This is a genomic window from Serratia sp. HMSC15F11, assembly GCF_001808215.1.
Classification (GTDB): domain Bacteria; phylum Pseudomonadota; class Gammaproteobacteria; order Enterobacterales; family Enterobacteriaceae; genus Serratia; species Serratia nevei.
Genome location: NZ_KV792394.1, coordinates 1 through 54698 on the forward strand (window position 1 = coordinate 1; position 54698 = coordinate 54698).

At 61.2% G+C, this 54698-nt stretch carries 58 protein-coding genes and 1 pseudogene (1 of these 59 running past the window's edge); 31 read left to right on the forward strand and 28 right to left on the reverse strand.

The genetic code is table 11. The features are described 5' to 3' along the window. Positions 1–135: 135 nt before the first annotated feature. A complete protein-coding gene (locus HMPREF3138_RS02265; RefSeq protein WP_038880012.1) occupies positions 136–780 on the reverse strand; it encodes a TetR/AcrR family transcriptional regulator in 645 nt (214 codons plus the stop codon). Between the two features lie 175 nt (positions 781–955). On the opposite strand from HMPREF3138_RS02265, the gene HMPREF3138_RS02270 reads away from it, so the two are divergent. Then, positions 956–1213, forward strand: a complete 258-nt coding sequence (locus HMPREF3138_RS02270; RefSeq protein WP_038880010.1) for a multiple stress resistance protein BhsA — start codon at positions 956–958, stop codon at positions 1211–1213. A gap of 190 nt (positions 1214–1403) precedes the next feature. Beyond that, a complete protein-coding gene (locus tag HMPREF3138_RS02275; protein ID WP_004939517.1) occupies positions 1404–1661 on the forward strand; it encodes a multiple stress resistance protein BhsA in 258 nt (85 codons plus the stop codon). Positions 1662–1738: 77 nt separating this feature from the next. Here the strand turns inward: HMPREF3138_RS02275 and HMPREF3138_RS02280 are convergent, their stop codons facing one another. Together HMPREF3138_RS02280 and HMPREF3138_RS02285 are read right to left on the reverse strand one after the other, a co-directional pair. Continuing rightward, a complete protein-coding gene (locus HMPREF3138_RS02280) occupies positions 1739–3037 on the reverse strand; it encodes an SLC13 family permease (RefSeq protein WP_038880007.1) in 1299 nt (432 codons plus the stop codon). An 84-nt stretch (positions 3038–3121) separates the two neighbouring features. Then, positions 3122–4027, reverse strand: coding sequence for a bifunctional helix-turn-helix transcriptional regulator/GNAT family N-acetyltransferase (locus tag HMPREF3138_RS02285; protein WP_038880004.1), 906 nt, complete (start codon positions 4025–4027; stop codon positions 3122–3124). Positions 4028–4524: 497 nt separating this feature from the next. Between HMPREF3138_RS02285 and amyA the strand changes: the two genes are divergently transcribed. Together amyA and HMPREF3138_RS02300 are read left to right on the forward strand one after the other, a co-directional pair. Further along, positions 4525–6015, forward strand: a complete 1491-nt coding sequence (gene amyA / locus HMPREF3138_RS02295; protein ID WP_038879997.1) for an alpha-amylase — start codon at positions 4525–4527, stop codon at positions 6013–6015. A 120-nt stretch (positions 6016–6135) separates the two neighbouring features. Next, positions 6136–6984 carry a PA4780 family RIO1-like protein kinase gene (locus tag HMPREF3138_RS02300; RefSeq protein ID WP_033637570.1) on the forward strand — a complete coding sequence of 283 codons (849 nt, stop codon included), beginning with the start codon at positions 6136–6138 and terminating at the stop codon, positions 6982–6984. A 9-nt stretch (positions 6985–6993) separates the two neighbouring features. Here HMPREF3138_RS02300 and HMPREF3138_RS02305 read toward each other — a convergent pair whose 3' ends face one another. Next, positions 6994–7212, reverse strand: a complete 219-nt coding sequence (locus HMPREF3138_RS02305; protein WP_038879994.1) for a DUF7661 family protein — start codon at positions 7210–7212, stop codon at positions 6994–6996. 69 nt (positions 7213–7281) lie between these two features. Between HMPREF3138_RS02305 and HMPREF3138_RS02310 the strand changes: the two genes are divergently transcribed. Next, positions 7282–8109, forward strand: coding sequence for an AraC family transcriptional regulator (locus HMPREF3138_RS02310; protein WP_038879991.1), 828 nt, complete (start codon positions 7282–7284; stop codon positions 8107–8109). Here HMPREF3138_RS02310 and HMPREF3138_RS02315 read toward each other — a convergent pair. The 3 genes from HMPREF3138_RS02315 to lsrG all read right to left on the reverse strand — a co-directional run bounded on the left by HMPREF3138_RS02315 (position 8085) and on the right by lsrG (position 10045). Beyond that, the gene (locus HMPREF3138_RS02315; protein ID WP_038879989.1) at positions 8085–8675 is read right to left on the reverse strand and encodes a LysE family translocator; all 591 of its coding nucleotides are present in this window, start codon (positions 8673–8675) and stop codon (positions 8085–8087) included. The two genes, HMPREF3138_RS02310 and HMPREF3138_RS02315, sit on opposite strands and share 25 nt — an antisense overlap. Positions 8676–8758: 83 nt before the next feature. Then, the gene (locus tag HMPREF3138_RS02320; RefSeq protein ID WP_038879986.1) at positions 8759–9664 is read right to left on the reverse strand and encodes an EamA family transporter; all 906 of its coding nucleotides are present in this window, start codon (positions 9662–9664) and stop codon (positions 8759–8761) included. A gap of 87 nt (positions 9665–9751) precedes the next feature. After that, positions 9752–10045 carry a (4S)-4-hydroxy-5-phosphonooxypentane-2,3-dione isomerase gene (gene lsrG / locus HMPREF3138_RS02325; RefSeq protein WP_004939559.1) on the reverse strand — a complete coding sequence of 98 codons (294 nt, stop codon included), beginning with the start codon at positions 10043–10045 and terminating at the stop codon, positions 9752–9754. 192 nt (positions 10046–10237) lie between these two features. On the opposite strand from lsrG, the gene lsrK reads away from it, so the two are divergent. The 6 genes from lsrK to HMPREF3138_RS02355 all read left to right on the forward strand — a co-directional run bounded on the left by lsrK (position 10238) and on the right by HMPREF3138_RS02355 (position 15789). Then, positions 10238–11803 carry an autoinducer-2 kinase gene (lsrK, locus tag HMPREF3138_RS02330; RefSeq protein WP_038879983.1) on the forward strand — a complete coding sequence of 522 codons (1566 nt, stop codon included), beginning with the start codon at positions 10238–10240 and terminating at the stop codon, positions 11801–11803. Between the two features lie 221 nt (positions 11804–12024). Continuing rightward, positions 12025–13209: an MFS transporter gene (locus tag HMPREF3138_RS02335; RefSeq protein ID WP_038879981.1), complete on the forward strand. Its 1185-nt coding sequence runs from the start codon at positions 12025–12027 to the stop codon at positions 13207–13209. Between the two features lie 59 nt (positions 13210–13268). Next, a complete protein-coding gene (locus tag HMPREF3138_RS02340) occupies positions 13269–14162 on the forward strand; it encodes a LysR family transcriptional regulator (RefSeq protein WP_038879978.1) in 894 nt (297 codons plus the stop codon). Positions 14163–14241: 79 nt separating this feature from the next. Further along, positions 14242–14583 carry an HNH nuclease YajD gene (gene yajD / locus HMPREF3138_RS02345; RefSeq protein WP_016928619.1) on the forward strand — a complete coding sequence of 114 codons (342 nt, stop codon included), beginning with the start codon at positions 14242–14244 and terminating at the stop codon, positions 14581–14583. 271 nt (positions 14584–14854) lie between these two features. Continuing rightward, on the forward strand, positions 14855–15490 hold the full coding sequence (locus tag HMPREF3138_RS02350) for a division plane positioning ATPase MipZ (protein ID WP_038879975.1): 636 nt from the start codon (positions 14855–14857) through the stop codon (positions 15488–15490). Further along, positions 15487–15789 (forward strand): hypothetical protein, encoded by a 303-nt coding sequence (locus HMPREF3138_RS02355; RefSeq protein WP_038879971.1) that lies wholly within the window; start codon positions 15487–15489, stop codon positions 15787–15789. Before HMPREF3138_RS02350 ends, HMPREF3138_RS02355 begins: the two co-directional genes overlap by 4 nt. Positions 15790–15836: 47 nt before the next feature. On the opposite strand, the gene HMPREF3138_RS02360 is transcribed toward HMPREF3138_RS02355, so the two are convergent. Further along, positions 15837–16592 carry a CDP-diacylglycerol diphosphatase gene (locus HMPREF3138_RS02360; RefSeq protein ID WP_038879967.1) on the reverse strand — a complete coding sequence of 252 codons (756 nt, stop codon included), beginning with the start codon at positions 16590–16592 and terminating at the stop codon, positions 15837–15839. Between the two features lie 236 nt (positions 16593–16828). On the opposite strand from HMPREF3138_RS02360, the gene HMPREF3138_RS02365 reads away from it, so the two are divergent. Beyond that, a complete protein-coding gene (locus tag HMPREF3138_RS02365; protein ID WP_038879965.1) occupies positions 16829–17629 on the forward strand; it encodes an alpha/beta fold hydrolase in 801 nt (266 codons plus the stop codon). 43 nt (positions 17630–17672) lie between these two features. Here the strand turns inward: HMPREF3138_RS02365 and HMPREF3138_RS02370 are convergent, their stop codons facing one another. Continuing rightward, complete coding sequence (locus tag HMPREF3138_RS02370; protein ID WP_038879962.1) at positions 17673–18065, reverse strand: hypothetical protein; 393 nt, start codon at positions 18063–18065, stop codon at positions 17673–17675. 355 nt (positions 18066–18420) lie between these two features. Here HMPREF3138_RS02370 and HMPREF3138_RS02375 point away from each other — a divergent pair, with 355 nt between their 5' ends. Continuing rightward, on the forward strand, positions 18421–19449 hold the full coding sequence (locus HMPREF3138_RS02375; RefSeq protein WP_038879958.1) for a methyltransferase: 1029 nt from the start codon (positions 18421–18423) through the stop codon (positions 19447–19449). On the opposite strand, the gene HMPREF3138_RS02380 is transcribed toward HMPREF3138_RS02375, so the two are convergent. From HMPREF3138_RS02380 to HMPREF3138_RS02390, 3 genes are all read right to left on the reverse strand, one after another. Then, positions 19446–20369 (reverse strand): DUF7916 family protein, encoded by a 924-nt coding sequence (locus tag HMPREF3138_RS02380; RefSeq protein WP_038879955.1) that lies wholly within the window; start codon positions 20367–20369, stop codon positions 19446–19448. The genes HMPREF3138_RS02375 and HMPREF3138_RS02380 overlap by 4 nt on opposite strands. A 71-nt stretch (positions 20370–20440) precedes the next feature. Then, positions 20441–22738, reverse strand: coding sequence for a beta-glucosidase BglX (bglX, locus tag HMPREF3138_RS02385; RefSeq protein WP_070558776.1), 2298 nt, complete (start codon positions 22736–22738; stop codon positions 20441–20443). A gap of 112 nt (positions 22739–22850) precedes the next feature. After that, on the reverse strand, positions 22851–23771 hold the full coding sequence (locus HMPREF3138_RS02390; protein WP_038879949.1) for a LysR substrate-binding domain-containing protein: 921 nt from the start codon (positions 23769–23771) through the stop codon (positions 22851–22853). A 118-nt stretch (positions 23772–23889) separates the two neighbouring features. On the opposite strand from HMPREF3138_RS02390, the gene HMPREF3138_RS02395 reads away from it, so the two are divergent. Continuing rightward, positions 23890–25044 (forward strand): pyridoxal phosphate-dependent aminotransferase, encoded by a 1155-nt coding sequence (locus HMPREF3138_RS02395; protein ID WP_038879947.1) that lies wholly within the window; start codon positions 23890–23892, stop codon positions 25042–25044. A gap of 34 nt (positions 25045–25078) precedes the next feature. Continuing rightward, complete coding sequence (locus tag HMPREF3138_RS02400; RefSeq protein WP_038879944.1) at positions 25079–25858, forward strand: ABC transporter substrate-binding protein; 780 nt, start codon at positions 25079–25081, stop codon at positions 25856–25858. A 34-nt stretch (positions 25859–25892) separates the two neighbouring features. Here the strand turns inward: HMPREF3138_RS02400 and ddlA are convergent, their stop codons facing one another. Beyond that, positions 25893–26996 (reverse strand): D-alanine--D-alanine ligase, encoded by a 1104-nt coding sequence (gene ddlA, locus HMPREF3138_RS02405; RefSeq protein WP_038879941.1) that lies wholly within the window; start codon positions 26994–26996, stop codon positions 25893–25895. 168 nt (positions 26997–27164) lie between these two features. Here ddlA and HMPREF3138_RS02410 point away from each other — a divergent pair, with 168 nt between their 5' ends. The 3 genes from HMPREF3138_RS02410 (at position 27165) to dld (ending at position 29991) form a co-directional block, all read left to right on the forward strand. Beyond that, complete coding sequence (locus HMPREF3138_RS02410) at positions 27165–27368, forward strand: ParD-like family protein (protein WP_006324220.1); 204 nt, start codon at positions 27165–27167, stop codon at positions 27366–27368. Continuing rightward, the gene (gene map / locus HMPREF3138_RS02415) at positions 27365–28159 is read left to right on the forward strand and encodes a type I methionyl aminopeptidase (protein WP_038879936.1); all 795 of its coding nucleotides are present in this window, start codon (positions 27365–27367) and stop codon (positions 28157–28159) included. The genes HMPREF3138_RS02410 and map overlap by 4 nt, the downstream gene beginning before the upstream one ends. A gap of 125 nt (positions 28160–28284) precedes the next feature. Then, positions 28285–29991: a D-lactate dehydrogenase gene (gene dld, locus HMPREF3138_RS02420; RefSeq protein ID WP_038879933.1), complete on the forward strand. Its 1707-nt coding sequence runs from the start codon at positions 28285–28287 to the stop codon at positions 29989–29991. 74 nt (positions 29992–30065) lie between these two features. Here the strand turns inward: dld and HMPREF3138_RS02425 are convergent, their stop codons facing one another. From HMPREF3138_RS02425 to HMPREF3138_RS02435, 3 genes are read right to left on the reverse strand one after another with little or no spacing between them, the layout of a single operon-like run. Then, positions 30066–31073, reverse strand: a complete 1008-nt coding sequence (locus HMPREF3138_RS02425; protein WP_038879930.1) for a FecCD family ABC transporter permease — start codon at positions 31071–31073, stop codon at positions 30066–30068. Further along, positions 31070–32026, reverse strand: a complete 957-nt coding sequence (locus HMPREF3138_RS02430; protein ID WP_038879927.1) for an ABC transporter substrate-binding protein — start codon at positions 32024–32026, stop codon at positions 31070–31072. The genes HMPREF3138_RS02425 and HMPREF3138_RS02430 overlap by 4 nt, the downstream gene beginning before the upstream one ends. Positions 32027–32042: 16 nt before the next feature. After that, positions 32043–32759, reverse strand: coding sequence for an ABC transporter ATP-binding protein (locus HMPREF3138_RS02435; protein ID WP_038879924.1), 717 nt, complete (start codon positions 32757–32759; stop codon positions 32043–32045). 598 nt (positions 32760–33357) lie between these two features. Between HMPREF3138_RS02435 and HMPREF3138_RS02440 the strand changes: the two genes are divergently transcribed. Then, the gene (locus HMPREF3138_RS02440; RefSeq protein ID WP_038879922.1) at positions 33358–34209 is read left to right on the forward strand and encodes a DMT family transporter; all 852 of its coding nucleotides are present in this window, start codon (positions 33358–33360) and stop codon (positions 34207–34209) included. A gap of 56 nt (positions 34210–34265) precedes the next feature. Here the strand turns inward: HMPREF3138_RS02440 and HMPREF3138_RS02445 are convergent, their stop codons facing one another. Then, positions 34266–34856: a Yip1 family protein gene (locus tag HMPREF3138_RS02445; RefSeq protein ID WP_004939641.1), complete on the reverse strand. Its 591-nt coding sequence runs from the start codon at positions 34854–34856 to the stop codon at positions 34266–34268. A 203-nt stretch (positions 34857–35059) separates the two neighbouring features. On the opposite strand from HMPREF3138_RS02445, the gene HMPREF3138_RS02450 reads away from it, so the two are divergent. The 6 genes from HMPREF3138_RS02450 to HMPREF3138_RS02475 all read left to right on the forward strand — a co-directional run bounded on the left by HMPREF3138_RS02450 (position 35060) and on the right by HMPREF3138_RS02475 (position 39618). Continuing rightward, complete coding sequence (locus HMPREF3138_RS02450) at positions 35060–35527, forward strand: acyltransferase (RefSeq protein WP_038879918.1); 468 nt, start codon at positions 35060–35062, stop codon at positions 35525–35527. Continuing rightward, a complete protein-coding gene (locus HMPREF3138_RS02455) occupies positions 35527–36069 on the forward strand; it encodes a GNAT family N-acetyltransferase (protein WP_033652386.1) in 543 nt (180 codons plus the stop codon). Before HMPREF3138_RS02450 ends, HMPREF3138_RS02455 begins: the two co-directional genes overlap by 1 nt. Positions 36070–36173: 104 nt before the next feature. Further along, complete coding sequence (locus HMPREF3138_RS02460) at positions 36174–37025, forward strand: DUF1460 domain-containing protein (protein ID WP_038879915.1); 852 nt, start codon at positions 36174–36176, stop codon at positions 37023–37025. Between the two features lie 130 nt (positions 37026–37155). After that, positions 37156–37968 (forward strand): MetQ/NlpA family lipoprotein, encoded by an 813-nt coding sequence (locus HMPREF3138_RS02465; RefSeq protein ID WP_038879912.1) that lies wholly within the window; start codon positions 37156–37158, stop codon positions 37966–37968. Positions 37969–38120: 152 nt separating this feature from the next. Then, entirely contained in the window at positions 38121–38570 is a 450-nt protein-coding gene (locus HMPREF3138_RS02470) for a type II toxin-antitoxin system PemK/MazF family toxin (protein ID WP_038879910.1), read from the forward strand. A 508-nt stretch (positions 38571–39078) separates the two neighbouring features. Beyond that, positions 39079–39618, forward strand: a complete 540-nt coding sequence (locus tag HMPREF3138_RS02475) for a GNAT family N-acetyltransferase (RefSeq protein WP_038879907.1) — start codon at positions 39079–39081, stop codon at positions 39616–39618. A 229-nt stretch (positions 39619–39847) separates the two neighbouring features. On the opposite strand, the gene HMPREF3138_RS02480 is transcribed toward HMPREF3138_RS02475, so the two are convergent. From HMPREF3138_RS02480 to HMPREF3138_RS02495, 5 genes are all read right to left on the reverse strand, one after another. Beyond that, positions 39848–40768: a DUF808 domain-containing protein gene (locus HMPREF3138_RS02480; RefSeq protein WP_028127651.1), complete on the reverse strand. Its 921-nt coding sequence runs from the start codon at positions 40766–40768 to the stop codon at positions 39848–39850. 122 nt (positions 40769–40890) lie between these two features. Beyond that, complete coding sequence (locus HMPREF3138_RS02485; RefSeq protein WP_038879900.1) at positions 40891–41808, reverse strand: AEC family transporter; 918 nt, start codon at positions 41806–41808, stop codon at positions 40891–40893. Next, positions 41801–42199: a hypothetical protein gene (locus HMPREF3138_RS25020; protein ID WP_223294849.1), complete on the reverse strand. Its 399-nt coding sequence runs from the start codon at positions 42197–42199 to the stop codon at positions 41801–41803. Before HMPREF3138_RS25020 ends, HMPREF3138_RS02485 begins: the two co-directional genes overlap by 8 nt. A gap of 184 nt (positions 42200–42383) precedes the next feature. Then, on the reverse strand, positions 42384–43325 hold the full coding sequence (locus HMPREF3138_RS02490; protein WP_229701970.1) for an alpha/beta fold hydrolase: 942 nt from the start codon (positions 43323–43325) through the stop codon (positions 42384–42386). A gap of 79 nt (positions 43326–43404) precedes the next feature. Then, entirely contained in the window at positions 43405–43809 is a 405-nt protein-coding gene (locus tag HMPREF3138_RS02495) for a VOC family protein (protein WP_033637539.1), read from the reverse strand. Positions 43810–43885: 76 nt separating this feature from the next. Here HMPREF3138_RS02495 and HMPREF3138_RS02500 point away from each other — a divergent pair, with 76 nt between their 5' ends. Further along, complete coding sequence (locus HMPREF3138_RS02500) at positions 43886–44341, forward strand: GNAT family N-acetyltransferase (protein ID WP_033637538.1); 456 nt, start codon at positions 43886–43888, stop codon at positions 44339–44341. Between the two features lie 34 nt (positions 44342–44375). On the opposite strand, the pseudogene pbpG reads toward HMPREF3138_RS02500, so the two are convergent. The 3 genes and pseudogenes from pbpG to HMPREF3138_RS02515 form a co-directional block, all read right to left on the reverse strand. Continuing rightward, positions 44376–45304 (reverse strand): annotated as a pseudogene (pbpG, locus tag HMPREF3138_RS02505) (D-alanyl-D-alanine endopeptidase). A gap of 151 nt (positions 45305–45455) precedes the next feature. Further along, entirely contained in the window at positions 45456–46559 is a 1104-nt protein-coding gene (locus HMPREF3138_RS02510) for an adenosylhomocysteinase (protein WP_038879894.1), read from the reverse strand. A 45-nt stretch (positions 46560–46604) separates the two neighbouring features. Beyond that, on the reverse strand, positions 46605–47549 hold the full coding sequence (locus HMPREF3138_RS02515; RefSeq protein WP_038879891.1) for a GlxA family transcriptional regulator: 945 nt from the start codon (positions 47547–47549) through the stop codon (positions 46605–46607). A 91-nt stretch (positions 47550–47640) separates the two neighbouring features. Between HMPREF3138_RS02515 and HMPREF3138_RS02520 the strand changes: the two genes are divergently transcribed. Both HMPREF3138_RS02520 and HMPREF3138_RS02525 read left to right on the forward strand, forming a co-directional pair. Then, a complete protein-coding gene (locus tag HMPREF3138_RS02520) occupies positions 47641–48318 on the forward strand; it encodes a DJ-1/PfpI family protein (protein ID WP_038879888.1) in 678 nt (225 codons plus the stop codon). Between the two features lie 50 nt (positions 48319–48368). Next, complete coding sequence (locus HMPREF3138_RS02525; protein WP_038879885.1) at positions 48369–48932, forward strand: DedA family protein; 564 nt, start codon at positions 48369–48371, stop codon at positions 48930–48932. Positions 48933–48948: 16 nt separating this feature from the next. Here HMPREF3138_RS02525 and HMPREF3138_RS02530 read toward each other — a convergent pair whose 3' ends face one another. Continuing rightward, a complete protein-coding gene (locus HMPREF3138_RS02530) occupies positions 48949–49842 on the reverse strand; it encodes a LysR family transcriptional regulator (protein WP_038879882.1) in 894 nt (297 codons plus the stop codon). Positions 49843–49954: 112 nt separating this feature from the next. On the opposite strand from HMPREF3138_RS02530, the gene HMPREF3138_RS02535 reads away from it, so the two are divergent. Beyond that, entirely contained in the window at positions 49955–50392 is a 438-nt protein-coding gene (locus HMPREF3138_RS02535; RefSeq protein ID WP_038879879.1) for a PACE efflux transporter, read from the forward strand. 435 nt (positions 50393–50827) lie between these two features. Beyond that, positions 50828–52294, forward strand: coding sequence for an L-asparagine permease (ansP, locus tag HMPREF3138_RS02540; RefSeq protein ID WP_038879875.1), 1467 nt, complete (start codon positions 50828–50830; stop codon positions 52292–52294). A gap of 37 nt (positions 52295–52331) precedes the next feature. Here ansP and HMPREF3138_RS02545 read toward each other — a convergent pair whose 3' ends face one another. Continuing rightward, positions 52332–53111, reverse strand: a complete 780-nt coding sequence (locus tag HMPREF3138_RS02545) for a HalD/BesD family halogenase (protein WP_038879872.1) — start codon at positions 53109–53111, stop codon at positions 52332–52334. 116 nt (positions 53112–53227) lie between these two features. Here HMPREF3138_RS02545 and HMPREF3138_RS02550 point away from each other — a divergent pair, with 116 nt between their 5' ends. Beyond that, on the forward strand, positions 53228–54124 hold the full coding sequence (locus HMPREF3138_RS02550; RefSeq protein ID WP_038879869.1) for a LysR substrate-binding domain-containing protein: 897 nt from the start codon (positions 53228–53230) through the stop codon (positions 54122–54124). Here the strand turns inward: HMPREF3138_RS02550 and HMPREF3138_RS02555 are convergent. Next, positions 54109–54698: the 3' portion of an SDR family NAD(P)-dependent oxidoreductase gene (locus tag HMPREF3138_RS02555; protein ID WP_038879866.1), read on the reverse strand. 163 nt of this gene lie beyond the right edge of the window; only the last 590 of its 753 coding nucleotides appear in the window; its start codon lies beyond the right edge, outside the window — the gene reads right to left on this strand; its stop codon occupies positions 54109–54111. The genes HMPREF3138_RS02550 and HMPREF3138_RS02555 overlap by 16 nt on opposite strands.

Genomic DNA, 54698 nt, shown 5'->3' on the forward strand with positions numbered 1-54698 from the left:
CCGCGCCTTCGGCCCCTGGCTCGGTCGAGGCGTATGAGCCTCATGGCGCATCTCACCTTTATCGACCGAAAATGTCACGAACGCCTGCAGAAAAACGCTAACTGATCAGCATTGCGGTAAAAACCGGGCCTGTTGTCACACCTTATTGCCAATCTGGCTGAGCCGCGGCCACACCAGCATCAACGCCTCCAGCAACCGCAGCAGATCGCTCCGGCTTGCCCCTTCGCGCGCCTGCACCGACATGCCTTCAATGGTGCAAATCACGTACTTCGCCAGCAGCGCGGTGTCGGTTTTCGCCAGCAGTTCGCCCTGCTGCACCTTGCGATCGAAGCAGCCCTTCAGCGCCGCTTCCTGCGCATGATGCTTCCTGCGCAGCATCTGGGCGACGTCATCGGATGCCGACGACAGCGCGGCGGAGGCGCACACCATAAAGCAGCCTGACGGCGTGTCGGGGTCGGTAAATACTTCGGCGGAAGAACGCACGTAGGCTTCGACGATCTCGGCCACCGGCAGATCCTGCTCCAGCATTTGGTTGGCGCAAACCGTATATTTCTGCAGATAGCGCTCCACCGCCGCGCGGAACATCCCTTCTTTGTTGCCGAATTCCGCATACAGCGTTGGCGCCTTGGCGCCGGTCACTTCCACCAGATCGGCCAGCGAGGTAGCTTCATAACCGTGCCGCCAGAACAGATCGAGCGCGCTTTCCAGCGCCCGCTCGCGATCAAATTGTTTCGGTCTGCCACGGCTTTTTTTGCCGCAGACCGTTTCATTGATGCTCATCGTCCTCTCCTCTCCCGCTCCACAGCAGGGTTAGCACAAATAACTTAACGATCATTATAAAAAAATATTGCGCCCTCGTCGAGAACCTATTAGCATTTAGTTATCGATCGTTAAGATAAGTTAACGAAGCGGATTAAAACCCTCTATTCACCGTTATCGGAAAGGAAATAACATTATGAAAAACTTAAAATTAACCTTAGCAGCTCTCACTCTGGCCAGCCTTTCCTTCGGCAGCTTCGCCGCCGATTTAGTCCAGAGCCAACCGGGTGACCAGCAGAAAGTGGGCGTCATCACCGTCAGCGGCGCATCCGATCTGACCTCGCTGGAAAGTAGCCTGGCAGCCAAAGCCGATCAGGCCGGTGCCAAATCCTTCCGCATCATCGGCGCCGGCGGTAACAACCAGCTGCACGGCACCGCAGAAATCTATCAATAACAACGTATTAATCTAACGGGTTGCCTGTTCTGTTGCTCACAACGCCAGGGCGTAAAAAAATTAATTAACGAGCATTAAAAAATACTTGCAATCTGTCAAACCGGCATCTAACATTAAATTATCGATCGTTAATTAATTTAACGACCTTACCAAACAAACATTGTAAAGAACACAGATAGGAAATAAGACTATGAAAAACCTGAAAATGACCATCGCCGCCATCGCACTGGCTTCCGTCTCCTTCGGCAGCTTCGCCGCCGAACTGGTCAACGCTCAACCGGCCGATCTGCAAAAAGCCGGCGTCGTCACCGTCAGCGGTGCGTCCGACCTGAGCAGCCTGGAAAACAAACTGGCGGCCAAAGCCGACGCAGCCGGCGCCAAATCCTTCCAGATCATCGCAACCACCGGCGACAACAAACTGCACGGTACCGCGATCATCTACAATTAATTGCCACACCGGCAATCGCGCAAAAGGGCGGCTCAGGCCGCCTTTTGTTTTATCTGCCCGCCAACGCGCCGGTCGGTTTACGGGATCCACCCCAGCAGTCTGAACCACAGATAATCCAACGGCACCAGCAGCGCAAAGCTGAGCGCGGCCAACAGCAGGCACAGCTTCAACCCTTCACGCGCCGGCACTTTGCCCATCCCCATCGCCACCACGATCGGCGAAGCCTGATACGGCAGCAGCGGCGTGGCGTAACCAATCACCTGGGTCATCAGCACCGTCAGCAGCGGCAGGCCGCTGCCCGCAGACAACGCCTGCGCCAGCGGGGTAAACAGCGCCGGCACGCCGTTGGCGGTCACCACGAAATTCAGCAATGCGGTGATCCCCACCAGCGACCCGAATGCGGTGAATGGTTTGCCGTGCAGATCCGGCATCATCGCCAGCAGCGCACCGCCCAGCCGATCGCCAAGCCCTGAGTGGCTGACCAGCGCGGTCAACCCCAGGATCCCCGCCACGTAGATGCAGGTGCGCACGTTAACCCCGGCGGCGAACTGCTCGCCGTTGAGAAACCCGATACGCGGCAACAGGCAGAAGCAGGCCGCCGCCAACCCTATCCAGGCGGGAGCGATGCCGTGCCAGCTGTCGGTCATCCACAGCAACACCGTGGCGCCCAACAGCGCGATCAGCCGCCATTCAGCGGCGCTGAGCGGAGTTTGCGCCGCCTCGGCCGCCACCGGCTGCGGCCGCGCACGGAACAGGCCGCAGATGCACAGCGTCAGCAGCGCGCCTTTGGCGAACCCGAGCACCGGGGCGTGCAACAGCAGGTAAGAAAGATAGGCGAAGTGGCTGCCGTAGGCGCTTTCCGCCGCGCCGCTCATCACCAGGTTGGGCACGTTGGCCGGCAGGATGCTGGCGGAGAGCTGGAAGGTGCCGAACCCCACCGCCAGTGCCAAACCGATGCGGCCGCGCGTGCCCTCAGCCAGACCGGCGCGATCGGCCAACGCCATGACGATCGGCATCAGCAGCGTAATGCGCCCCATGTTGGAAGGCATGACAAACGCCAGCGCGTAGCTTATCGCCACCACCCCGCCCACCAGGCGGAGCCAGGAGCCGGCCAGGTGCGGCAAGAGCCGGTTGGCCAGGCGATCCGCCAAGCCGGTGCTGCGGATGGCGGTGCCCAGCACGAAACCGCTGAGCACCAGCCAGAATGCGGAAGACGCGAAACCGGAAAAGGTCACCGCGGCGGGCGCCAGCTGCAACACCATCACCGCCGCGAAGAACAGCAGCGCAACCAAATACTCCGGCAAGCGGGCGCTGGCCCATAGCGTGATGACCACCAGCGTGACCAGCGCGGGCAGCGCCATCGGATCCCCCAACATAGTTTCCTCCCTGATAAAACGTTGTGATTGTTATCAAACGGTTAACAGGGTGGCACAAGGCGCGGGCGCTAACCTTGAAACCGCTCACATATCGTCGTTCTTCAGATTTTTCAGCATGCACACGTTACAGCCGTGATGGCCGGTGTTGCCGCGCCGTTCCGTCAGCAGCGTGAATCCCAGCGCGTAGTACAACCCGATCGCCTCTTTCAACTGTTCGGTGGTTTCCAGGTAGCAGTAGCGATACCCCGCCGCCCGCGCCGCCTTCAGCGCCTGCACCACCATATAGCGCGCCATGCCCAGCCCACGCGCGCCGGGTTTGAAGAACAGCTTTTGCAGCTCGCAATAGCCGGGCTCTTCGCCCGCCAGCGGCGCCATGCCGACGCCCCCCACCACCTGCCCGTCACGCTCCAGCACCCAGTAGTGGCCGCCGTTGTCGCGATACAGACCGGTCAGACGATCGAGATCCGGATCGTGCAGGCTGACGCCTTCCATCTTGTCCATGCCGTACTCACGAAACACGTCGCGAACGATCGCCGCCATCGCCGCATCGTCGCGCGCGGCAATCGGCCGCACCCGCAGGTTAGCGTCGCGCTGTTTGCGCGCGCTGCGCAGCGCCGCAGTCATCTTTTTCATCGCCGCGGTGGTGCTCGCCAGCTCATCGTCGTCCAACTGCGCCAGCGCCGCCTGCATAAAACCGTCGGCGTCGCTCTCGATGCCGGCCAGCGCCTTGCCGCCCTTTTTACTCAGCCGATGCAGGTTGTGCCGCTTGTCATCCGGATGATCCACCGTTTCTATCACACCGGCGGCAACCAGGCTGCGCAGCGCCCGGCTGGCGCTGGCTTTGTCGATGCAAAGCCGGGCCGCCAGCTCAGTGACGCCCAGCGGCTGCTCGCTGACTTCAATCATCAGATGGATCTGCAGCGGCGAAAAGCGCGAGCCGTTGCTCTGCTTGTTCAACATGCCGAATTCTCTGACCAAACTGCGCGCCAATGCTCTGAAATCCCTGATGTTCACGACGTTATGCTCCCCTGTTCTTCCACCTTCACGCTAGGTTGGATTATTGGTTGATAGTGTTACCTAATTTCGAGCATAACGATAACGCATAAACAATCGCGAATGAATAACCAACGGGATATCTGAATATGTCAAAACATTTCATTAACTAGAATTTAAAACCAATTAATTAGTTATTTAAAAAACTAAAATCCAAACTTACATTTAAAATTAAAATAAAAAAACCAATAATAATGAGAGTAAAAACATCAAAATTTGATAAATAAAAAAATAAAACAAATATCTATTTGAAAAATAAGATATAAAAATTAAAATATGAAAACTTGATATCAACAACTTAACCGCTATCTGGTCAACGTCGGTTACATATTTACGCCTGCCTTCCCGCGCCTCCCTGCGCCATTGTCCCTTTTGGCAAAAGTAGCCCATGCTTTAACGGCTCCTCTCCTTCTTGCTAACCGGGACGCTGGCTCATGACAAAAAAAACCACCCTGCTGCAATTCTTCCACTGGTACTACCCCGACGGCGGCAAACTGTGGCAGGAGGCCGCCGAGCGCGCCCCGCACCTGGCCGAACTGGGCATTACCGACCTGTGGCTGCCGCCTGCCTACAAGGGCGCTTCCGGCGGCTACTCCGTCGGCTACGATACATACGATCTGTTCGATCTCGGCGAATTTGACCAGAAAGGCAGCGTGGCCACCAAATACGGTGACAAGGCGGCGCTCGAACATGCCGCCACTACGCTGCGCGAACACGGCGTGGGGGTGCTCTACGACGTGGTGTTCAACCACAAGCTCGGCGCAGACGAGAAAGAACAGGTACACGTGTTCAAGGTGGACGCCAACAACCGCAACGACATCGACGACCAAGGCTTCGACGCGCTGGCCTACACCCGCTTCACCTTTCCCGGCCGCCAGGGCGTGCATTCCGAGTTCATCTGGGATTACACATGCTTCAGCGGCGTCGATTACGTTGAGCAGCCGGACGACAAGGGGGTGTTCAAAATCGCCAACGACTATGGAGACGACGGCTGGAACGATCAGGTCGACGACGAAAAAGGCAACTACGACTATCTGATGGGGGCCGACGTGGAGTTCCGCAATGCCGCCGTGACGGAGGAGCTCAAATACTGGGCGCGCTGGCTGTTGGAAAGCCTGCCGTGCGACGGCTTCCGCCTGGACGCCGCCAAACACATTCCCGCCTGGTTCTTCAAAGAGTGGGCGGATCACGTGCGCGGCAGCGCGCAGCGCGACCTGTTTATCGTCGCCGAATACTGGTCGCACGACCTGAGCGCGCTGCAACAATACATCGAGCTGGTGGACGGCAAGGTGATGCTGTTCGACGTGGCGCTGCACCTGAAGTTTCATCAGGCGTCGAAACAGGGCGACGGCTTCGACATGGCGCAAATCTTCACCGATACCCTGACCGCCGCCGATCCGGCCCACGCGGTGACACTGGTCGCCAACCACGACACCCAACCGCTGCAATCGCTGGAAGCGCCGGTAGAACCCTGGTTCAAGCCGCTGGCCTACGCGCTGATCCTGCTGCGCGAACAGGGCGTGCCCTGCGTGTTTTACCCCGACCTGTATGGCGCCAGCTACCGCGACAAGGGGCGCGACGGCGGCGAGTACCAGATTGACATGCCGGCGATCCCGGAGCTGGAGAAGCTGATCGCCGCCCGCCAGCGTTTCGCCAACGGCCCGCAAACCGACTACTTCGACGACAGCCACTGCGTGGCCTTCAGCCGCGCCGGCACCGCCGAGGCCCCCGGCTGCGTGGTGGTGCTGACCAACGGCGGCGAGAGCGGCAAGACCGTCGCACTGGGCACCGATTTGGCGCACACCGCCTGGCGCGATTTCCTCGGCAACCGTCAGGAGGAAATCACCACCGACGACCAGGGCAGCGCCCATTTCCCGGTCAACGCCGGCAGCGTCAGCGTCTGGGTGCCGGCCGCCAGCCTGTGAGCGCCCGCCGCCGCGTAATGATGACGCGGCGGCAAAACTAATGTTTGCCTTTCGGGTCTAACTTACGCTATCAACTGCGCAAGCCATTCACACCGGAGCCTAAATAGGGTACAAGGCTGCATGAAAATTCCAAAACGACTCCAGCCGCTGGTTGATGACGGGTTAATCGACGACGTCATCCGCCGGTTGAAAAGCGGCAAAGAAGCCGATGTGTTTATCGTGCGCTGCGGCGATGAGATCCGCTGCGCCAAAGTGTACAAAGAGGCCGAGAAGCGCAACTTCAAACAGGCCGTTCACTATCAGGAAGGGCGTAAGGTGCGCAACAGCCGCGACGCGCGCGCCATGAGCAAAGGCTCCAAATTCGGCCGTCAGCAGCAGGAAGAAGCCTGGCAAAACACCGAAGTGGACGCGCTGTATCTGCTGGCCAAGGCCGGGGTGCGGGTGCCGCAGCCGGATATCTGCCTGGACGGCGTGCTGCTGATGGAGCTGATCACCGACGAAGAAGGCCTGGTGGCGCCGCGCCTAAGCGATGTCATCCTGACGCCGGAACAGGCGCGCGCCGATCACGCCCTGATGATGAACTACGCGGTGCGCATGCTGTGCGCCGGGCTGGTGCACGGCGATCTGTCGGAATTCAACGTGCTGATGGATAAAGACGGGCCGGTGATCATCGATCTGCCGCAGGTGGTGGACGCCGCCGCCAACAACCACGCCAAAAGCATGTTCGAGCGCGATATCGGCAATCTGGCCGAGTATTACGGCCAGTTCGCGCCGGAGCTGCGCGACAGCCAATACGCCAAAGAGATTTGGGCGCTGTATCAGGAAGGCAACCTGACGCCGGACAGCGTCCTCAGCGGCCGGTTCAGCGAAACCCTGAAACGCGCCGACGTCGGCTCGGTGCTGGAAGAGATCCAGGCCGCCGGCGAGGAACATCAACGCCGCATGATGGCGCGCAACGCGGAAGAGTAACGCGCCGCGCTATTCGACGCGAAACACGTCCGGCCGCTGCGGCGTCGCCGCCTCGTGATAGATATCCCCCAGATAGCCGGCGATCTCCTCTTCACGCAGATCGGCCGGCAGCACGATATCGTAGCTGGGGGCATATTTGCGCTCCGGCAGCGTCACGCGGAACAGCCGCCATTCGTCCCCGATGCGCTTCACGCCCAGCAGACGGCCGAACACGTTAAAAATCATCATCCGCCATTCCCCCTCTCGTCGCTTTCAGGCTATAACACTGTGATGCCGCCGCAGTAAAAAGGAAAGCCTATGAGTGAAAAAACGCCGCAGTTCTGGCGCGATCCGCAGTTGCCGTTCGTCGAAGCCCGCGCCATCGCGGATGGCCGCCAGGTGTGCTACAGCCTGCACAGCCACGAATTCTTTTCCATCGGCGCCATCACCGGCGGCGTCAGCACCTATGTCAACGGCGAGCGGCGCATGCAGGTCAGCGCCGGCGATCTGGTTGTCATCAACCCGCAGCAGGCGCATGCCTGCAACCCCATCGCCGATCGCCGTTGGTCGTACATCATGTTCTATCTCGATCTCGCCTGGCTCGGCGCGCTGCAGCAGGAGCTGCTCGGCGGCGACGGTGACCGTTTTGTTCCGTTCAGCCAGCCGCTCAGCCGCGATCCGGCGCTGTTCCACGGCCTGAACCGGCTTTATGCGCTGCTGACGGATCCGCTGTGCTGCGCGCTGGAAAAACAGATCGCCATGGTGGAGTATTTCAGCGCCCTGCAGCGCGGGCTGGGCGATGCCCGCCAGCCGGAGACACCGGCGCATACCCGACTGGAAGCGGCGGCGGCGTTTATCGACGCGCACTGTACCCGGCCGCTGACGCTGGACGACATTTGCCGCGCCGCCGCGCTGTCCCCTTCTTACCTGATCCGCGCCTTCCGCCAGCGCTACGGCATGACGCCGCACGCCTATCTGGTCAATCGCCGCGTGCAGCACGGCCATCGGCTGTTGAAGAGCGGCCTGCCGATCGCCGCGGCCGCCAGCGAAAGCGGCTTTGCCGATCAGGCGCACTTCCAGCGCACCTTCAAGCAGCTGCTGGCCGCCACGCCGGGGCAGTATCAAAAACCCTCCGCCAGCAGATAGCAGGCGCTGGCCGCCAACAGCAGCGCCATCGTCCGGTTGAAACGCCGCACGTTGCGCGCCTGCCTGAGGAGGCCGCGCAGCATCGCGCCGACATAGGCCCAGCAGGCCACCGAGGTATAGCAAATCACGAAGTAGAGCCCGGCGAACTGCCACAGCAGCCGGATGTCACCGTCGCCGACAAAGGCGCCGAGGCTGGCCACCGACGCCAGCCACGCCTTGGGGTTCAGCCATTGCATCAGTGCGCCGTACCAACAGGAAGGCGCCCGCGCCGCGCCGTTGCCCAATCTGCCGTCGTCAAACGCCAGCCGATAGGCCATAAACAGCAGGAAGGCCACGCCGGCCCACTGAATCAAGCGGGTCAGCGCCGGCCACAGGGTCAGCAGCTGGTGCATGCCCAATCCCAGCAGCACCAGCAACAGGGTAAACCCCAGCGTAGCGCCGAACACGTGGCGCTGGGTCGCGCTAAAGCCGAATTGCGCCCCGGCGCTCAATGCGACGATGTTGACCGGGCCGGGGGTGATGGAGGCCGCCAGCGCAAACGCGGCCATGGAAAGGTAGATATTCATGATGGGCACCTGAGAAAGAATTCACAGACGCCAGAATGCCGACCGCCGCCGACAACGTATTGAACAGAATTGCCCTGTTCGGTTTAACGCGCGATCGCCGCCCGGCGGCGCGGCAGCCCGAAGGTGTTGACCGCCATGCCGGCCAGCACCAGCAATGCGCCGCCGAACTGCGCCGGCGACAGCGCTTCGTCCAGCAGCAGCCAGGCGGCGAACAGCCCGACCAGCGGTACCAGCAGCGTCAGCGGCGCAACCCGCCAGGTTTCATAGCGCCCCAGCAGGCTGCCCCACACTGAATAACCGAACAGCGTGGCGGCGAACGCCAGGTAGGCAACCGCCAGCCAGGTGCCGACCTGCACATGGCTCAGGCTGCTCAGCACCGCCTGCGGGCCGTCGAACAGCCAGCTGCAGGCCAGGAACGGCACGACCGGGATCGGCGCGCTCCACACCACCAGCGATAAAATATTACGCTGCGGGAAACCGGCCAGGATCTTCTTGTTGGTCAGGTTGCCCAGCGCCCAGGAAAACGCCGCCGCCAGCGTCAGCAGCAGGCCCGCCAGGGGGACCGCGCCGCTGCCCGGCTTATGCAGGCTGGCCTGCATAAGCACCAGCATGCCGCCGCTGGCGATAGCGATGCCGACAAAATGGTTGACGCGCAGCTTTTCGCCCATCAGCACGACACCCAACAGCAGGGTGAAGAACACCTGCGCCTGCAGCACCAGCGAAGCCAGCCCCGCCGGCATGCCCACCTTGATGGCGACGAACAGAAACGCGAACTGCGCGAAGCTCATGGTCATGCCGTACAGCAGCAGCCATTTCCACGGGATCGTCGGGCGCGGGATAAAGAAGATCGCCGGCAATGCCACCAGCAAAAAACGCATCCCGGCCAGCAGAAACGGCGGCATGCCCTGTAAACCGAACTTGATCACGACAAAATTCACGCCCCAGATCACCACCACCAACAGCGCCAACAGCCGATCGCGCAATGTCATCCTCGCCCCGCTTATCCCATTGAAAATTCGCTTTAGCTTGCAGGTTACAACCAAACCGGGCGCATGGACACCGGCAAACGCCGGCGATTATTCCGGCATCAGGCCGATAAAGGTGGTCTTCTTGCGCGGGCCGGTCATCAGCGCTTCCAGCTTCTCCACGCACTGCAGGTAGTGCGGGGTCTGCTTGTGCGCCGCCACCGCCTGCTCGTCGCGATAGGCTTCGTAGATGTAAAACCGCGTCGGAATCTGTTCGTCCTGCAGCACGTCGAAGCGCAGGTTGCCCGGCTCTTCGATTGCCCCCAGGTGATTGGCGCGGAAAACATCGATAAATTCGTCGATTTTGTCTTGTTTAACGTTGATCTCAACCAATGTGACGTGCATGGCAACTCCTTGTTTAAACGGCGTACCGCAAAATGACTCTTTCCAACCATAGGTTTATTCCCGTCGATTGCCCGCCGCAACGGCAATTTTGCCGCCTGGCTCACAAATCGCATCGGCGACGCCCACTCCTCCCCCGGCGGGGTAAGGCGGCGGCATCTATAGTTAACACTCCTCCCCCTGAGAGCATAGGCTATGGATAACTACTTGATGGCGCTGGACGCAGGAACGGGCAGCATTCGCGCGGTGATCTTCGATATGGCGGGCAACCAGATCGCGCACGGCCAGGCGGAGTGGCAACACCTGGCGGTGCCGGGCGTGCCCGGCTCGATGGAGTTTGACCTCAGCCGCAACTGGCAGCTGGCCTGCCAGTGCATTCGCCAGGCCTTGCAGCGTGCCGGGCTGACGGCGCAGGCGATACGCGCGGTGGCCTGCTGCTCGATGCGTGAAGGCATCGTTCTGTACGACCGCAACGGCGTGCCGATCTGGGCCTGCGCCAACGTCGATGCGCGCGCCAGCCACGAAGTCAGCGAGCTGAAAGAGCTGCACAACCACGGCTTCGAACGCGAGGTGTATCAATACTCCGGCCAGACGCTGGCGCTGAGCGCCATGCCGCGCCTGCTGTGGCTGGCGCACCATCGGCCGGACATCTACCGCCAGGCGGCGACGCTGACCATGATCAGCGACTGGCTGGCCAACATGCTCAGCGGCGAGCTGGCGGTCGATCCTTCCAACGCCGGCACCACCGGCATGCTGGATCTGACCAGCCGCGACTGGTGCCCGGCGCTGCTCGACATGGCCGGGCTGCGCGCCGATATGCTGTCGCCGGTGAAAGAGACCGGCAGCGTGCTGGGGCGCGTCACCGAACAGGCGGCGCAGGAGAGCGGGCTGCTACGCGGCACCCCGGTGGTGATGGGCGGCGGCGACGTGCAGCTCGGCAGCCTGGGGCTCGGCATCGTGCGCGCCGGGCAGACGGCGGTGCTCGGCGGCACCTTCTGGCAGCAGATCGTCAACCTGCCGGAGCCGGCCATCGATCCGGAGATGAACATTCGCATCAACCCCCACGTCATTCCCGGCATGGCGCAGGCGGAATCCATCAGCTTCTTTACCGGCCTGACCATGCGCTGGTTCCGCGATGCCTTCTGCGCGGAGGAAAAATTGCTGGCGGAGCGGCTGGGGGTCGATGCCTACAGCCTGCTGGAAGAGATGGCGGCCAGGGTGCCGCCGGGCGCCTACGGCGTGATGCCGATCTTTTCCGACGCCATGCATTTCAAAACCTGGTACCACGCGGCGCCGTCGTTCATCAATATGTCGATCGACCCGGAGCGCTGCAACAAACAGACGCTGTTCCGCGCGCTGGAAGAGAACGCTGCCATCGTCTCCGCCTGCAACCTGGAGCAGATCGCCGCCTTCTCCGGCGTACAGGCGCGCTCGCTGGTGTTCGCCGGCGGCGGGGCCAAGGGTAAGCTGTGGAGCCAGATCCTCAGCGACGTCACCGGTTTGACGGTGCGGGTGCCGGTGGTGAAAGAGGCCACCGCGCTGGGCTGTGCGATCGCCGCCGGCGTCGGCGCCGGGCTGTACGAGTCGCTGGCCGAAACCGGCGAGCGCCTGGTGCGCTGGGAACGCGAACACCAGCCGGACATGGCCCACCACGCGCTGTATCAGGAACAGAAAGAAACCTGGCGGCAGGTTTACGCCGATCAGCTGACGCTGGTGGATAACGGCCTGACCACTTCGCTGTGGAAAGCGCCGGGGCTGTGAACGCCACGCGGCATTCGGTCATAACCTTATGCCGTTTTATTCCTTTCCCCTCAGCGCGGCGCAAGCCGCGTTTTCACCCGCCGCCGGCGATTGTTTCCCCTCAGAAACAGTGTAACCACCGCAAACGGATTTATCCGCGGCTTCGGCCTGCCGTAGATTGTGACTTCGGTCACACCGCGCCCCGAGCGCGGCCTGCGCATTCACCCAAGACGAGCGGCATTATGCTGAATAATAAAGATAAACCTGCATCATCCCCGTGGCCGGCGATCTTCTCGCTGACGGTCGCCTGTTTTGTCATGGTCACCACCGAGTTTCTGCCGATCGGCCTGCTGACCAACATCGCCCCTTCGCTCGGCGTCAGCACCGGCACCGCCGGGCTGATGGTCACCATGCCCGGCATCGTAGCGGCGGTGGCCGCCCCCGCATTAAGCCTGATTTCCGGCCGCCTGGACCGGCGTTTACTGATGCTGGGACTGTCGCTGCTGCTGATCGTCTCCAACCTGGTGGCGGCGCTGGCCGTCAACTTCCCGATGATGCTGCTGGGCCGCGTACTGCTGGGCATCTGCGTCGGCGGCTTCTGGTCGTTCGCCGCCAACTACGGCCGCCATCTGGTGCCGGAAGCCAACCAGGGCCGCGCCACCGCGCTGATCCTCAGCGGCATCTCGGTCGGCGCGGTGTGCGGCGTGCCGGCGGGGGCGCTGATCGGCGATCTGTTCGGCTGGCGCGCCGCCTTCTTCGGCGGTGCGGCATTGGCGGTCGGCGTACTGCTGGCGCAGCTGCGTTTGCTGACCTCGGTGCCGCCTTCCCGGCCGGTCACGCCGCGCGATCTGGTGCTACCGCTGCGCCTGCCGATGGCGCGCATCGGCCTGATCGCTATCGTGCTGCTGTTCATCGGCCACTTCGCCGCCTACACCTATCTGCGGCCCCTGCTGCAACAGGTGTTCGTCCTTAGCCCGTCGGCAATCTCGCTGCAGCTGTTGGCCTATGGCGCCATCGGCCTGCTGGGCACCTTCCTCGGCGAGCGTCTGGGGGAATACAGCCTGCGCGCCACCTTCATCCTGATCGCCGCCATGCTGGCAGCCATCCTCATCGTCTCGCCGCTGCTCAGCGGCCTTGGCGGCGCCACACTGATGGTGATGGTCTGGGGGCTGGCCTTCGGCGCGGTGCCGGTATGCGCCACCAACTGGATGTTCGCCGCGGTGCCGCAGGCGCCGGAAGCCGGCCAGGCGCTGCTGGTATGCGTGGTGCAGATCGCACTGGCCTCCGGCGCACTGCTGGGCGGCGAGGTGGTGGACTGGCAGGGCGTCAGCAGCGCCATGCTGTTCGGCGGCGCACTGATCCTCTCCGCCGCGTTGGTGTTCGGCCTCAGCTTGCGCTCCGGCGCGATTGGCGCTAAACAGTGTTAATCATTATTTATCCGCAGAAACGCGCCCCGGCCGCCGCCGGGGCGTTGCGCTGAGAGCCTATGGACCATCATCTACTCGCCATCCGGGTGTTTAACCGCGTGGTGGAAACCGGCGGCTTTACCCGCGCCGCCGATTCGCTGGGCATGCCGAAAGCCACGGTGACCAAGCTGATCCAGAGCCTGGAAGATCACCTGCAGACCAAGCTGTTTCAGCGCACCACCCGCAGCGTGTCGGTCACCCGCGAAGGCGAATGCTATTACCAGAATACGGTGAAATGGCTGGCGGATTTGGAGCAGATGGAAGGCTGCCTGACCGAATCGCAAAGCTCACCGCAAGGCGTATTGCGCATCGACACCGGCGGCGGCACCGCGCGCCGGCTGCTGCTGCCCGCGCTGCCCGATTTTCTGGCGCGCTACCCGCAGATACAGATCGATCTGAGCGTCGGCGACCGCGTTATCGATCTCATTAGCGACAGCACCGACTGCGTGATCCGCAGCGGCCCGCTGGCCGACTCCAGCCTGATCGCCCGCCGCCTGTTCGATCTGGACTGGGTGAGCTGCGCCACCCCGGCCTACCTGGCGCGCCACGGCACGCCGCGCCACCCGTGCGATCTGGAGCAGGGCTTTCCAATGGTGCACTATCGCCACCCGCTCAACGACCGCATTCACCCGCAACGCTATGTCGAGCGCGGCAAAGAGATCGCCATCCAGCAACGCTATCCGGTCAGCATCAACGAAGGCAACGCCCTGCTGGCGGCGAGCCTGGCCGGATTGGGCATCATCCAGACCTATCGCTTTATGGCGCAGCCGCACCTCGACAGCGGTGAGCTGGTCAGCCTGCTGCACGACTGGCAGCCGCCGCCGGAGCAGATGTACGTGGTCTACCCGTCCAACCGCCACCTCAGCGGCAAACTGCGGGCGTTTATCGACTGGGCGGTGGAGACGTTTCGCTAGCGGCAGGATGAGCCGCACGTTGTAGCCGCACGCAATGTGGTATTATTTGCCGCATAGTGATTCACGACGGACGACCACCATGGCCTATATCCCCAAAAACTATGCGAAGCTGGAAACCGGCTACCGCGAAAAAGCGCTGAAACTGTTCCCCTGGGTGTGCGGGCGCTGCTCGCGCGAGTTCGTTTATTCCAACCTGCGCGAACTGACGGTGCACCACATCGATCACGATCACAGCAACAACCCCGAAGACGGCAGCAATTGGGAAATGCTGTGCCTGTATTGCCACGACCACGAGCACTCGAAATACACCGAAGCCGATCAATACGGTTCGACGGTGGTGGCCGGTGAAGACGCACAGAAAGATGTCGGCGTCGCCACCCACAACCCGTTCGCCAACCTGAAGGCGATGATGAAGAAATAATGTCGACAACAGCTTAATGGGTCACTAACTTATTAAGCTGTTAAATTAACAAAACCCGCCTCCGCATCGCCACTTCCCAGAGAATTCCTACTTACCCATCCGGGCCATCCAGCGCAAAATAAGCTGCGCAGTTAACGACATACTGGCTTGGCAAGCCGCCGCAGTTGGTGCATATTGTTCGCGAGTTGTTCTTGTTAACCTGTTTGATTATCAACCTAATAAGCACATTAACTTAATAAGTTATCAGCTTAATAACTTGAGAGATGGCAGCATGATTGTCCTGATTGGCTCGCAAAAAGGCGGCGTCGGCAAATCGACGAAAGCGGTGAATATCGCCGGGTATCTGATTCTTAAGCAAGGCAAGACGGCGATCATCGTCGATGCCGACGACCAGAAATCGATCATGACCTGGTACAACGACCGCCAGAACGTCGAAGGGCTGCCGCACATTCCGGTGGTGGCAGCGTCGGGCAAAATCAAGGAAACGCTGCTGGAACTGGATCGCCATTACGACTACGTGATCGTCGACACCGCCGGCCGCGACAGCGCCGAACTGCGCTCCGGGCTGCTGGCCGCCGATCTGTTCCTCTCGCCGCTGCGCCCTTCGCAGATGGATCTCGACACCGTCGGCTATCTGTCGGAGATGTTCTCCACCGCGCAGGAGTACAACGAAAAGGTCAAAGGCTACATCGTGCTGAACATGTGCCCGACCAATATCTTCATCAACGAAGCCAACGAAGCGGCGCAGGTGCTGAGCGAATACCCGGAGTTCACGCTGGTGAGCCACCGCCTGTGCGACCGCAAGATTTATCGCGATGCCTGGGGCGAAGCCATCACCGTGCATGAGGCAAACAACGAAAAGGCGCAGAGCGAAATTGAATGCCTGGTGAAAGAGGTGATCCTGTGAAGAAGCGCACCCCCACCCACCGCATGTCGGAAGACGAATTCATCAACAGCGCCACCTCGCACACGCTGCCGGTCGCGGTGCCCGCGCCGGAAGCCAAACCGGCCGGCCGCAAGCGCACCTACAAGGCGATCTCCGTCAGCCTGACGGACAACCACATTGAAGCCATCGATGAGGTGATCGTCCAGGCGGCGCGCAGCGGCATCGTGCGCATCACCCGCTCCGACATCATCAAGCTGGCGATCGACGGGCTGGCGGAGAAAAGCGAAGCGCAGCTGCTGGAACTGCTGAAGAAGCTCTGACCGCACGGCAGCCGGCGGCTAATGCAGCCGGCGGGTTGTCATCATCTTCAGTTGCCCGCCACCGCGCACTGATAGTCCTGAATTTCGCCGGCCGAGCCCAGGTTCAGGTCGGTCAACTTCAAACGGTTCGCCAACAGCAGCATCTCGCCCTGTGGGCTGACCGCCAGCGCCAGGCCATAATTGCCGATGCTGTCGCCCTGCTTGACCACATAGTTGTGCAGTAAACGGAAAGGATCTTCCTGGGTTAAATCGGTGCCCGCCAATTTTCTGGCCAGATATTGATGGCCGACCAATTTCACCGCCAGCGGGCGCCACTGTTGATCTAATTGCTCCGCCTGCTGCCCCAGCGCGTTATAGACATCCTGACGCAGGCAGGCAACGTGAATATGCAGCTGATTCTGAGAGCGACCATATTTCGAATTGACCGCCAGAGAAAGCCATGCATCTTTTAGCGGTTTACCCAGCTCGCCGGATATATGTTCACGGTTATTCCAGGCCTGGGCGAAATAAGGCGGCGCGTGCTCCGTCTGCAATGCCGGGCTCTCGATGCCGCTGACCTTTTCGGTTGGCATCACCAGATCGTGATAGGGGCCTTTACTGTCCTTGAACAGCACATAACCCTCGGTTAAATCAACCTTTAAGCAGGGCGCCGGATCGTTGTTCTGCTGCTGATTGGGCACGCACTGTTGGCTGACGATTTGCCACAGCGCATTCGGATTACCACGCCCGAAGAACCACCACAGCACCGCCGCCAGCAGCAAAATGACAAGCAAAATAATTAATAGTCTGAAAAGTCTTTTCATCGTGACTCCCTGTTTACTTATTCCATCTTGAAAGGAGCGCCAGCATAAACCAAGGCTCTTATCGTCACCAGAATATTATCCTTAGCATCACCTTTCATTGACGTCTTGTTATCAAGAGAAATTAAAAATAAGGGTTTACCTAAGTAATTTAAGGTAAATTAATACCGCAGGTTGAATATGAGTGTGATATAAGCAGCCGGACTCTCTTTATATAAGGAACCGATAAGATGCCAACGATGGGCAAATCCCTGCATTATCTCGACGTGGGCTCAGGCTTTCCGTTGCTGTTGGGCCACAGCTATCTGTTCGATCTGAACATGTGGGCGCCGCAGTTCGAAGCGCTGGCGAAACGCTATCGCCTGATCGTGCCGGATCTCTGGGGCCACGGCGACTCACCGGCGCTGCCGGCCGGGCGTAACAGCCTGTCGGATATCGCCGCCGACCATCTGGCGCTGATGGATCATTTGGATATTGAAGAGTTCGGCATCGTCGGCCTGTCCGTCGGCGGCATGTGGGGCGCCGAACTGGCGGCGCTGGCGCCGGAACGGGTCAAGGTGCTGGCGCTGATGGACAGCTACCTGGGCGACGAAACGCCGGAGGCGCGGCAGCGCTATATGGGCATGCTGGCCGCCGTTGAACAGGCCGGCACCATCACTTCGCCGCTGCTGGAATATATCGCCGCGCAGTTTTATTCCGACGAGGTGCCCGATGCGTTGTCGCAGCCACTGCTGGCCCATCTGCAAAGCCTGCCCGCCGCTCGCCTGCGCGAGAGCATCGTGCCACTGGGCCGGATGATCTTCGGTCGCCCCGACAAGCTGCCGCTGCTGGAAAACATCACCGCCGCCAGCATCGTCATCACCGGCGCGCAGGATAAACCGCGCCCGCAGGCGGAAGGCCAGCGCATGGCCGATCTTCTCGGCTGTCAACATGTGCTGATCCCCAACGCCGGGCATATCAGCAACAAGGAAAATCCGGCGGCGGTCAACGAAACCCTGCTGGCGTTTCTGGCTGAAAACACCACCCCGCTGTTCTGGTAAGATTCCCCGGGCCGCCTGGCCCGGAGATTCTCTTCACCGGCGCTTATTGACCGATAGACGTCAGCCCCTGGCGGATCCCTTCGTCAGCCTGCTGGCACCATGCCTGCAGCCCCTGCGGCGCTTCTTTTTCCAACGCAACCACTTTGCCGTCGTCGTTCAGCACATTGCCTTCACGGCCCATCGCTTCGCGCTTGTCGCCGTCGCGGGTGTCGACGCCGCCGGGAATAGCCGCCACGTAGGCCACCATTTTCTTGGCGTTGTCGATGCTGTCGGCTTTCAGGAAGCCTTTATCGACGCAGTAAGACATCAGCCCGGCGGTATTGCGCGTGATGTCATAAACGTTTTTTAATGCGGCAGGATCCATCCCTTCAGCGTTAGCGGTGTTGAACAGGCCCAGAGTCGCGGCAATCATGCCGGTCAGAATGCTTTTTTTCATTGTTAACTCGTTTTAATAATGAAATAGTTAAGTTTTAATTATTCACAAAAAGAATGTGAACACCGCTACGGTATAACGGCGGCCTAGATTAGCACAACCCTAACGCGTTAATAACTGTGATTAAGTTAACCCCCAATAAAATAAAAACGCACGATAGGGTAATGACCTCCGCCCGGTATCATTTTTTCACGCTCGATATTGGCCGCGCTCAATTCATATTAAAAATAATCTCACCCAGGAATTATTTGCAACGGAAGCGTTGGCCTGCGGTCAATCGCGCTCCCACCCTTTGCTAAAATCACAGGCGTGACATAGCCTGTTAAGACGCGCCATGCCTTAGTGGGAGGGGATTCACATGAACCATTCCGTCCGGCCGCCGCAATGCGACGACAAAACCATTCTCGATATCACGATGAATTTATATCTCTATCCGGCGGTGCTTATCGCGCATCGCCTGGGCATCTTTGAATTTATTGCTTTGCACCCCCGTAACCTGACCGATATATGCACTCAGGCCAATGTGGAAAGACGCCCGGCGGAAACGTTGGTCATGGCGTTATTGGCATTGAAATTGATAGACAGAGACGGTGAAACATTCTCTCTCACGCCGGAAGCGGAAACCTTTTTGTTAAAAAACAACCCGCATTATTTCGGCTACTTCTGGGATTTGATGATTGAAAACAGCGAAATTTTCTCGCTGAAAAACCTGGAAAACGCCATCAGAAAAAATACCTCGCAGGCGTACGGCGAGCAGGAGCTGTTTGAAACCCATACGCTCGACGCCGATAGAATGCGGCGGTTTACCCACGCCATGCACAGCCTGAGCATGGGCTCGGCCAGCGTTTGGCCGGCGCTGTTACCCCTCGGCGCCTGCCGCGCGGCGCTGGATATCGGCGGCGCCTCCGGCGCCCATGCCATCAGCCTGGCGGCCCACTGGCCGACGTTGACCTGCACCGTGTTCGATCTGCCGGAGGTGTGCCCGCTCGCCGCCGACTACGCGCGCCATTACGGTCTCAGCCAGCGCATCGGCACCCACAGCGGCGATATGTGGCGCGATCCCTACCCGGCTGCGGATCTGCACCTGTACTCCAATATTTTCCACGACTGGCCGATGGACAAGAACCGCTTCCTGGCGCAAAAGAGCTATGCGGCCCTCCCGCCCGGGGGCAGGATCGTGATCCACGAAGTGCTGTACAACGATGACGGCGACGGGCCGCCTGCCGCCGCGGGGTACAGCCTGATGATGATGGGATGGACGCAGGGCCGCCAATACTCCGGCAGGGAAATCGGCGACCTGCTGCACGACGTCGGCTTCGGGCCTGCTCAGGTGCTGCCGTCGCTCGGCTATTTCAGCATCGTGACGGCGCAAAAACCCCAGGCTTAGCGGTTCACCGAGCGCGCCATGCGGCTGTAGGTGTGGCGCACGCCGCGAATCGCCACGCTGTAAGCGAAGATGTTTTCCGGCAGCGCCAGCCCCAGATAGCCGGTATCGCCGATATGGTGCAGATCCGCCCCGGCCATTTTGCTCATCAGCGCAATCTGCCGCACGGTCTGCACGTCGGCCCCCTCTTGCGAGGTGCCGATCGCCGTCATCGCCAGCGCACCTTGCCGCTGGGCAAAATTGATCAGTGCCGCCACTTTCTCCTGCGACATGCCGGGAATGGTGCCCGGCGCCGGCAACAGCACGATGTCCGCACCGTTCTCCACGAACAGCGCGATGTCCTGCTCACCGATCAGCTGGCTGCCGCTTTCGCGCACGATACCGGCCCCGTGCATCTTGCCGGTCACCAGCACCATCTCGTCGCCCACTTCATCGCGAATCGCTTTCAGCGCGACGGCGATCGCCTGATTGCTGACGCCGTTGTTCGGGTTGCCGGTCAGCACCAGCATGCGCGCGCCGAGCTGATACAGCTTGCGGGCATTCTCGGCGGTGGCGGCGCGCCCCGCCGTCATCTGCCAGAAATCGTTATGTTCGGTGGCGAAGGCCGGATCGACGGCCTCCAGATTCACCCCGATCACCCGCCCGGTCAGGCGCTGCAGCGTGCGCAGCGCCTCCTGAGGCGGCACGTCGGCGGGCAGGCCCGCGATGTGCGGATGGTCAACGTCGAACAGGTTCAGCAGCAGCAGGTCGGCGCCCTGGCTGGCCGCCAGTTCGGCGTTGGTGACGTTATTGAGCAGCGGCTGAGTGACCGCGATGGTTTCGCTGACCAAGATGCGCCCTTCGCTGGCGCGGATGGCATAGAGCAGGTCGGCTTTGCCGATATCGGCCAGATCGCTGGCGCTGCAGTCCAGATAGCGTTTCATGAGGCAAGCTCCGATGACGTTAGCGGGAATGGATACCCCCTCGCTCAGCGCGGCGAACGAGGGGGACAGGGTTACTTCAGCGTAAAACTGTGCGCCTGCACGTTGTCGGAGTCCAGGCCGACGAACACGTTGAATTTGCCCGGCTCCGCCCCCCATTTCAGGCTGGCGTTGTAGAACTTCAGATCGTCTTCGCTAATCGGCAGCTCAACCTGCTGCGACTGGCCGGCCTTCAGCGTCACTTTCTTGAAGTTGCGCAGCTCTTTTACCGGCCGGCTGACCGAGGCGGTCACGTCCTGCAGATACAGCTGCACCACCGTGGCGCCGTCGTACTTGCCGGTATTTTTCAGCGTGACGCTGGCGGTTAGCTTGCCGTTGCGCGCCATCGTCGGGCTGGACAGTTTCAGATCCGACAGGCTGAAGGTGGTATAGCTCAGGCCGTAACCGAACGGATACAGCGGGCCGTTCGGCGAATCGAAGTAGCGCGAGGTGTACTTGCCCGGATTCTCCTTGCCGAACGGGCGGCCGGTGTTCAGGTAGTTGTAGTACATCGGGATCTGGCCGACCGAGCGCGGGAAGGTCATCGGCAGCTTGCCCGACGGGTTGTAGTCGCCGAACAGCACGTCCGCCACTGCGTTGCCGCCCTCGGTGCCGCTGTACCAGGTTTCCAGCATCGCGTCCGCCTGCTCGCTCTCCCAGCTCAGCGCCAACGGCCGGCCGTTCATCAGCACCAGCACCAGCGGCTTGCCGGTGGCTTTCAGCGCGGCGATCAGATCGCGCTGGCTCTGCGGGATCGTGATGTCAGCGCGGCTGGAGGCCTCATGCGCCATGCCCTGCGATTCCCCCACCACCGCCACGACCACGTCGGCCTTGTTCGCCGCCTGTACCGCTTCGTCGATCATCTGCTGCGGCGAACGGGTGTCGAACGCCACCGCCGGCTCGTACTCGTTCAGGTAGTCGATAATGCCTTTATCCTGCGTGACGTTGGCGCCCTTGGCGTAAAGAATGCGCGCCTTGTCGCCCACCGCCCGCTCCAACCCTTCGCGCAGGGTCACCGACTGCTTGACCACTCCGGCGGCCGACCAGCTGCCCATCACGTCGCGCTGGCTGTCGGCCATCGGCCCGACCAACGCGATGGTCGCCTGCTTGCTCAGCGGCAGCGTCTGCTTATCGTTCTTCAGCAACACCATCGTTTTGCGTGCCACCACCCGCGCCTCGGCGCGGTGCAGGCGGCTTTCGGCGTTGGTGTCCTGCGGGTCGGAACCCGCCGGGCCCAGATGCACATACGGATCGGTGAACAGCCCCATGTCGTACTTGGTGTTCAGCACGTCGCGGCAGGCGCGATCGATATCGCTTTCAGGCACCAGCCCGTCTTTCACCAGACCCGGCAGGTATTTGTCGTAAAACTCGTCGCTCATGCTCATGTCGACGCCGGAGGTGATTGCCAGGCGTACCGCGTCGCGCGCGTCGGCGGCCACGCCGTGTTTAATCAGTTCTTTAATTGCGCCGTGGTCGCTGATGGTGATGCCTTTAAAGCCCCACTGGTCGCGCAGCAGGTCTTTCAGCAGCCACGGATTGGCGGTGGCCGGCACGCAGTTCACCGAGTTGAGCGACACCATCACCCCGCCGCTGCCGGCATCCACCGCCGCTTTGTAAGGCGGCAGGTAGTCCTGATACATGCGCAGCGGGCTCATGTCGACGGTGTTGTAATCGCGGCCGCCTTCGACGGCGCCGTACAACGCAAAGTGCTTAACGCTGGCCATCACCGAACCGGGCTTGGCCGGGTCGCCGTTTTGATAACCGTCGACCATCACTTTGGCGATTTTCGACACCAGCCAGGTGTCTTCGCCGAAGCCTTCGGAGACCCGGCCCCAGCGCGGATCGCGGGTGATATCGACCATCGGCGCGAAGGTCATGTTGAGGCCGTCATCGCTGGCCTCCTGCGCCGCCACGCGGGCGCTGAGCGCAATGGCCTCCAGATCGAAGCTGGCCGCCAGCCCCAGGCTGATCGGGAACACGGTGCGCTGGCCGTGCACCACGTCATAGGCGAAGAACAACGGAATTTTGAGGCGGCTGAGCTGCATCGCCTGATCCTGCATCACCCGAATGTCCGGGCGGGTGACGGTATTGAAAATGGCGCCGATCTGCCCTTTGCGGATGCCCTCGCGGATCGCTTCTTTCGGGTTATCCGGCCCGACGCTGATCAGCCGCAGCTGGCCGATCTTCTCTTCCAGCGTCATCTGCTTCATCAAATGGGACACGAAGGCGTCGCGCTGCTGTGCGTGAATGCCCTGCATTATCGGCGTTTCCTGCGCAAAAGCCGGGCTGAGGGCCAGACCGGACAACATACTCACCACACAAAGCCATTTCATCTTGTTTTATCTCAGGCGTGTTTCCGCTGCCAACGCCGCGGGGTTTAATCGGAGTGAAGAAACAGTTTGCCACACTCTGTTTCATCGCCAAGGGAATTCGCATCGGCAATGTTTACAAAGCATTACAGGTTATCGGCAGGTAATTCTGCAGCCGGGCGCGGCTGTCGGCGGCCTCCGCCGTCAGAAAATCGATCAGCGGCGCCAACGCCGGCGGCGGCGCCCCGCGTTCAGGATAGACCAGATAATAGGCCGCGCCGCTGCTGACGCAGAGCGGGAACGGCGTGACGACGCGCCGCGCCTGAATATCCTCCTCCAGCAGGCACAGATCGCCGATGGCGATGCCGAACCCCTGCAGCGCGGCGCTCATCGCCAGATCGAGAGTATCGAAATGCTGAGCCTTGCCGGACGGCAGCGCATCGGCCCCCGCCGCCTTCAGCCAGCGCAGCCAGTCGCGGCGATCGCGCGTCGGATGCAGCAGGGTTTTGTCCGTCAAATCCGCCAGCCGGGGTGCCGGCGGCAGAAACGTCGGCGTGCAGACCGGCGTGAGGATTTCGTCGAACAGCAGGTGCGCGGTCAGCTTTTTACCCGGTGGCCGGCCGAATACCACCGCGGCGTCAAACTGCTCGGTGCTGAAATCCAGACCGTGCGACACCGAGGCGGTCAGCTCGATATGCATGTCCGGCCGTTCATTCTGCAGGCGAATCACACGCGGCAGCACCCAGCGCATCGCGCAGGTCGGGCATTTGACGCGCAGCGCCCCCGGCGGGGCGGCGGCCCGCGTCAGCGCCTCGTCCAGCAGCCCCAGCGCCTGCTGCACCGGCGCCAGCAGCTGCGCGCCCTGCGGCGTCAGCGCCAAACCGCGCGCCTGGCGGCTGAACAGCGGATAACCCAGGCGCTGCTCCAGCCCGAGAATTTGCCGGCTGACCGCCCCCTGCGTCAGGTGCAGCTCCCGGGCGGCATGGGTAAAGTTGAGGCGTTGCGCCACCACCACGAAGGTTTTCAACACGTCGAGCGACGGCAGGGATATCGGCATAGCAGGCCTCGATTAGGTATGATCGCAGTGCATGGCAAGTATGACAAACTTTCCCTTGTCCGCCTACGCCGGCTGATGCTTAATCGCTCAACACTTCCCTGTTTGCCTGGAGCCCATCATGCAGAGCGCCTGTTCATCCCGCTCGAAGCTGCCGGACGTCGGCACCACCATTTTCACCGTCATTGGCCAACTCAGCGCCGAACATCAGGCCCTCAATCTGTCGCAGGGCGCGCCCAACTTCGCCGGCGACCCGCAGCTGATCGAGGCAACGGCGCAAGCCATGCGCGCAGGTCATAACCAATACGCGCCGATGAGCGGCGTGGCGGCGTTACGTGCTGCTCTGGCGGAAAAAGCTGAACGATTGTATGGCGCACGCTATGACGCCGACGAAGAAATCACGGTGATCGCCAGCGCCAGCGAAGGGCTGTACTCGGCGATCAGCGCGCTGGTGCATCCCGGCGACGAGGTGATCTATTTCGAACCGGCGTTCGACAGCTATGCGCCGATCGTGCGCCTGCAGGGCGCCACGCCGGTGGCGATCAAACTGTCGCTGCAGGATTTTCGCGTCGACTGGGACGAAGTGGCCGCCGCCATCAACGGCAAAACGCGCATGATCATCGTCAACACGCCGCACAACCCGACCGGCGCGGTGTTTGACGAGCACGACATCGAACGCCTGACCGCCCTGACCCGCGACACCGACATCGTGATCCTGTCCGACGAGGTCTACGAACACGTGGTGTTCGACGGCGAAATTCACCACAGCATGGCGCGCTATCCGCAGCTGGCGGAACGCAGCGTGATCGTGTCGTCGTTCGGTAAAACCTACCACGTCACCGGCTGGCGCGTCGGCTACTGTCTGGCGCCGGCGGCGCTGATGGACGAGATCCGCAAGGTGCACCAATTTATGGTGTTCTCCGCCGATACGCCGATGCAACACGCCTTCGCCGCCGCGCTCGCCAACCCGCAGAGCTACCTGGGGCTGGCGGCGTTTTACCAACAAAAGCGCGATCTGCTGGCCAGCGCCTTGCAGGATTCGCGCTTTGAGCTGCTGCCCAGCCGCGGCAGCTTCTTCATGCTGGCCCGCTTTAGCGGCTTCAGTCACGAAAGCGACAATGATTTCGCCGTACGCTTGATCCGCGAAGCGAAGGTGGCGACGATCCCGCTGTCGGCGTTCTACAGCGACGGCACCAATACCGGCCTAATCCGGCTGAGTTTTTCCAAAGATAACGAGACCCTGCTGGAAGGCGCGCGCCGCCTGAGCCAGGCGTAATTTTTTGTCCGACCATGGGAAAGGGGCACTGCCTATGAAAGCACTGAAAACGCTGTTCGCCGCCGGATGCCTGCTGGCCGCCGGCACTTCGCTGGCGGCGGAAAACAGCCTGCGCTTCGGCCTGGAAGCGCTGTATCCGCCGTTCGAATCCAAATCCGCCAGCGGCAAACTGGAAGGGTTCGACATCGAACTGGGCGACGCGGTGTGCGCCGCCGCGCAGTTGAAATGCAGCTGGGTGGAAACCTCGTTCGACAGCCTGATCCCGGCGCTGCAGGCGCGCAAGTTCGACGCCATCAACTCGGCGATGAACGTGACCGAACAGCGGCGTCAGGCGATCGCCTTTACCGACGCCATCTATCAGGTGCCGAACCGCCTGATCGCCAAGGCCGACAGCGGCCTGCTGCCGGACGCCAAATCGCTGGCGGGCAAACACGTGGGCGTGCTGCAAGGATCGATTCAGGAGATTTACGCCAAAACCCATTGGGCGCCGGCGGGCGTGGACGTGGTGTCTTACCAGGATCAGAATCAGGTTTATCTGGATCTGGCGGCCGGTCGGCTCGACGCCACGCTGGTGATGGCGCCGTCGGGGCAAAGCGGCTTCCTGTCGCAGCCGGACGGCAAAGGCTTCGCCTTCGTCGGCGAGGCGGTGCGCGACGACAAGATCCTCGGTGAAGGCATCGCCTTCGGCCTGCGCAAAGGGGATGAGGCGCTGAAGAAGAAACTGGATGCCGCCATCGCCAAAGTGAAACAGCAAGGCACGGTGACGGCGCTGTCGAAGAAGTATTTCGGCGATATCGACGTGACGGTGAAGTGATGGACGGGGGCGGCACCGCCGCCCCCTCCCACGTTTAGCGATCGAATACCGAACTGTTCAGCGCACGATCCTGCTGGTGGCGTTCCAGCGCCAATTCGATCAGGCTCGTGATCAGCGCCTGATAGCTGACGCCGCTGGCGGCCCACAGCTTGGGATACATGCTAATATTGGTGAAGCCCGGCAGCGTGTTAATTTCGTTGATCACCACCTGGTTGTCCGGCGTCAGGAACACATCCACCCGCGCCAGCCCGAAGCACTCCAGCGCGCGGAACGCCTTCAGCGCCACCTCACGGATGTGGTCACTCACTTCCGGCGCGATTGCCGCCGGCACCACCACCTGAGCGCCCTGCTCATTGATGTATTTGGTGTCGTAAGAATAGAAGGCGTCGCTCAGCACGATCTCGCCGCACACGCTGGCCTGCGGATCGTCGTTGCCCAGCACCGCGCACTCGATCTCGCGGCCAACGATCGCTGACTCCACCAGCACCTTGTGATCGAAGCTGAAGGCCAGCGATACCGCCGCGTCGAACTCGGCGCGGTTTTCCACCTTGCTGACCCCGACCGAGGAGCCCTGGTTGGCCGGCTTGACGAACAGCGGCAGGCCGAGGCGCTCGCTCAATTGCTCAAACGTAAATCCGGCGCGGTTGGCGCGCGTCAGGGTGACGAACGGCGCCACCGCAAGCCCGGCATCGCGCAGCAGGCGCTTGGTCACGTCTTTATCCATGCTGACCGCCGAGCCGAGCACGCCGGCGCCGACGAACGGCATATTGGCCATGCGCAGCAGCCCCTGCAGCGAGCCGTCCTCCCCCAGCGTGCCGTGCACGATCGGGAAAATAACGTCCAGTTGGCCCAGCGCGCCGGCGCTGCCCGCTTCGATCAGCTGCTGTTTTTCCTGGCCCGGGATCAGCGCCACGTTCTTGTTCGAGCGGTTCAGCGCGATCAGCGCCGGGTTCTCGGCGTTGAGCAGGTAGTTGGAGGCGTCGTTGATGTGCCACTGCCCCTGTTTGTCGATCCCCAGCAGCGTGACGTCAAACTTCTCTTTGTCGATTGCATCCACAATGTTTTTGGCCGACTGCAGCGACACCTCATGCTCCGCCGATTTACCGCCAAAAATCACCCCAACACGTAGTTTAGTCACGCCTTAAATCCTTCTGAAAAATCATGGCAAAAAAGTCGTTCATCACAATAAACGCATTGTCTGGCGGCGGCAATCGTTGTTGCCAGAATCTTCTTACGCCACAGAATGCCACATCGCCACCATCCTAAACGTATACACTTCGTATATCGTTCACTTAGGGAGACGCCGATGGGCATCGTAAAAATTTCAGACGCGCTGCATGACGATCTGCGCCTCGCCAGCCTGACCATGACGCGTTCGATCAACGCGCAGGCCGAATACTGGATCAAGATCGGTATGCTGGCGGAGTTCCATCCGGAACTGACCTACCCGCAGCTGGTAAAAAAGATGATGAAAGATAACGCGCTGACGCTGAAGGAGATTGTCGGGTGAAACAGATTGTGATTAAAACGCCGGAAGAGATTGCCAAAATGCGCCACTCCGGCGCCCTGCTGGCGAAAGTGTTTGCTATGCTCGATGAGGTCATCGTCGAAGGCATCTCCACCATGGAGATCAACGACCGCGCCGAGGCGTTTATCGTCGAAGAGCTGAAGTCGCGCCCGGCCAGCAAAGGGCAGTATGATTTCCCCTATGTGCTCAACACCTCAATCGACGATGTGGTGTGCCACGGGGTGCCGTCGGCCAGCAAAATCCTGCGTTCCGGCATGATTATCAACGTAGACATCACGCTGGAAAACGGCGGCTATATCGCCGACTCCAGCAAGATGTACTGCGTCGGCCAGGTGACGCCGCTGGCCAAACGGCTGGTGAACAACGTCTATGAATCGATGTGGCAGGGCATTCGCGCGGTAAAACCGGGTGCCACCCTGGGCGATATCGGCCATGCCGTCCAGCGGCACGCCGAGCAGGCCGGCTACAGCATCGTGCGGGAGTATTGCGGCCACGGCATCGGCCGCGATATGCATGAAGAGCCGGCGGTATTGCACTACGGTCAACCCGGCAGCGGTATGGTGCTGCAGGAAGGCATGGTGTTCACCATCGAGCCGATGATCAACCAGGGCGACCGCCGCATCAAGCAGAAGAAAGACGGCTGGACGGTGGTGACGCGCGACAAAAAACTGTCGGCACAGTGGGAACACACCGTGGCGGTCACCGCCGACGGCGTGGAGATCCTGACGCTGCGCGACGAAGAGCGCCGGGCCGGCTACGCCGAACGCTACTAAACCCGCAAGCCATTAGCCTGGCAAGCTGATAGCTTAATAAGTTATTTAATTGATAGCCTCTTAGCTTATATGTGGCACTCCGGCGCCGCGGTTAAAGCAACGGGGATGACAGGGAGACAGGCAGCATGCAGTCAGGCAATCAGGCATTTATCAACCAGCTTAAAGACATCGTCGGCGGCCCGCAGCTGTTGACCGGCGATCGCAACACCGAGCGGTATCGCAAGGGGTTCCGCTCCGGCGAAGGCCAGGCGCTGGCGGTGGCGTTTCCCACCAGCCTGCTGCAGCTGTGGCGCATTTTGCAGGCCTGCGTGGCCGCCGACAAAATCGTCATCATGCAGGCCGCCAATACCGGCCTGACCGAAGGATCGACCCCCAGCGGCAACGACTATGACCGCGACATCGTCATCGTCAGCACCCTGCGCCTCGACCATATTCAGGTGCTGGACAACGGCAAGCAGGTGGTCGGCTTCCCCGGCAGCACCCTGCACCACCTCGAGAAATTGCTCAAGCCCTACGGCCGCGAACCGCATTCGGTGATCGGTTCCTCCTGCATCGGCGCCTCGGTGATCGGCGGCGTGTGCAACAACTCCGGCGGCTCGCTGGTGAAACGCGGCCCGGCCTACACCGAAATGGCGCTGTACGCCCAGCTAGGGGAAGACGGCCAGCTGCGCCTGGTGAACCATTTGGGCATCCGCCTCGGCGACACGCCGGAAGAGATCCTCACCCGGCTGGAAAAAGGCGACTATCGCCCGACAGACGTCGAATACGGCGAGCTGCGCGCCTCGGATAACGAGTACGCCAGCCGGGTGCGCGACGTCGATGCCGACACCCCTTCCCGCTTCAACGCCGACAAACGCCGCCTGTACGAGGCCTCCGGCTGCGCCGGCAAGCTGGCGGTGTTCGCGGTGCGGCTCGACACCTTCGAGAAAGAAGGCAAAGAGCAGGTGTTCTATATCGGCACCAACGACACCGCGGTGCTGACCGAACTGCGCCGCCACATGCTGAGCCAGTTCGAAAACCTGCCGGTGGCCGGTGAGTACATGCACCGCGATATCTTCGACATCGCCGAGGTGTACGGCAAAGACACCTTCATGATGATCGACAAGCTCGGCACCGATCAGATGCCGCGCTTCTTCACCCTGAAAGGCCGTATGGACGCCAGCCTCAACAAGCTGCCGCTGCTGCCACACAACCTGACCGATCGGCTGATGCAGGGCCTGAGCCATCTGGCGCCGAGCCACCTGCCGAAGCGCATGAAGGAATACCGCGAACGTTTCGAACATCACCTGCTGCTGAAGATGGCCGGCCCCGGCGTAGACGAAGCGCAGCGCTACCTGACCGAGTACTTCGCCCAGGCCGAAGGCGCTTTCTTCGCCTGCACGCCTGACGAAGGCAAAAAGGCCTTCCTGCACCGCTTCGCCGCCGCCGGCGCCGCCGTGCGCTACCATGCGGTGCACGCCGACAAGGTGGAGGATATTCTGGCGCTGGATATCGCCCTGCGCCGCAACGACACCGACTGGTTCGAAACCCTGCCGCCGGAGATTGACAGCCAACTGGTGCATAAGCTGTATTACGGCCACTTTATGTGCCACGTCTTCCATCAGGACTACGTGGTGAAAAAGGGCGTCGACAGCCACGCGCTAAAGGAAAAGATGCTCGAGATCCTTAACCGGCGCGGCGCCGAGTACCCCGCGGAGCATAACGTCGGCCACCTGTACCACGCCAAGGCGGATCTGCAGGCGTTCTACCGCACCGCCGATCCGACCAACAGCTTCAACCCCGGCATCGGCAAAACCAGCAAACGTAAAGGCTGGGCCGAAGGCCCCCGCTAAGACCGCCCGATAGGCCCGCCGCCGCACCCGGCGCGGGCTTTTGATAGACGACTTTATCTTCGCAGGGTGCGCGTTCATCGTTCCGCGCGCAGCAGCAAGGAGACGATGAACGCGCCCCCCAGCCCCGCCGTAATGATGCCGATGGGCAGCTCCTGATTGGGGATCAGACTGCGGCTGAGCATGTCGCCGCCGATCAGCAGCGTCGCCCCCAGCAGGCCGCACATCGGCACGGCCAAACGGTGGCGCACGCCCACCAGGCGCCGGGCCAGATAGGGCACCATCAGCCCGACAAAGCCGATCACGCCCGTCAGCGAAACGAGAAACGCCGTGGACAGTGCGCAGCACAGAAAGGTCTCGGTGCGCAGGCGCGCCACGTTGACCCCCATCGAATGGGCGGTTTGCTCGCCCGCCAGCAGCGCGTCCAGCGCCCGCCAACGCAGCGCCGTAAACCCGGCCAGCAGCACGAAACTCGCCAGCGGAATGGACAGATTATCCCAACGCGCCAGCCCCAGCCCGCCGAGCGACCAGAACAACACCGAACCGGCCGCCCGCTGATCGCCGGAAAACACCAGGTAGCTGGTGAGCGCGCTGAACAAAAACGAGACCGCCAGGCCGCAGACGATCAGCTGCTCGGCGCGCCTGACCCGGCCGACGCGAAACAGGATCATCACCGCCAAGGCAGACAAAACGCCGCCGGCGAAGGCGGACAGCGGCAACGTCAGCGCGCCCAGCGCGTCGCCGAAGCGCGTGATGACCAGCACCGCGCCGGCGGAAGCGCCGGAGGAGAGACCAAACAAAAAAGGATCGGCCAGCTCATTGCGCGTGGTGGTCTGCAGCAGCGCGCCGGTCATCGCCAGCCCGGCGCCGGTCAAGGCCGCCAGCAAGGCTCTGGGCACCCGCAGTTGCACGACAATAGTGTCCAGCATGCCGGAGAGGGGCGCCGATGAAAGCCCCAATGCCGCCATCGTCTGCCGCCATGACAGCACGACGCTGCCCAACTGCAGGCTCCAGACCATTAACCCGCACAATACCGACAGCGCCAACGGCGCGAGCAGCATAAACCGCCGGGTCGGCGAGTTCATTCAGCCTCCGGCGCGTACAGCGCCCGCGCCAGCTTTTCCACCGCGCCGATGTTGGCCGGCCCCGGCGTCAGCTCCGCATACTGCAGTTTCAGATAGCGGTGGTGCCGTACGGCAGGCGTTAATTTCATCAACGGGTGGGACTCGAGGAAGCGCCGCAGCGCATCGGCACCCGATCCGGTCTGGTAATCCAGCAGAATAATGAAGTCGGGCTCGGCCGCCGCTACCGCCTCCCAGGACGCCGTCGTCCAGCTCGCCGGCAAGCCGTCCATCACGTTGCGGCCGCCCGCCGCTTCGACGATCGCCGTCGGCATAGCGTATTTGCCGCTGGTGAAAGGCTTCTCCTCCCCCGAGTCATAGACGAACACCTTGAGCGGCGCCTGGCCCGCCGGCCTGGCGGGCAGCGCAGCCAACCGGCGCTTCCAACCCTCAACCAGCGCGGTGGCCTCTTGCCGCTTGCCGAAAATCTTGCCGAGCTTCAGCTCATCGTCATACAGCAGATTCATATCGGCCTTCTGCGGCCGCCCGCCGGCCTGTACGCAGCTCTCGCTCAGCACCAGCGTTTTGATGCCGAACGGGGCGAGCTTCTCCGGCGTGACGTCGCCGCCGATCTTCATGCCGTAATTCCAGCCGGCGAAAAAGAAATCCGGCTGAACCGCCAGCAGCGTTTCCAAAGCGGGATATTTCGGCGCCAGTTCGGGAATGGCGCCCATCGCGGCCTTGAAGTCGGGCGTCAGTTTGTACCAGCCGGTGATGCCGGTCAGCCCGACAATGCGATCCTGCAAATGCAGTGCAAAAGCCATCTCGGCCATGTTGATGTCGTTGATGACGGCGCGCTGCGGCGCCTGGTTGAAGGTGACCGGCACACCGCAGCTTTCTACGGTGACGGGAAAATGTTCGGCCGCCGCCGACCTGGCGGCCAGCAACAGAAGCAGGATGAATACGCGTGCGTTCATGTTTCTCTCTGGTTGATCAAGCGCAATGGGGAACGTCAAAAATGCGCAGCGTTTTCCCGCTGACGGGATGCGCCACCTTGAAACTGTTCATGCCGAACACCGGCAAAATCACCGAAGTCTGTAACACCGCCTCGGGCGTACCACAGGCTACCTGGCGGCTTTCGTTCAGCACCAGGATCCGATCGGCAAACGCCTCTGCCACGGGCAAATCGTGCAGCACCGCAATCACGGCAATGTCTTTATTTTTCACTAACGACAGCAGCGCCGCGCGCCCAGGCGGATCGAGGTGATTGGTCGGTTCATCCAGCAACAACAGATCGGGAGACTGCGCCAACGCCCGGGCCAGCGCGGCGCGCTGACGCTGGCCGCCCGAGAGCCGCCCTAGCGGATGGTGCCTGAGCGGCGCCAGCCCGGTTTCCCCGATGGCTTCGTCAACGATGCGTTTTCCCGCCGCAGAGCGTGCGCCATGCGGTAAACGGCCCAACGCCACGTAGTCCTCAACCGACAGCCGCAAATCCGGCGAATCGTTTTGCGCCAGAAAGGCGATGCTTTTGGCGCGTTCCGCCGCCGGCCACTCGGACAAGGCCCGCCCTCGCCAGTGAATGCCGCCGCTGTCCGGCCGCGTTTCGCCGATCAGGGCACGCAGCAGGCTGGACTTGCCGCTGCCGTTAGGACCGATCACCGCCAGCTTCTCACCGGCGCGCAGCGCGAAATGGATGTTGTCGAGTATCAATGCCCCGCCGTGGCCGGTCAGGCTAACTCCATCAACGTGGAGGATGTTGCGAACTGAATTCATCACGCATCAATTGTTATATTATAACATATCAATATTTTTACCACGATTACGCGCCTTCTGCAAAAGCGAATCGCAACGTCTTTTGCCGCACGCGTTGCGTGAACCGAGGAGGGACCAAGCCGCGCCCCTGCATCAACACTGCGCGGCCAAAACAACATAGCACACCCTTCAATTAATGATAATGATTTTCATTATCATTAAAATCATGATGATTTCCGATTGCACGCCCCGCTGAACTTGGTTATGTTTGAAGCGATTGGTTTCATTCCCTGTTTTCAGGAACTCACATGACCTACCTAGCGCACAGTACAGATCCGACAGACGCGACCGTTCCGGCCGTCGTTTTGCTGTGTGCTTCCTCCGCCCCACCCGCCGTTTCCTCTGTCGTTTCAGCGGTTGCCGCTTACCCACCACGCATTGTGGTTGTGCGCTAAGCCAAACCGACTTTTTACCTCCGGCTTATTGATCTGTTGCGTTCAGGCGTAGACCGCCGCGCGCGCCGGAGCCTGTAATTTTCACGACAGGTGAAATTGATATGCGATTACCTTCTCTCTGGGCCAATGCCGGCCTGGCTACGCTGTTCGTCCTGCTTTGGAGCAGCGGCGCGATCTTCTCCCGTTGGGGGTTGGAGCACGCTTCCGCCTTCGCTTTCCTGTTCTTCCGCTGCGCCATCGCACTGGCGGTGCTGTTGGCCATCGGCCTGTGGCAGCGCCAGTGCCTGCCCGCTCCCGGCACCCGCCGGCGCGTCGCGCTGATTGGCGTGTTGATGATCGGCAGCTATCAAATCTGCTATCTGCTGGCGCTGGAACAGGGTATTACGCCCGGCGTGCTGGCGACGCTGCTCGGCGTACAGCCGATCCTCACCCAGTTCATCACCGAACGGCGCTGCACCGGGCTGCGGGCGCTCGGCCTGGCGCTGGCAATGGTCGGGCTGACGCTGGTAGTGTACCAAAGCCTGATGGTGGCCCACTTCTCGCTGAGCGGCATGCTGTTCGCCTTTATCGCGCTGGGCTGCATGACCGCCGGCACCCTGCTGCAAAAAGGCATGACGCAGCCGCCGCTGGCGGTCTTGCCGCTGCAGTATGCCGTCGGGTTGCTGATGTGTACGCTGGCGCTGCCGTTTGAGCCGCTGCGGGTCGAATGGGGGCCGGCGTTCGTGCTGCCGCTGCTGTGGATGGCGGTGGTGATCTCGGTGCTGGCGACCTTCTTGCTGTATCGCCTGATCCAGCGCGGTAACCTGGTGCAGGTCACCAGCCTGTTCTATCTGATCCCGGCGGTGACCACCCTGCTGGACTACCTGTTGCTCGGCCACGCGCTGGCGGCGCTGAGCCTGCTGGGCATGGCGGGCATCGTGCTCGGCGTGATGCTGGTTTTCCGCCGCGTATAAAGCAAAAGCCCCCGCGCCGTTCCACCGGCGCGGGGGCGATAACAACAGCCGTTAACTCAGAACAACCAGGAACCGTACCCCCACAGCAGCACCGTCACCCCAAGCAGCAGCTCGAGCAACAGGATACCGATAGCGAAGGTCGAGCTGGAGAAGATGAACCCTTCCTTACTGTCGATATTCAGGAAGTGCGGGATCCCCAGATTCAGCAGATAGCCCGAATAGCACAGGCCGATAATGCCGACAAACAGACACAGCCAGACGACCGGATAGAGCGCCACAATCCCGCTGAGGAACATCGGGGTCGCCACGTAGCCGGCGAACACCATGCAGCGGTGCAGGCTGGGGCGCGATTCATAGCGCCGCGCCATCCAGTGAATGACTTTCCCCATGGCCGCTACGCCCGCCAGCATGAGCAGGTAAAACGCCACGGCGGTATAAAGCGCGGTAAACATGTCGAGCCTGATGGCATGTCCCTCGCCGGAGAGCCAGCCCAACTGGGTGGTGCCGATAAAGGCGCAGACCACCGGGATTGCTGCCAAGAGCAACACGTGATGGGTGTATAGGTGCGAGACGCTTTCATTCTCGCTTTTGATCTGTTCGAACTCGGCGCTGGGATGCGCCAGAAGTCCCCAAACATGACTGACCATGAGACACCTCCTATCTCGCCGTAGGCCGCGATCGGCGAACGAATTTCACACCTCTGACGGACAGCTACCCGTGCGAGGATTGCGGCCACGGGGCTCTCTCCCCTGTACTAATTATAGTCTTTCGGCGAAAAAACGTGCGGAAAGCGAAAGGCGCGGCGCTTTGTCTTATACTCCCCCATTAAACCCAGGCTGTGAGGAAGGTTATGTCATCCGCTATCATCACCCGCCAGGCGGGGATCGTCAACGTCGACGCCGGACGCAACGTCACCGTGGTAGAACCCTGCAATCTTTACGGCTGCCGGCTCGGCGACGATGTCTTCGTCGGCCCGTTCGTGGAGATCCAGCGCCACGTCAGCATCGGCGCGCGCAGTAAAATTCAGTCGCACAGCTTTATCTGCGAATACGTCACCCTCGGCGAAGCGTGTTTTGTCGGCCACGGCGTCACCTTCGCCAACGATCTGTTCAAAGACGGCGCGCCCAATGCCGATCCGGCCAGCTGGGGGCGCACCTGCATCGGCGATCGGGTGTCCATCGGCTCCGGCGCCACGATCCTGGCGGTGGAGATCTGCAGCGACGCGGTGATCGGCGCCGGGGCGGTCGTGACCCGCGACATCACCCGCAAGGGGATCTACGCCGGCAACCCGGCGCGTCTGCTGCGGGAGCTGCCGTAATGAACCCGGCCATCCGCATCGCGGCCATTGAGACGTTGCCCGACGATTATCTGGCCCGCGGCGATTTCAGCTTCACCATCGCCTGTTATGCCCTGCCGCAGTTCGACAGCCCGGTGGACAGCTGGCCAACTCGCCCGGTGGCGCCATTTCGCAAACGCTATCCCCTGGCGCCGTTCGCCAACGAAGACAGCGTGACCTTCCTGGCTTATCGCCAGAACGACGCCGTTGGCCACATCACGCTGAGCAAAAACTGGAACGGCTACACCCTGATCGACGAGATCGCCGTCAGCGCTGACGCGCGCCGCCAAGGCATCGCCGGGGCGCTGCTGGACTGCGCCAAACAGTGGGCGCGGCAGCAGGAAACCTCAGGTATGATGCTCGAAACGCAGAACAACAACCTGGCGGCCTGCCGCTGCTACCAGCACTATGGGTTTATCCTCGGCGGCATCGATCGCTTGCTGTATCGCGCCGAACCGGAGATCGCCGATCATGAAATCGCGCTGTTCTGGTATTTGCCGTTCAATAGCGAAATCGGTTACTGATTTATCGATTGCCATTGAGGTTATGTTTACTTTTTAACCCCTACCATCGGATGAGAACTGTTATCACTTACTCTGATAAACCAGCGACACCCATGGAGGGCCGTATGAACAAGAACAAGGCTGTTTTACTGATGTTAGCTATCGCCATGAGCGGATGCGCCGATCGCCCCACCGCCGTCACCCCCGCAACGCCGCCGACCGACGCCGCCGTTTCTCCGCCGGGCGTGCAGCCGGAGATGGACGCCAGCACCCGCAGCAAGCTGCGTGAGATCCTCGCGCTGCGCGCCGGTTGGCCCGCCGCACAGCCGCATGGCCGCACCGTCGATTTGATTTCGCGCGAGTTTCTCGGCACGCCCTATCTCGCCAACCGCCTGATCGGCTCGCAGAGCACGCCCGAGCAGTTGGTGATCGACTTCCGCGGGCTGGATTGCTTCACCTACATCGATTATGTGGAAGCGCTCAGCACTGCCCGCAGCGAAGGCGAGTTTGTACAACATCTGGTAGACATTCGCTACGTCGACGGCAAAATCGCCTTCCCGCAGCGCAAACACTTCTTCACCGACTGGGCGCAGCGGCCGCACCAGGTGGCCGAAGACATCACCGCGCAGCTCAGCCCGCACGCCGTCACCCTCGTGAAAACCCTCAACCGCAAGGCGGACGGTAGCAGCTACCTGCCCGGCTTGCCCGTCGTGCACCGCAGCGTGACCTATATCCCCAGCGACAACGTCGACGACAAGGTGCTGGCCCAGCTGCGCACGGGCGATTACATCGGTATTTACACCAACCTGGACGGGCTGGACGTGACCCACACCGGCATCTTCGTGATGACCGACAGCGGCCCGGTGCTGCGCAACGCCTCTTCACGCAAGGCCAACATGCGGGTGGTCGATTCGCCCTTTATGGATTACGTGATGGCTACGCCGGGCATCGTGGTGCTGCGTTCGCTCAGCCGATAACCCCCCGCCGCATAACGGCTATAAGCTATAGCCGTTTATGCTGAACGAGCGTTTGACTTCATCGGCGGTTCAGGCTTAGCTGTAAGGACAAAAAACAACTGATTTTATTGTTCTTTTCAGGGAGACTTCGATGACCTTACGCTGGCGTATCACCCCTCTGGCGGCGGCCTTCGCCGCCGTATTGGCGCTTCAGGGCTGCGATCAAAAAACCGATCAGAATCATATCAAGGTCGGCGTCATCAACGGCGCGGAACAGGACGTGGCAGAAGTCGCCAGACAGGTGGCGAAAGAGAAATACGGGCTGGACGTCGAGCTGGTCGGCTTTAGCGGTTCACTGCTGCCGAACGACGCTACCGACAAGGGCGAACTGGACGCCAACGTGTTCCAGCACCGCCCGTTCCTCGAACAGCAAAACAAAGATCACGGCTATAAGCTGGTGGCGGTCGGCAATACCTTTGTCTTCCCGATGGCCGGCTACTCCAAAAAGATAAAATCGCTCAAAGAGCTGCCGGACGGCGCGGTGATCGCCATCCCGCTCGATCCGACCAACCTGGGGCGCGCCCTGCTGCTGCTGGAAAAAACCGGATTGATTACGCTGAAACAAGGCAAGGGGTTGTTGCCCACCGCCCTGGACATCAGCGCCAACCCGCACCATTACCAAATCATGGAGCTGGAAGGCGCGCAGCTGCCGCACGTGCTGGACGATCCAAAGGTCACCGTTGCCGTCATCAGCACCACCTACATCAACCAGACCGGTCTGACGCCGACCAAAGACGGCATCTTCATCGAGGATAAGGACTCGCCGTACACCAACATCATCGTCACCCGCGAAGACAACAAGGACGCGCCGAACGTGCAGAACTTCATCAAGGCCTATGAGTCTGACGAAGTGGCCAAGGCCGCCGAGAAAATCTTCAACGGCGGCGCGGTGAAAGGCTGGTAAATTCGGCCACCATCAAGGCGGATTCTGCGTACGAATCCGCAATATTTCACTTTCATTCCCCGTTTCCTTACGCCACACCTTTCTCTATAAGCAAAACGCCCGCATGCTCATTCCTCCATAACACGGATTGTTCACAACAAAGGAGTGTCTCGATGCCGATCAAATTTGCCCCCAAGGTCGGGGAAATTCTCGAGTGCAACTATGGCAACTATCCCCTATCAGTCTGCCAACCGCATGAAACCGGCTTTTATGATGGCCACATTCCACCAGAAATGGTGAAGAACCGTTTAGTTGTTGTGTTGAAAGGCAAAATTAACGGCAACGCCTGCATTATCGTACCGCTGTCGACCACCAGAGATTCGAACAAGATCGAACGGGGATTGCACATCGAAATTACGCGTGAACTCATCGAAGATATGAGATTCTTTCATCCGCAAACGCGCTGGGCAAAGGGCGATCTGGTGCAGCAAGTCAGCCGCCAACGGCTGAACAGAGCCCGTAAAGAGAGAGGCTTTCTTACCCAGTGTCTGTCGCGCGAGCTTGTTGCTGACATACAACGCGCCGTCATTAAGTCGATCAATGCCAAAAATATGCTGTTCTGACCAGTACGCTGTTGTTGACAAAACAGACAAATCAGGTGAAATTGTCGCCGTAGCCGATACAGGCCCTTATGCTATACCCTCCCTTTCAGGGACCTGCGAAGCCCAGCCATCCAGCTGGGCTTTTGCCTCTCTGGCGCCCACCGATTTTTAAAACGTCATCTTTTCTTCCCGCTCTTGTCCCTTACGTGGCGTCAGGCTGTAGTATCCCGTCACGCACAAGGGAGGCGCTAGATCGGTTATTGAAAGTCGGCGAACTGGCGCGCCGGATGGGCGTTTCACTGGCGGAAGTCGGGGCAATTCTGGCGCGTTCAGGGCCGGTGCTTCCGGCGGTGATTGAGCAGCAGATCGCCATGTTGAGTCCCGCAGTTGGCACAGAGCGCCGCATTGTGCGGCTGACAAACCCATAGGGTTTTCTTATCTCACCATAAGAAAACCCGATTTACCCCGGCGGTGAGCGGCGCGCATAATGGCGTTTATCCGCTGATTTCCAAGGTAAACAGGCATTACCATGACGCTCTCCGCTCCCGTACTCAGCCTCCTCGATGCCACGCCGGACGATATGGCCGCCGTGCTGCGCATTTACACCCACCACGTGCTGTACGGTGCCGCCTCGTTTGAAGAACAACCGCCGACCTTGGCGGAAATGCAGCTGCGGCTGGGTAAGGTGCGGAAAGCCGGGCTGCCCTGGCTGGTGGCGAAAAGCGAAGGCCGTATTGTGGGCTACTGCTATGCCACGCCGTATCGCCCCCGGCCGGCCTATCGTTTTACCGTGGAGGACTCGGTGTATATCGCCGAGGGGCAACAGGGCAAAGGCGTCGGCAAGGCTCTGCTGAGCGCGCTGATCGCCCGCTGTGAGCAAGGCCCCTGGCGCCAGATGCTGGCGATCGTCGGCGATTCCGCCGCCAACCGCGGTTCGCTGGCGCTGCACCAGTCGCTTGGTTTTACCAGCGTCGGGACGTTAAAGGCAGTGGGGTTCAAACTGGGGGAATGGCGCGACACCCACATCATGCAGCGCGCGCTGGGCGCGGGCGACAATCGGCATCCCTGAATGCATGGCGACGCACGATAGGAAGTTAGCGTCTATAGTGAAGAGTGATTTCATTGAGTTAGCGCTAGTTGTGCACCACATTTAACGGGTAAGGGAGAATCAAATGAAAATTATTCTGTGGATTGTCGCCATCATCTTTATCGTGGGTTTGTTGACGATTACCGGCGTTCTCAAACTGATATTTTAAAGCGTCTGCACCGTCCCGCCCCTCTCGGGGCGAGATTTTTCATCATGCCTTGAAACGCGCGCGTACCGCGCCCAGCGCCGACACCGCCGCCAGCACCACGCCGCCGGCCACCAGCCCGAACGCCACGTTCAGCAGGGCCGGAACCACACCCTGCAAAAGATGGCCAAACGTCGGCACCACGGTGGTGTACGAGGCCCAGTCTTCGAACAGGTGATGCACCGGCGGCAAACCGTGGGTCAGAATACCGCCGCCGACCATAAACATGGCGACAGTGCCGACGATCGACAGCGTTTTCATCAGATAAGGCGCGGCGCGCACGATGCCGCTGCCGATGGCGCGCGCCAACGCGCTGCCTTTGCGGCTCAGATACAACCCCAGATCGTCCAGCCTGACGATGCCGGCGACAATGCCGTACACGCCGAGCGTCATCACGACGGCGATGCCGCACAAGACGATCACCTGCTGGCTGAAGGTGGCGCCGGCGACCGTGCCCAGCGTGATGGCGATAATCTCGGCGGAGAGCACGAAATCGGTGCGTATCGCCCCTTTCACCTTGCGCTTCTCATAGGCCGCGGCGTCCTCATTGGCTCCGGGCCCGTCCGATTTTTCCTCCTGCGCCGCCTTGCCGTGGCTCAGGCTATGAAACACCTTTTCGAACCCTTCGTAACACAGGTAGGCGCCGCCCACCATCAGCAGCGGCGTAATCGCCCAGGGCGCGAAGGCGCTGATCAGCAGCGCCAGCGGCACCAGGATCGCCTTGTTGATCAGCGAGCCTTTGGCGACGCTCCACACCACCGGCAGTTCGCGATCGGCTTTAACGCCGGTGACCTGCTGCGCGTTAAGCGCCAGATCGTCCCCCAGCACCCCGGCGGTTTTTTTCGCCGCCATTTTGCTCATTAACGAGACGTCGTCCAACAACGAGGCGATGTCGTCGATGAGGGTAAGTAAGCTACTTCCTGCCAAAATGATTCATCCTTTTCATATTCACGGGCCATTCTATGTTTAGCATAGCGGTAAAGCGTCATGAAAGGATATGGGAGGATCGCGGAAAACGCCGGGCGGGCGAATGCCGCCCGGCGCCGGCGTTAGAGCGCTACGCTGCCCAGGATGAACGTCACGGTAATCACCGACAGCAGCGTCGTCCAGGTGATAATGGAGGCCATCGCTTCATGATCGCCCCCCATTTGCCGCGCCAGAATATAGGCGTTGCCGGCACAAGGCACGGCGGAGTAGAGAATGGCGATGCTGGCCGGCACGCCGGTGGCGCCGAAATAGTGCACCAGCGCAATGGTAATCAGCGGCATGGCCACCAGCTTCAGCACGGTCGCATAAGAGATGGAAACCAGCTTGCGGATATGCATGCTGACGATCAACCCTGCGCCGACCGACATCAGGCTCAGCGGCGTGGCGGCGTTGGAGAGATAAACGAACAGCTGTTTAAGCGCGCCGGTGATGTGCAGGTTGCACAGGTTCATCAGCACCCCGAACAACGCGCCGATGATCAGCGGGTTTTTCGTCAGCGCCAGCAGCGCGCCGCTCAGGCTTTTCTTGCTGCCGGTGCCGTAGTGGTTCATCACCAACACGCTCATGATGTTGGTCAGAATGATCATGTACGCCACGAAGAAACCGGACAGCGCCACCCCCTCGCTGCCGAACAGCGATTGCGACAGCGCGATGAATACATAAGAGTTGTATCTGACTCCGCCCTGAAAAATGGAGGTAAACAGATCGGCCGACGTATTGAAGAACAGTTTGCCAACGAAAATAATCAACGCGATGACCAGCGTGGAAACAATGGTCGCCACAACGGGATAAAAGCTGTCCGCACCGCTAAAATCCGCCTCGCTGATATCCAATATCAACAGTGCCGGAAAAAACAGGTAATAAACGAATTTGTCTGAGAAGCCCCAAAATACGGCGACATCTTTAACATAGAGTTTTGACAAATAGCCCAGCACGATTAACAAAAAGATCGGCAATATAGAAAGAAAAACGTTAAGCATGAATAATAACCTTAAATCGAGAAAATGCGCTCTTCAACCTGATTGAGGTTGCGGTGATTCCACAAGCTTGCCGAAATGAAGACGCGTTGCACCCAGCGCAACGGCGTATCTTTTTCATCGAAGGAAGGCGTGTCTTGGTTCGGGAAAAGGAAAAAAAGACGTCTTTATCCACCGGCACATTTCTTGAAATACGATAAGACCGTAGTGTGAACGACGCCTTTTTTGGGCTTAATACGGCACTTAATCTGTGGGGTAAGTGGGTATTCATGGCCGTTCGTATAGCGTGAATATAAACATCACCACCGGCGGGATCGTCAGCAATTTTATCTAATGCCGAAAATAACTCGTTTCGTTCCTGGTACGTCAATTGAAAGACGTTGTGGTAATCCATCCTGAGCATTCCTTGACAATAAGAATGTCATTAGCAAGCCTAATGAAACCGGCGGAATGTTAACATTTTGCAATCAAATTCATAAAGATTTATTAACTAATTTCGTGATCTTAATCACCACTCCTCCGTCCAGTTAATGGCGAAGAAGAAGTGATTAAGAAACAAATAGCTGCGCGGATGCGTCTCAATCGGACGCGATAGCGACTACGTTCGACAGGTAGCGCAGGACATGGCCGTGGGCCTCAAAGACGCACGATAAATGCGTGCTGCCCTCAAGCAAACCAAAGGCAACATGCACGCTGCCATGCTGTTCGACGAAACGCTGCAAGGATTGCGCGCTGAACAACTCATCCTGCGCCGCCGCCAGCAGCAAGGTCGGCAATCGCAGCGCCGCCAGTTGCTTTGCCGGAGTACGTGGCGTCAAGGCGTTAGCCATATTAACGCTGTATTGGCAGACAAAATCGGGGGCGGCGGCCAGCACGGCCGGGGGAAAATTCAGGCTGACCGCCCGAGATTGCCCAAACCACCGTCCACCGCTGAGCGCATTGGCCACAAAGGGCCATTGGCGCACCTGGGCAAAACGGGCCGCCGCCGGCAAATCGCGGGCCATCCCGGAAAATGGCCCCAGCTCGGGCGCCAGCAGGGTCAGGCTGTCCGCCTGCTGTTCACAAGGATAGCGGGTCAGGTAGTTGAGCAACATCCCGGCGCCGCTGGAATGGCCAAGCAGGTGCCTGCGCGCTAACGGAAAACGCAGGCGCATTTCCGCCAGGATGACATCGACATCGCGCCAAATACGCTCAGGCCGCTCAACCGTCCCCCGCTCTCCCGTGGAATCGCCATGCCCGCGAATATCGACCAGGCACACCGCGAGCGTTGGCTCGGCGGCCAGCTGGCGCGCAAGAATGTCATACCCGGCGGCGCTGTTAACCCCGCCGCCGTGATAAACCACGATCACGTCTTCACTCTCGGCAGTTTGCCGATACAGGCGGTAGCTCAATCCTTCAACGCGGCCGGACGACGTGCCCACCTGTGCCCCTGGCCACTCACCGTAAGACTTCGCTTGCTCAACATAGCGGTCAAAATCAATCAATTCGCACCTTTCCATGATGTGGTCGGTATTCCCCACGGCAGAGTTCCTGCCCCGGCGATAAGCATATGGAACAACAGCTGGAACTGCCATGCATTTTGCACACTCCCCCTTAGCGTCAGGGCAGATCCCCCGCCGGCACATTGAGCTGCCAGGAGAGCCCAAAGCGATCGTTGAGCCAGCCGAAGCGGGCGCTGAAGCCGTAGTCGTCGAGCGGCATCAGCACCTTGCCGCCCTCCGCCAAGCGGTGGAAAGCCTGCTCCAGCGCCTCTTCGTTAGGCAGGTTGATGAACAGCGACACCGCCGGGGTGAAGCTGAAATCATGGCTGATCGGGCTATCGATAAACACCAGGTTCTGCCGGTCAAAATCGATGGTGGCATGCTTGATCAATCGCCGGCCGTCCGGCGTCGGGTCGTAATGCTGCACCTGCATGAGCCGAAAACGCGCAAACACCTGGCTGTAGAGGTCGATCGCCTGCTGCGCCTCCCCCTGGAACATGACAAAGGTCGAAACCTGACTCATAACATCCTCTCCGGCAATCGTTGTGGTATTAATGGAGGATAGCGGATTACCGTTGAAGCGGCGGAAAGGAGCAACCATGAGCATCATTCACCGCCTGGCGCAGCCGGACGATCTCAACGGCCTGTTGGCTCTGTATCGCGAGCTGCGCCCGCAGGATGCGCCGCTGCGCACCGACGACGCGCGCCGCACCCTGCAGCGCCTGCTGGACGATCCGGCGATCCGTCTGGTGGTGGCGGCGGACGAGGAACAGCCGATCGCCACCTGCATGCTGGCGCTGATCCCGGGGCTGGCGCACCAGGCGCAGCCGTTCGGCGTCATCGAGCACGTAGTGACGGCAGAGCCCTATCGCGGCCACGGCGTGGCGCTCGCGATGATCGAATACGCGCTGCAGCTGGCCTGGCGCAAGGGCTGTTACAAGGTGATGCTGCTGTCGGGGCAGCAACGCACCGGCGCGCACCAGCTTTATCTCAAAGCGGGTTTCGACGGCGATCGCGAGCGGGGATTTGTCATCAGGCGGCCCGAGGGCCGATAGCGGCCTGCTGCAAACGAGCAGGCCGCCAGGCGGGTCATTCGGTGGCGTTTTTCGCCAGGCTGGCGTCTTTTTGGCGACGATAGTCGCGGGCGGCGGCCGGGATCGGCGTCACCTTGCCGGTTTCAATCCAGCTGCGCAGCCGGTTGGCGTCGGCGAAGTGGGTATATTTGCCGAAGGCGTCCAGCACCACCAGCGACACCGAGCGGTTACCGATCACGGTACGCATCGCCAGGCAGTGGCCCGCCTGGTTGGTGAAGCCGGTTTTGGTCAGCTGGATGTTCCATTTCGGGTTATACACCAGATGATTGGTGTTGCGGAACGGTAGCGTATAGTTCGGATCTTTGAAGCTGGCCATGCGCTCGGTGGTGGTGCTGAGCTGGCCAATTAACGGGTATTGCTTGGTGGCGATCAACAGCTTGGTCAGATCGCGCGCCGTCGACACGTTATGGATAGAGAGCCCGGTCGGTTCCACATAATGGGTATTGGTCATGCCCAGCGCCTTGGCCTTGGCGTTCATCGCTTTGATGAAGGCGTTGTAGCCCCCGGATAGTGGTGCGCCAGGCTGGCGGCGGCGCGGTTTTCCGACGACATCAGCGCCAGCAGCAGCATATCCTTACGGCTGATTTCGCTGTTCAGCCGCACCCGCGAATAAACCCCTTTCATCTCCGGCGTCTGGTGGATATCCACCGCCAGCATCTCGTCGAGCGGCAGGTGTGCGTCCAGCGTGACCATGGCGGTCATCAGCTTGGTGATCGAGGCGATCGGCACCACCTCATCCGGGTTGCGCGCGTACATCACCTTATGGGTTTGCATATCGACGACCATCGCGCTGCCGGAGGCCAGCTCCGGCTGGGTGGCGTGCAGAGCGGCGGCGTTGTCGCTGGCCAGCGCGCGCGGCGCAAAGCCTGCGCCCGCCTGCAAAGCGAGCAGGGTCAGAACCAAAACACGTATTTTCACAGGCATTACTCTGAAATGGGGGCTTGAACTCAGCGAATTATATGTGAGGGTTCAGCGCTTGGCACTGGGATTATAGGGCGGATTTGTGACAAATTCTGTCGGCCGAAAAACGACGCAGCCCGCGGGCGCTCTGGGATGAACGCCCGCGTAGAAAAAGTTACAGCGCCGGCTGCCAGGCCGACTGCGGCAGCAGGTACAGCCCCGGCGTTTGCCGCGCCCCCACGCCGACGATATGGCCGATGCCGGCCGCCATCACCGCCAGCGTCACGTCGAAGGCGTTGAGGCTGTCGCCGTAGCCGGCGGTCAGGTTGAACATCGAACCGTTGGCCAGCAAATAGACCGTCTTCTCATTGAGTTGGTAAGCGTTCACATAAGGCATCGGCTCGTGGTGCGACAGGCCCTTGAGGAAGCCGACGTCGATCTCTTCCGCCACGTGGCCGACGTTGAGGATAAACACGCCGTCCTGCGCCTGTTGCAGATGCTGCGCCGAGAGCACGTTTTTCGCGCCGGTCGCGGTAGCGATCACGTCCGCCTGCGCGACGGCGCTCGCCAGATCCACCACCTGCCAGCCGTCATAACGCGCCTGCAGCGCACGCGCCGGATCGATTTCCGCCACCATCACCTGGCCGCCGTAAGCCCTGGCCGCCGCCGCCGTCCCCTGCCCGACCAGGCCGTAGCCGATCACCAGCACGCGCTTTTCGTGCAGCGTCAGATGGGTGGTCTGGAAGAAGGTGTGCCAGGCGGTCAGCCCAACCATATGCCGATTGTGCAGCCCCTCTTTCACCGGCAGATCGTCCCAGTTGAAGATCGGGTAGCGCGGCGCCACGCCGTTCAAACGGCTGATGCCCGATCCGGTGGCTTCCAGCCCGGCGACGATCTGCGGGCCGTTCGGCGATTGGTGCAAGCGGGTGGTCAAATCCGCCCCCATTTCGCACAGGTGAGTCGGCTGCCAGGCCAACGCGCGGTCGAAAGATTCCGACCACTCGCCGGCGCTCATGTCACGCCAGGCGTAAGCCTGCGCGCCCCGTCGTTCCAGCCAGGCCACCACGTCGTTCTGCACCGTGGTGGGATTGCAGGTGGTCAGAAAGATCGCCGCGCCCTTGTCCAGCAAACCGGCTACCAGCGGCGCCATTTTCAGATCCAGGTGCATATTGCACGCCAGCCGCACCCCGTGCAGGTCCGGCAACGCCGCCACCGCCGCCCGGGTGCGCGGCATATGGCGCATCGCCCAGTTCAATTCGCTCTCGAAATCCTGATACATCCGTTGCTCCTCTGGTGTGCCCCGCCGCCAGGCGTGGCAAAAAAGTTACCCCGCGCGGCCGAGCCGGCGGATCGCCTGCGGCGACAGGCCAAATACCCGGATAAACGCCCGCCTCATGCGCTCCGGATCGCTGAATCCCACCGAACGGGCGATCGCCTCCAGCGGCTCGGTGCTCTCTTCGATGCGCCCCCTGGCCGCCTCCACCCGCAGCTGTTCGATCACCTTGGCCGGCGTCTGCCCGGTTTCGGCGCGGAACAGCCGACCGAACTGGCGCTCGCTCAGGCAGGCAGCGTCGGCCAGATCCGCCACCGACAGCGGCAGGTGCAAGTGCTCGCGCGCGAACGACAGCGCGGCGCGCATGCGATCCGACGACGGGTTCAACGCCAGCAGCAGCGAGTACTGCGACTGCCCGCCGGGGCGCCGGTGGTAGACCACCAGCTGCCGCGCCACGCCCGCCGCCATCGTGGCGCCAAGGTCGTCTTCTATCAACGCCAGCGCCAGATCGATACCGGCGCTGATGCCGGCCGAGGTCCAGATATCGCCGTCGCGAATGAAGATACGGTTGCTGTCGACGCGGATGCGCGGATAACTCTGCTGCAGCCGCGCCGCATGATACCAGTGGGTGGTGGCACGCTTGCCGTCCAGCAAACCGCAGGCCGCCAGAATAAACGCGCCGGTGCACACGCTGGCGATGCGCCGCGCTCGCCGGCTGTGGCTCGTCAGAAACGCCACCAGCGCCGGCGACTGCGCCGCCATCACGTTGCCGCTGCCGCCGGCCACCACCAGCGTATCGAAACGCTCGTCGCCGCACGGCTGCGTGGCGATCTCCACCCCCGCCGAGCTGGCGACCATCCCGCCCTGCGGCGAGATCGCCACGCAGCGGTAGGCCGGCGGGTCGGTAAATTGGCTGACGTTATCGAACGCCGCCAGCGGGCCGGCAAAGTCCAGCAGGTTGAAACCGGGAAAAACCACAAAACCGATCGTTTTCATGATGGCGCTTTTTGAGGGTTATCTGTCATATCAGCCAAAAACAGGGCGGCTATTATGGCCCAGGTCCAACGATAAAAATGAGGCGAATGTCATGTCTGAACCACTCGTGATTGTATTTCCCATCTATCAAGGCGTCACCCAACTCGACTTCACCGGCCCACTGCAGTTTCTGCGCCACATGCCGGGCGCGGAAATCATCGTCGCTTCGGTAGACGGCGCGGATGTCGAATCGGAAGGCCTGCACTTCACCCAGCTGCGCCCGCTGCCGGAGATCGCGCGCTGCGACGTGCTGTGCGTGCCGGGCGGCAGCGGCTGCACCCAAGCGCTGCAGGATGAAGCGTTCATGCGGCAAATCCGACGGCTGGGCGCCGATGCCCGCTACCTGACCTCGGTGTGCACCGGTTCGCTGATCCTGGCCGCCGCCGGCTTGCTGCCGGGCAAACGCGCCGCCTGCCACTGGTCGATGCGCGACAGCCTGAAGCTGTTCGGCGCCATACCCAGCGCTGCACGCGTAGAGCGCGACGGCAACGTGATCAGCGGCGGCGGCGTCACCGCCGGCATCGACTTTGCGCTGGCGCTGATCGCCGAACTGCACGGCGAAGACACCGCCCAAACGATCCAACTCTATCTGGAGTACGCCCCGGCTCCGCCGTTCACGGGCGGCACACCGGAACTGGCCCCGCCGCACATTTACGCCAAGGTGCAGGCACAAATGGCGGAAAGTCTGGCGCGGCGCAGAGCCTTGGTGGCCCAGATCGCCCAAAGCTAGCGATCGCGCGTATACTTGCCCTTATGCGTCAGTCACATAAGGAGTAAGGAATGACCGATTTGGCCCACTACATTACGGACTACGGCTACTGGGCGTTGTTTATCGGCTGCCTGGCTGAGGGAGAAACCATCACGCTGCTGGGCGGTATCGCCGCCCACGAAGGGCTGCTGCACTGGCCGTGGGTGATAGCCGTGGTGGCGCTCGGCGGCACGCTGGGGGATCTGCTGCTGTACTTCATCGGCCGCCGGTTCGAAGGCCGGGTCATCTCGCGGCTCAAAGGGCAGGAAAAGCGCATCGCGCGCGCCAGAAGGCTGATCGCCCGCCACCCGATGCTGTTCGTTATCGGGGTGCGCTTTATGTACGGCTTCCGCATCATCGGCCCGGTGCTGATCGGCGCCAGCCGGCTGCCGCCGTCGCGCTTTGTGCCGCTCAACATCCTCGGCGCCATTCTCTGGGCGACGATCTTCGTCATGCTCGGCTATTTTGGCGGCCAGGCGATCGAAAGCTTCTTTACCGGCTTCAATAAAAAACTCTCCAGCCTGCTGTTTGTTGCGCTGGCGATCGCCGCCATCCTGCTGGTGCGCTTCTGGTGGCGCAAACGCCACGCGGAATAAGCCAGCGCGCCTGGCGTCAGCTTTCCTGCGGCGCCGCGCGCATCAGCTCGACCAGCTCGCGCGCCGCCTTGTCCAGCGGGCGGCTCTTCAGCCAGATCAGATGCATCGGCAAGCGCAGCTCGTTCTTGGTGTTTTTGAATTTCAGCCGCATCAGCCGCCCCTGCGCCAGCAGCGGCTCGGCCAGCGACAGCGGGAAATTGCCCCACCCCAGGCCCGCTTCCACCATGTTCAGCGCCATCGGCAGGCTGTCGGTGCGCCAGTAGGCCTCCGCCACCTGCGGGCGCAGATCGCCGATCGGCAGATCGCGGCTGGCCACCATGATCTGCCGCACGTTGATCAGATCCTCGAGAAACAGCTCGCCCGCCGCGCCCTCCAGCGCCGGATGCTGCGGCGATACCATCGCCACCAGCGACTCCGCGCCGACGGAGTGGAACTGCTCCGCGCTGTTGATGTTCAGCCCGCCGAACGCGAGGCAGACGCCAATGCGCCCCTGATGCAGCATATGCAGCACGTCGTCCTGCGGCGCGCTGAGCACTTCGATGTTCAGCAGCGGATAACGTTGCGACAGCGTTTTCACCGCCACCAGCAGGCCGGCGCCGTTGATGTCAGACGCCACGCCGATCGAAAGCGTGCTTTCCAGCCCCTGTGAAAGTTCGATGGCGTGCACCTGCAGCTGCTTGAGCTGCCCGGCGATCAGGCGGGCGTGCGGCGCCAGGGCCAACGCCAGCGCGGTCGGCGTCGGTTCGCGGTGCGAGCGATCGAACAATGCGAAACCGAGTTCCGCCTCCATGTTGGCGATACCCATGCTGACGGCGGACGGTACGCGCCGCAGCGCGCGGGCGGCGGCGGAAAACGAACCGCGATCGAGCACCGCCAGAAACAGTTCGATATTGTCGCTGGAAAAGTTCATCGTTTAACCTGTCAGTAAAACTGACAGCTCCTGACTTTTTCTATCAATGTGATTGACGCTATCTTAGCCGCCGCCGCCACAGAGGCAACTAAAAACAGATCGGGAGAAAACAATGCAAGGCGTCAAACGCAAACTGGTGTATGTCACCGCTTATGAACTTATCGGCATGACGATCTCGGCGCTGGGGCTGGCGCTGCTGTCGGGCCACGCGCCGAGCAGCACCGGGCCGCTGGCGGTGGTGATCACCACCCTCGCGGTCAGCTGGAACTTCATTTACAACTACCTGTTCGAGTGGTGGGAAAGCCGCCAGGCGTCGCGCACCCGCACCCTCAAGCGCCGCATTTTGCACGCAGTGGGCTTTCAGCTGACGCTGGTAGTGTATCTGATCCCGCTGATCGCCTGGTGGATGGGCATCACGCTGTGGCAGGCGCTGCTGCTGGACATGGCGCTGATCATCATCATTCCTTGCTACACCTTCCTGTTTAACTGGGCGTTCGACAAGCTGTTCGGCCTGCCGGCTTCGGCTCTGCCGGCCGGTGAATCCGCCTAAAAACCCCCTCGTCCGATTCGCCTGCGCACGCCCATCGCCGCGCAGGCGCCATCGCTTTATTTTCCGCCCGCCTTTACCCCGACGCGAAATAACCTTCAAATCCCTTTAGTTTGCACGGTAATTATTATTCTGTGATTTCAATCACTTTTATCGTTCGATATTTCCGTGTTGATAATGAGACTCATCTTACTGAATAATATGCGCTTTTGTTTTCAGTTTAAAAAATACACACAATTGCTCACGCTTTGCGCACAGGTTTTTTTGCCACATTTATCGGGAAACGGTAGCATGCCACGCCGTTATTTAACGGCAGCTGTATACACAATAAACAGCGGAATGATGCTACGACCTCATTCTCATTACGATTGCTGATGGCAATCGTTTGCCCTGCCGCTCAGGGCGGAGTTCATCATAGACAGGTAAACAGGACGGATAATGCACTCACAAAAAAAGTCGGCGGACGATAAACACGCCGCCAGACGACGCTGGCTAGACTCCCATGAATCCGGTTATCACAAAAGCATGGGTAACCGGCAGATCCAAATGATCGCCATCGGCGGTTCGATCGGCACCGGCTTGTTCCTCGGTACCGGCGGCCGCCTCGAACTGGCCGGGCCGGCGCTGGCGCTGGTCTATCTGGTGTGCGGGATCTTCTCTTTCTTCATCCTGCGCGCGCTGGGCGAACTGGTGCTGCATCGCCCTTCCAGCGGCAGCTTCGTTTCTTATGCCCGCGAATTTCTCGGTGAGAAAGCCTCTTACGTCGCCGGCTGGATGTATTTCCTCAACTGGGCGATGACCGGCATCGTCGACATCACCGCGGTAGCGCTGTACATGCACTACTGGGGTACCTTCGCCGACGTGCCGCAGTGGCTGTTCGCCCTCGGCGCGCTCGGCATCGTCGCCACCATGAACATGATCGGCGTGAAATGGTTCGCCGAAATGGAATTCTGGTTCGCGCTGATCAAGGTCGCCGCCATCGCGCTGTTCCTGATTGTCGGCGTGGTGTTCCTCGGCACCGGCACCCCGGTCGCCGGCCACACCACCGGCATGCACCTGATCACCGAAAACGGCGGCATGTTCCCGCACGGCCTGCTGCCGGCGCTGGTGCTGGTGCAAGGGGTGATCTTCGCCTTCGCCGGCATCGAGCTTATCGGCACCGCCGCCGGCGAGTGTAAAGATCCGGCCAAAATGATGCCCAAAGCGATCAACAGCGTGATCTGGCGTATCGGCCTGTTCTACGTCGGCTCCGTGGTGCTGTTGGTGCTGCTGCTGCCGTGGAACGCCTATCAGGCCGGCCAAAGCCCGTTCGTCACCTTCTTCAGCAAGCTGGGCGTGCCTTATATCGGCACCATCATGAACATCGTGGTGTTGACCGCCGCGCTGTCCAGCCTCAACTCTGGCCTCTACTCTACCGGCCGCATCCTGCGCTCGCTGGCGATGGGCGGCTCCGCGCCGAAGCTGATGGCCAAAATGAGCAGCCAGCAGGTGCCTTACGCCGGCATCCTGGTCACCTGCGGCATCTACGTGATCGGCGTGGTGCTCAACTATCTGGTGCCGTCGCAGGTATTCGAGATCGTGTTGAACATCGCTTCGCTCGGCATCATCGCCTCCTGGGCATTTATCATCGTTTGCCAGATGCGCCTGCGCAAAGCCGTGCACGAAGGCCGCGCGCAGCCGGTCTCGTTCAGAATGCCGGGCGCGCCGTTCACCTCCTGGCTGACGCTGGCGTTCCTGCTGATCGTGGTGGTGATGATGGCGTTCGACTACCCGAACGGCACCTGGACCATCGCCACCATCCCGGTGCTGGCGGTGCTGCTGACGCTGGGCTGGTTCGGCCTGCGCAAGCGCGCGCAGGAAGTGAAATTGGAACAGCAGGCTCACGAAGAACAAAACCCGCACTGATTCGACAAACCGCCCTCCGGGGCGGTTTTTTTATCCGCTATAACCGGCCGTAGAACGTCATTCTGGCGCTTTCAGACAGCATCACGTCCGGCTGCGCATTGTAGGCCAGCACCACCAGCATGCGCGTGATGTCGCCTTCGGTCGGCGTCACCCGGTGCATGGCGTTGCGCCCGCGAAACAGCACCAAATCCCCCTCCTCCATCGCCAGCCGTTTGGCCACCCGCTCCCCGTCCAGCACCTGCGTGACCCCGGCATAGTTCATCTCGCCGCGATCGGCGTCGCGCAGGTTCTCCACGTACTCGAAACGCCCGCCCGCCGCCGGTTTCTGGATCAGCAGAGTGATGGCGAACGACGAATTGTCGAAGTGCCAGCCCAGCTCCTGGCCGGTGTGGGCGTAATGCAGGTTGATCGACGACAGCCGATCGGCGTAGGGATACAGCTGCGCCTCATCCAGCACCGCGCAGAGGAACGCACGAAACGCCGGAGCATCGTACAGCGCACGCAGCGGCGACTGCGGCGGAATATCTTCGTCGGTAATGCAGCCTTTGGACGACACCACCAGCCGGTTGCGCGCGTGATCGGCCGGCAGCGCGTCGTCCTGCGGCCGCAGATACACGTTGTGTTTGCTGGTGGCATAAAACGCCGCGTGGTGCTGTTCGGCGCCTTCCAACCGCACCGTCGCCAGCGCGGCGGCGCGCAGAAATCCCGGCAGTACTAACGCACCGCTGCGCTCCAGCGTTTGCCGGCAACGGGTGCGGAACTCGGCGTCGTCGATGGGATGGGCGGACAGATCGATAATATCGGCAAGTTGCGGCATGACGTTCCCCTCGTGTGCGATAGCCGGATGCCTCTCACTGTAGCGAATGGCGCATTGCCGCCATAACAAAAATACGTTATGGATAAGCTAACCAATTCTTAGCGATAGCCCTGCCCATGCACTCACCGTCCCGCGCGCGCTTGCCCAAGCTGAGCGCCATTCTGGCGTTCGAAACCGCCGCCCGCACCGGCAGCCTGGCCCGCGCGGCGGATACGCTGGCGCTGACCGCCGCCGCCGTCAGCCAGCAGATCCGCCAGCTGGAGCAACACCTGGGGATCACGCTGTTCATCCGCGCCAAAAGCGGCGTCACGCTGACCGAACAGGGCGCGGACTACCTGGCCTACGTGCAGGAGGCGTTCGAAACGCTGCGCGTGGCGCAGCAGCACGTCGAGCGCCAGCGCGGCAAACAGGCGCTGACGGTGTTCGCCCTGCCGGCGTTAGCCTCCAAGTGGCTGAACCCGGCGCTGGGCGACTGGCTGGCGCAGTGCCCCGACGGCGATCTGCGGCTGCACGCTACCCATGCGGCGGTCGATTTCGCCCATTCGGCGGCAGACTTCGCCCTGTGCTTCGGCGATCAGGACTATCCGCTGCTGGAAAAGATGCAACTGTTTCAGGATCGGGTGCAGCCGGTGTGCAGCCCGGCGCTGCGCGATCGCGGCGACTGGACGCAGCTGCCGCTGATCCATGTCGATTGGGGCAAGGAGAGCCAGTTTCTGCCGGGCTGGCACGAGTGGTTCACCGCCGCCGATCGGTCGCCGCCGGCGCGGCGCGGGCTGACCTATAACCTGACTTCGTTGGCTATCGACGCCGCCGTGCAAGGGCGCGGGGTGCTGCTCGGTCAGCGGCGGCTGATCGCCCGTGAACTGGCGGAAGGCCAGCTGGTCACCCTGGCCGAACCGGCGCTGCCGCTCAGCAAACCCTACTACGTAGTTTACCCACCGCGCACGCTGGAAAAACCCGGCGCAGCGGCGTTTCTCAGTTGGCTGCAGGCGCTGGCTCAGCGCGCGGTATAACCGCCGTCGATGCTGTAAAACGCGCCGGTGGTGAAACTGCTGTCGTCCGAGAGCAGGAAAGCCACCGTTTTCGCCACCTCTTCTCGCGTCGCCATTCTCCCCAGCGGGTGCGAAGCGGCCATCTGCGCCCGCGCTGACGCCGGCAGCGCCCCCATCGCCGGCGTATCCACATAGCCCGGCCCGACGGCGTTGATGCGCACGCCGCGCGTGGCGAACTCCAGCGCCGCCGAGCGCGTCAGGCCCAACACGCCATGCTTGGCGGCGGTATAAGGCGCAATCCCGGCAATGCCCACCACGCCGTTGGCAGAAGAGAGGTTCACTACCGCCCCGCCGCCGCCGGCGACGATCGCCGGCAGGCCGTACTTCATGCCGAAAAACGTGCCGCTCAGGCAGGTGGCGATCACCTCTTGCCAGTCTTCGACCGCATACCGATCGATGTTCACCTCGTGCGGGCCGGTGATCCCGGCGTTGTTGACCAGCAGATGCAGCGCGCCGCAGCGCCGCACCGTCTCTTCAATGCCCTGCTGCACCGACGGCGCATCGCGCACGTCCATCCGCAACGTCATCACCCGTC

Bases quoted from the DNA above. Each gene is read 5' to 3' on its own strand.
- HMPREF3138_RS02265 (WP_038880012.1), bottom strand. From the start codon at position 780: ATGAGCATCAATGAAACGGTCTGCGGCAAAAAAAGCCGTGGCAGACCG.
- HMPREF3138_RS02270 (WP_038880010.1), top strand. From the start codon at position 956: ATGAAAAACTTAAAATTAACCTTAGCAGCTCTCACTCTGGCCAGCCTT.
- HMPREF3138_RS02275 (WP_004939517.1), top strand. From the start codon at position 1,404: ATGAAAAACCTGAAAATGACCATCGCCGCCATCGCACTGGCTTCCGTC.
- HMPREF3138_RS02280 (WP_038880007.1), bottom strand. From the start codon at position 3,037: ATGTTGGGGGATCCGATGGCGCTGCCCGCGCTGGTCACGCTGGTGGTC.
- amyA (WP_038879997.1), top strand. From the start codon at position 4,525: ATGACAAAAAAAACCACCCTGCTGCAATTCTTCCACTGGTACTACCCC.
- HMPREF3138_RS02300 (WP_033637570.1), top strand. From the start codon at position 6,136: ATGAAAATTCCAAAACGACTCCAGCCGCTGGTTGATGACGGGTTAATC.
- HMPREF3138_RS02305 (WP_038879994.1), bottom strand. From the start codon at position 7,212: ATGATGATTTTTAACGTGTTCGGCCGTCTGCTGGGCGTGAAGCGCATC.
- HMPREF3138_RS02310 (WP_038879991.1), top strand. From the start codon at position 7,282: ATGAGTGAAAAAACGCCGCAGTTCTGGCGCGATCCGCAGTTGCCGTTC.
- HMPREF3138_RS02315 (WP_038879989.1), bottom strand. From the start codon at position 8,675: ATGAATATCTACCTTTCCATGGCCGCGTTTGCGCTGGCGGCCTCCATC.
- HMPREF3138_RS02320 (WP_038879986.1), bottom strand. From the start codon at position 9,664: ATGACATTGCGCGATCGGCTGTTGGCGCTGTTGGTGGTGGTGATCTGG.
- lsrG (WP_004939559.1), bottom strand. From the start codon at position 10,045: ATGCACGTCACATTGGTTGAGATCAACGTTAAACAAGACAAAATCGAC.
- lsrK (WP_038879983.1), top strand. From the start codon at position 10,238: ATGGATAACTACTTGATGGCGCTGGACGCAGGAACGGGCAGCATTCGC.
- HMPREF3138_RS02335 (WP_038879981.1), top strand. From the start codon at position 12,025: ATGCTGAATAATAAAGATAAACCTGCATCATCCCCGTGGCCGGCGATC.
- HMPREF3138_RS02340 (WP_038879978.1), top strand. From the start codon at position 13,269: ATGGACCATCATCTACTCGCCATCCGGGTGTTTAACCGCGTGGTGGAA.
- yajD (WP_016928619.1), top strand. From the start codon at position 14,242: ATGGCCTATATCCCCAAAAACTATGCGAAGCTGGAAACCGGCTACCGC.
- HMPREF3138_RS02350 (WP_038879975.1), top strand. From the start codon at position 14,855: ATGATTGTCCTGATTGGCTCGCAAAAAGGCGGCGTCGGCAAATCGACG.
- HMPREF3138_RS02360 (WP_038879967.1), bottom strand. From the start codon at position 16,592: ATGAAAAGACTTTTCAGACTATTAATTATTTTGCTTGTCATTTTGCTG.
- HMPREF3138_RS02365 (WP_038879965.1), top strand. From the start codon at position 16,829: ATGGGCAAATCCCTGCATTATCTCGACGTGGGCTCAGGCTTTCCGTTG.
- HMPREF3138_RS02370 (WP_038879962.1), bottom strand. From the start codon at position 18,065: ATGAAAAAAAGCATTCTGACCGGCATGATTGCCGCGACTCTGGGCCTG.
- HMPREF3138_RS02375 (WP_038879958.1), top strand. From the start codon at position 18,421: ATGAACCATTCCGTCCGGCCGCCGCAATGCGACGACAAAACCATTCTC.
- HMPREF3138_RS02380 (WP_038879955.1), bottom strand. From the start codon at position 20,369: ATGAAACGCTATCTGGACTGCAGCGCCAGCGATCTGGCCGATATCGGC.
- bglX (WP_070558776.1), bottom strand. From the start codon at position 22,738: ATGAAATGGCTTTGTGTGGTGAGTATGTTGTCCGGTCTGGCCCTCAGC.
- HMPREF3138_RS02390 (WP_038879949.1), bottom strand. From the start codon at position 23,771: ATGCCGATATCCCTGCCGTCGCTCGACGTGTTGAAAACCTTCGTGGTG.
- HMPREF3138_RS02395 (WP_038879947.1), top strand. From the start codon at position 23,890: ATGCAGAGCGCCTGTTCATCCCGCTCGAAGCTGCCGGACGTCGGCACC.
- HMPREF3138_RS02400 (WP_038879944.1), top strand. From the start codon at position 25,079: ATGAAAGCACTGAAAACGCTGTTCGCCGCCGGATGCCTGCTGGCCGCC.
- HMPREF3138_RS02410 (WP_006324220.1), top strand. From the start codon at position 27,165: ATGGGCATCGTAAAAATTTCAGACGCGCTGCATGACGATCTGCGCCTC.
- dld (WP_038879933.1), top strand. From the start codon at position 28,285: ATGCAGTCAGGCAATCAGGCATTTATCAACCAGCTTAAAGACATCGTC.
- HMPREF3138_RS02425 (WP_038879930.1), bottom strand. From the start codon at position 31,073: ATGAACTCGCCGACCCGGCGGTTTATGCTGCTCGCGCCGTTGGCGCTG.
- HMPREF3138_RS02430 (WP_038879927.1), bottom strand. From the start codon at position 32,026: ATGAACGCACGCGTATTCATCCTGCTTCTGTTGCTGGCCGCCAGGTCG.
- HMPREF3138_RS02440 (WP_038879922.1), top strand. From the start codon at position 33,358: ATGCGATTACCTTCTCTCTGGGCCAATGCCGGCCTGGCTACGCTGTTC.
- HMPREF3138_RS02445 (WP_004939641.1), bottom strand. From the start codon at position 34,856: ATGGTCAGTCATGTTTGGGGACTTCTGGCGCATCCCAGCGCCGAGTTC.
- HMPREF3138_RS02450 (WP_038879918.1), top strand. From the start codon at position 35,060: ATGTCATCCGCTATCATCACCCGCCAGGCGGGGATCGTCAACGTCGAC.
- HMPREF3138_RS02455 (WP_033652386.1), top strand. From the start codon at position 35,527: ATGAACCCGGCCATCCGCATCGCGGCCATTGAGACGTTGCCCGACGAT.
- HMPREF3138_RS02460 (WP_038879915.1), top strand. From the start codon at position 36,174: ATGAACAAGAACAAGGCTGTTTTACTGATGTTAGCTATCGCCATGAGC.
- HMPREF3138_RS02465 (WP_038879912.1), top strand. From the start codon at position 37,156: ATGACCTTACGCTGGCGTATCACCCCTCTGGCGGCGGCCTTCGCCGCC.
- HMPREF3138_RS02470 (WP_038879910.1), top strand. From the start codon at position 38,121: ATGCCGATCAAATTTGCCCCCAAGGTCGGGGAAATTCTCGAGTGCAAC.
- HMPREF3138_RS02475 (WP_038879907.1), top strand. From the start codon at position 39,079: ATGACGCTCTCCGCTCCCGTACTCAGCCTCCTCGATGCCACGCCGGAC.
- HMPREF3138_RS02485 (WP_038879900.1), bottom strand. From the start codon at position 41,808: ATGCTTAACGTTTTTCTTTCTATATTGCCGATCTTTTTGTTAATCGTG.
- HMPREF3138_RS25020 (WP_223294849.1), bottom strand. From the start codon at position 42,199: ATGGATTACCACAACGTCTTTCAATTGACGTACCAGGAACGAAACGAG.
- HMPREF3138_RS02495 (WP_033637539.1), bottom strand. From the start codon at position 43,809: ATGAGTCAGGTTTCGACCTTTGTCATGTTCCAGGGGGAGGCGCAGCAG.
- HMPREF3138_RS02500 (WP_033637538.1), top strand. From the start codon at position 43,886: ATGAGCATCATTCACCGCCTGGCGCAGCCGGACGATCTCAACGGCCTG.
- HMPREF3138_RS02510 (WP_038879894.1), bottom strand. From the start codon at position 46,559: ATGTATCAGGATTTCGAGAGCGAATTGAACTGGGCGATGCGCCATATG.
- HMPREF3138_RS02515 (WP_038879891.1), bottom strand. From the start codon at position 47,549: ATGAAAACGATCGGTTTTGTGGTTTTTCCCGGTTTCAACCTGCTGGAC.
- HMPREF3138_RS02520 (WP_038879888.1), top strand. From the start codon at position 47,641: ATGTCTGAACCACTCGTGATTGTATTTCCCATCTATCAAGGCGTCACC.
- HMPREF3138_RS02525 (WP_038879885.1), top strand. From the start codon at position 48,369: ATGACCGATTTGGCCCACTACATTACGGACTACGGCTACTGGGCGTTG.
- HMPREF3138_RS02530 (WP_038879882.1), bottom strand. From the start codon at position 49,842: ATGAACTTTTCCAGCGACAATATCGAACTGTTTCTGGCGGTGCTCGAT.
- HMPREF3138_RS02535 (WP_038879879.1), top strand. From the start codon at position 49,955: ATGCAAGGCGTCAAACGCAAACTGGTGTATGTCACCGCTTATGAACTT.
- ansP (WP_038879875.1), top strand. From the start codon at position 50,828: ATGCACTCACAAAAAAAGTCGGCGGACGATAAACACGCCGCCAGACGA.
- HMPREF3138_RS02545 (WP_038879872.1), bottom strand. From the start codon at position 53,111: ATGCCGCAACTTGCCGATATTATCGATCTGTCCGCCCATCCCATCGAC.
- HMPREF3138_RS02550 (WP_038879869.1), top strand. From the start codon at position 53,228: ATGCACTCACCGTCCCGCGCGCGCTTGCCCAAGCTGAGCGCCATTCTG.